A 55385-nucleotide genomic window follows, 5' to 3' on the forward strand; every position below is an offset into this window, starting at 1 on the left:
CTTTCCCGACTACGCGATCGGCGCACACGAACGTGTGCTGACAGCAACGGTACGCGGCTATACCAGCGTGGAGATGACGCTGCGGTGAGCGCTCAGTCGACGACCCATTGCGGTTCGCGCTTCTCGGCGAAGGCCTTCATGCCTTCGAGGTAATCGGGGTGGGTCATCTGGTGCTGCAGGACATAGCGGTACGCGACGTCGTGGGCGGCGTGCAACCCGACATCGAGGCTCGTCCACATCCCTTTGACCGATGCCTGCACGGTCGCAGGGCTCAACTTCGCGATGGCTAAGGCGATCTCGCGCGCGCGCTCCTGTAGACGATCGGCGGGCACCACCTCGTTGATCAACCCGATCTCGTATCCGCGCTGGGCGCTGATGCGCCCGTCCTTGGTCATGAGGGCCAACTGCATGACCATCGACAGGGGCATCCTGCGCAGCAGGACCGTCGGCTCCAATGCGAAGACGTTGCCGACCATGAGGTGGGTGTCGATCAGCTCGGCATGCTCGGCGGCGATGATCAGATCGGAATCGGCCACCTGATGCAGCCCTCCCCCGACCACCATCCCGTTGAGAGCACAGATGACCGGCTTCCACACATTGTGATGGAGCCGCGAACCCGGCACCTTGTTGCGGATACCCGACTGGGCGGTCGCGCGAATGTCCTGGCCGGCACTGAATGCGCGGTCACCCGCGCCGGTGATGATGGCGACGCGGATGTCGGAGTCCTCGCGTACCCGCGCCCAGGCCTGCCCGAGTTCGGTACGGGTCAGGTCGTCGGTGGCATTGAGGCGCTCCGGACGGTTGATGGTGATGGTCGCGATGTGATCGCTGACGTCGAACAGGATCCTTTGAAAGTCCACCGCTAACCCCAATCGAAGTCGTGATGCAACAGATATGCATATAGTGTGTAAGTGTCTCATACCGGCGCAACGCTTCGTTCGCCGGGCAAAACACCAGACGGGAGGTGTGATGGCGTGAACCCGGATGTCGCTGCCTCGCAACCCCATCTCGCCGACCGTCTCGAGGCGATCCTCGGCATCGACCCCGACGCCGGCGCAATAGAGTTCGGCGGCGCGTGGACAAGCTGGGGATCGCTCGCCGCGGTCGCCCACGGAGTCGCCCGCCACGTGAGTTCGGCCGGTCTGGCCCCGGGCGCACCGGTAGGCCTGGTGCTGCGCAACGACCCAGCGATGATCGCGGCGATGCTGGGCGTGCTGCTGGCCCGCTGCTGCATCGTCACACTCAATGCGTCACATGGCGACGAGGGTCTGGGCCATGACATCCGTGACCTTCGCCTACCGGCAGTGGTGGCGTGCGACGTCGACTGGGGCCGGACGGGCGTCATCGAGGCCGCCACAGGCGCACTAGGTCTTCGCGTATCGGTGACCGACTCCCCTGTCGAGACCGTGTCGGGACTCGAATCACCCGGCGACGGGCCGTTCCGCGAATCCGATCCAGCGGTCGCGGTGGAGATGCTGACCAGCGGAACAACGGGACCGCCCAAGCGAATTCCACTGGCATACAATGCCTTCGAACGCACGATCGCAGCGGCCGGGGCCCATTACGGATCCCGCGACGACACCGGTCCGCGGTTGCGACGGGGCGTGATGATCGTGAGTTCGCCGCTGGTGCACATGTCCGGACTGTTCCGCACGCTTCTCTACGTGTGTCAGGGCCGTCAGATCGCATTGTTGCCGCGGTTCACCGTCCGGGACTTCATCGATCTTGTCGCCAGGCACCGACCCAAGGCTGTCAGCCTGGTCCCGACCGCGCTGGCAATGGTATTGGAGGCCGACGTCAACCCAGCGGTGTTCGACAGCGTCAAGGTGGTGACATCGGGCACCGCGCCGCTGTCGGCCGACCTGCAAGCGACATTCGAAGACAGGTACAGCGTCGCCGTGCTGCCCTCTTACGGTGCGACGGAATTCGCGGGCGGTGTGGCGGGATGGAATCTGTCGCTTCACCGCGAATGGGCGCAGTCCAAGCGCGGCAGTGTGGGCCGTCCCCAACCCGGCCGGGAGATACGCATCGTGGCGGTGGACGACGACCGAGAGACTTCCGCAGGCGAGCAGGGCGTCATCGAAGTGAGAACCGCGGGCGGCGACTGGGTACGTACGACAGACCTCGGCCGTCTCGATGCTGATGGCTTTCTGTTTGTCGACGGACGCACAGACGATGTCATCAATCGCGGAGGTTTCAAGGTCACCCCGGCCGATATCGTCACCACTCTGCGCTCGCACCCCGCCGTCCGCGACGCCGGGGTGACAGGGCTGGCCGACGAACGACTCGGCGCGGTTCCGGTGGCCGCGGTGGAGTGTGTCGAGGGCCAAGAGGTCACCGCCGACGATCTACTCACCTATCTCCGAGAGCGGCTGAGCCGATATCAGGTGCCCGCCGATCTCCAAATCGTCGACGCACTCCCCCGGACACCGTCGATGAAGATCAGCCAGCCCGGAATTCGCGCCCTCTTCGAACAAGCCGGCGAGGCGACTTCGTGACACTGCGCTGTCTGGCATCCGGATTGGGGTTTCCCGAAGGTCCGATCGTCGATGACGACGGCTCGGTCTTGGTCTCAGAGATCGCCAACGGCCGAATCAGCCGGGTGCACCCCGAGGGCACGGTGGCGACACTCGCGGTAACCGGGGGCGGCCCCAACGGAATGGCTCGATTACCCGACGGCCGACTGCTGGTCTGTCAGAACGGTGGCTCCCGGTTCGCCGTCAGACCGTGGCCTTTCGACATCGACGGTTCCGTGCCACTGTTCCTACCTGCGGGCGCTCCCGACCATCCAGTCACCCCGCAGCTGCAGATTGTCTCTGGCGACGGTGAGATCCAGACACTGACAACGACATTCACGAGCATCAGCGGTGATGAACTCCCTCTCGCGCGTCCTAGCGACGTGTGCGTGGATGCCCACGGCGGCTTCTATGTCACCGACGGCTTCTCGGTGCGGGGACGGAGCCGCAATATCACAGGCGTCCTGTACGGAACGGTCGACGGACAATTGCGTGAAATCGTCTACCCGCTGGAACTGCCGAACGGCGTGGCGCTTTCGCCGGACGGAGCCAAGCTGTACGTCGCCGAGACCAGGACGCGGCGGATCTGGGAGTTCGAGGTGCTCGCACCCGGTCGCCTCGGTACCGCCCGTGGCCTCGCCACAGTGCCGAGTGGCGGACCGATGAATTTCGGAGGCGCCGACGGACTTTGCGTCGCTGGAGACGGCACGATCATCGTCGCCACCGTCGGAACCGGTGGGGCGACTGCGTTTTCACCCGATGGTCGTCTGCTCGGCGCGATTGTCGCCGATGACCCGATGACCACCAACGTCGCGCTCAGCCACGACGGCCGTTCGCTGTACATCACGCTCGCGTCGTCGGGACGCCTGGTAGTCGTTCACGATTGGAGGACCGCCCTTGCGCCCTGTCCATGACGCCGGGCAGCTGACCGGCCAGATCGCCCTCGTCACCGGCGCCGGCCAGGGCATCGGTCAAGGCATCGCCTACGCTCTGGCCGCCGAGGGCGCGTCGATCGCCGCCCTTGACGTGCGACCGGACGGATGCGAGGAGACTCTGGCTGAATGCGTGCGCCGCGGGGTCGGGGCGATGTCCGTGACCGCCGATGTAGGTAACCGTACCGAGGTGGAGGCTGCGGTGTCCGGGGTCGTCTCACGTTTCGGTTCCGTCGACATCCTCGTCAACAACGCGCACGCATTCGAACTGGGAATAGCGCTCGAGCACACGACCGACGAACACATGGAGCGCTCGTGGCGCAGTGCCACTTTGGGCACGCTGTATTGCATGCAGGCTTGCCTGCCGGTGATGCGAGAGCGCGGCGGCGGCAAGATCCTCAACATCGGATCAGGGTCGGCGCTGGACGGCGAGGTCGGAGCAGCCAGTTATGTGACTGCCAAGGAGGCCGTCCGTGCGCTGACGCGGGTGGCCGCGCGCGAGTGGGGCCAGTACGGCATCTATGTGAACACGTTGTGCCCCTTCGCTCGCTCGCCGCGGTGGGATGACTTCGCCAAGGAACATCCGGGGCGGGTTCAGAAGCAGGCGGCTGCACTCCCGCTGCGAAGGGCACCGGGCGACCCCGAACTCGACATTGGACGCGCGGCGGTGTTCCTACTCAGTGACGACTCCAGCTATGTCACCGGCCAAACCCTCTTTGTCGAGGGCGGGCGGATGCGAACGTGAACGTCGGGCCGGAAAGTCCCTTGGTGTCACCCACGATGCGTGAGCGTCTAGGCAAGTGGACGCCTTGGGGACCACCGAGTCCCCCGATCTCCGAGTCCGACATTCGCCGGTGGGCGATCGCGTCATATTGGAACAGCGTTCCGCCGCGGTTGTATTGGGATCGCGACTACGCGGCGACGACGCGCTGGGGCGGCATCATCGCGCCACCCGATTTCAATCCGTTCGCCTGGCCGATACCTCGCCCGGCCTCGACGGATCGTGGGCCGGTCCGGCGGCGTGTCAACGGTGGTGTGCGGATGCAATTCGGTGTCCCGATGCGACCCGGCGACCGGATCGAGGCGCGATCGCGTATCGAGGGCTGGCAACCCAAGTCGGGCCGCACGGGCGATTTACTGCTGGTCGACTTCACCCACGAGTGGCGCAATCAGCGAGTCGAGATCGTCCGGATCGCCGTACACACGATGGTCTACTCGTGATGGCGCTGCTCGCGGGCCGCGTGGTCATCGTTTCCGGAGTCGGCCCCGGACTGGGCCGCGACTTGGTGCTGGCGTGTGCCAGGGAAGGCGCGCGCGTGATCCTGGTGGCTCGTGACGCCGACCGCTTGAGCGCGATCGAGCGCGAAGTCGGCGACCCAGCCCGGACCCATTGCGTGGCAATCGCGCCCGGCAATCCTGGCGAACCCGCTCGCATCGTTGCTGAAACCCTCGACCGATTCAGCGCGATCGATGGCTTAGTCAACAATGCCGCCACGATTCCGCCGCTGACCGAGCTGGCTGACGCGCCCGCCTCCGACGTGGCGGCAAGCCTGGAGGCGAATTTCTATCCGGCGTTCCATCTGACACGTGCGGTCGTGCCGACGATGCGGACCCAGGGCCGCGGATCAGTGGTCATGGTCAACTCCGCCGTCGTCCGGCATCCCAAGCGGGAGTTCGGCGCCTACAACATCGCCAAGCACGCGCTGCTCGGGCTCACTCGATCGCTGGCCTTCGAACTGGGACCGGCGGGGATCCGAGTCAACACGTTAGCGCCCGGGAAGATCGGCGGCGCGCGGTTGACGGCCTATTTCGACGTTCGCGCCGGCGAGCGTGGACTGTCGGCGAAAGACATCGAAGCAGAATATGCCGACAACATTGCGCTGCGCCGGATTCCGTCTTCCGCCGAGTACGCCGACGCCGCCATCTTCTTGCTGTCCGACCTCTCACGCTCGATCACCGGGCATCTCCTCGATGCGAATGGCGGCGAGTATTTCGACTGATTCGAATCAGGGTCAGGTCACTTCGTAGACGTCGTACCGCAACGTGTCTCCGAAGAAGCACCCCTTGGCCACACCGAGGATCCGGGTCAGCCATGCGTATCGTTCGTCGCCCGTTTCGAAATACATCGACGAGTAGACGACACCGGTCGCCGCATCCATGCGACCGGTGTAGCTGACCAATATTGTTGCGCCATCATCAGTCTCGAGCGTGAGGCGGGCATCTACGAGGACGCGTCCCGACGGTTCCACGAAAGCCCAGTCAGCAGCAGCATGACCCTTCAGCGAGGCTTGCAGCCGGTCGCCCTCGAATCGAGCACCGGTGATCTCGCCGATGGTCCGACTACCGGACGGGCCCGAAGACACGGCAATCGGGTCGGCGAGGTCATAGCGGACTTGACAGAGCGGCCTCAGTGCCGCCGCGTCTGGATCCCGGTCACCGCCCATATCGGTCAGCTGAGTGCCACGAGCTCGATGACAGCACCGTGGCACGTAGCCGGATCAGCGACGAGCCGCTTCTCGCCGCGTTCGGCGATCACCACCGCATGGTCGGCGAGGTGGGATTCGGCCTTGGCCAGATCAGCGGTTTCGAAAACACAGCAGTGGATGATCTCGCCGTTCTTCTCCAGGTCACGCGCGGCGACGGTGTCGGCCGACGTCGGCGCGATCAGCTCGACCGTCGTGTTAGTGCCCAATTGCAGACGTCGCCGGTGAGAGCCCGCTACCGTCTCCTCCGCCACGACCGTGGCGCCCAGCGCGTGGTAGACGCCGGTCGCGCGCTCCAGCTCGCGAACGACGACTCCGACTCGCCATCCGCCGATCGACAGGGGGTGGTCTCGCCACTGCTGATCCGACCAGCCAGGCAGAAAACGCGGGTCCTCCCACTTGCCGGGCACACCGAGCGGGCCGGGTTTGTCTTCTACGTAGGGCATGAACTCGAGCTGGCCTGCGGTGTCCTTCGGATGCGTGAACACCGGACTCATCGGCTGGGCGACCATCGCATCGCGGCCGGAGCCGGCCAGCCCGAAGCACCGAACCCCTGCACCCGTGAGCGCATCGTAGATGTCCGCCGGCGGGCTGTTGACGAAGTAAGCCGATGCGTGCAGATGCGATCCGAATCGCGCCAGAAACTTTCCCAATGGCAGGTTGGCACCTTCCGCTGTCGGTTCCATCACGTCGATGGCGAGATCAGCAATGGCAACCATTGAAGCCCAACGCTTCTCGGGGTCCAGCCACTGGTCGGTGAAGACTTCGGCGCCACCGAATACCTCGCGATACCAATCGGTGACGGTGCGGTAGTCATCCACGACGTGGTTCACGTGCCACTGTTTCCCGATGTCGATCACGTCGGCGCCTCACCGTCGGTTCTTCCCTGGCCTGTCAGGAGCACACTATGACAGATACTGTATATCTGTTGGGACCTGTGTTCGCCGGAGTCGCAGGTCGACAGGGAGGACGCAGCGTGTCGACAGCCACCGCCAGCGACGCCGAAATCCAGCTGTTCGTGTCCACCACGCGCGCGTTCCTCGACCGTGACATGTCCATCGAGTACATCCGCGATCTGCATAGCCACGGTCGTGGGTTCGACAAGGACTGGTGGCGTCGCGGCGCCGAACTCGGCTGGACGAGCCTGCTGGCGCCTGAAGAGCTCGGGGGCGGTTGTGTGACCGGCGACCCGATCGCCGATGCGGCGCTCATCGCCGAGCAGTTCGGCCGAAGCGTGGCGCCCGGACCGTTGATCCCGGTCAGCGCCGTCACCACTGCGCTTGCTGAGGCGTCCAACTCAGCCGACCACCGACAACTGCTGGCCTCATTGATCGACGGTTCCGCGATCGCGGTGTGGGCGGTCGACGAACCCGGACGCGCGTTTGGCGCGTCGCCGACGACGACGGCCACACGATCCAATAACGGCTACCGCATCGACGGTGTCAAGGATCGTGTCGAATCCGCCGAGCACTCCGACGTATTCCTGATCAGCGCCCTGTGCGATGGCGACCTGCGCCAGTACGTCGTGTCTTCCAATGCGCCGGGCGTCTCGATCGAGCGCACACCGACGGTCGACTTCGTCAGGGATTACGGTCGAGTGAGATTCGACGATGTCGAGGTGGCAGAGGACTCCGTCGTCGGCGGACCGGACGAGACGACGCAGTTGATAGCGCGCCAGACGCTGATCGCTCAAGTCCTGCAGTGCGCAGAGATCGTCGGGGCGCTGGACAGCGTTTTCACGATGACTGTGGCGTGGGCGCGTGATCGCCATAGCTTCGGACGGCCACTGGCGTCCTACCAGGCGCTCAAACACCGCTTCGCCGACCTCAAGACCCAGCTGGAAGCCTGCCGTGCCATCGCGGCGCGGGCGGCCCGCGACGTCGGCGCGAGGACCGATACCGCGGCGCTCACGGTCAGCGCCGCCAAGGCCTACATCGGCGAGTACTCGGTCGCGATCGTGCAGGACTGCATTCAGTTGCACGGCGGTATAGGCGTCACGTGGGAACACGACCTTCACCTGTTCCTCCGCAGAATCGAGATCGACCGCGCGCTGTTCGGCACGACAGAGGAGCACCAGGAAATTGTCTTCGCATTCTCTGAGAAGTTGGGAATGACGAGATGACCGAGACCGTCGAAGCTTTCGCCGACCGAGCGCGCGGATGGCTTGCAGAGCACATGCCGCCGTTGAATGGCGACAGCCCGCCAGTGCTGGATCGCGCCGAGGAACGCACATGGCAGCGGGCCCGCGAGCTCCAACGTCGGCTCTATGACGGTGGATTCGCAGGCATCTGCTTCCCCAAGGAGTATGGCGGCCTGGGCTTGGACTACACATATCAGGCCGCATTCAACGCGGTCGCCGAGCCCTACGAGATGCCGCTCGCGCTCAACATCCCAAGCCTGACGATCTGCAGCGCGACCCTGCTCGATGCCGGCAGCGAGGAACAGAAGCGCACCCGAATCGCCGCGGCACTGCGGGGCGAGGAGGTGTTGTGCCAGCTGCTCTCCGAGCCCGGTGGCGGATCCGATCTAGCCGGTGTCACGACCCGCGCCGACCGATCGGGCGACAAATGGATCCTCAACGGCGCCAAGACCTGGAGCAGCAGTGCGTTCGCCGCAGATTTCGGCCTGTGCCTGGTGCGCACCAACTGGGATGTGCCCAAGCACGAGGGGCTCACGATGTTCCTGGTGCCGCTGCAGTCCCCGGGGCTGACCCTGCGACGAATCCGCCAGGTGAACGGTTCCGCTGAGTTCTGCGAGGAATTCTTCGACGACGTGGAGCTGTCCGACGAGCACGTGGTCGGTGACGTCGGAGGAGGTTGGGCCGTCGCCTCGAGGCAGTTGTTTCACGAGCGTCGCGCAGTGGCGAAGGGCTCCGAGTACGCGAATTGCGGCGCCTCCGAAGGAAGACGCGATGGCGCTTTCGATCTCGTCGCCTTGGTGCACGCGACCGGTCAGGCCTCCGATCGCTGGGCTCGTCGGCTGGCGGGTCGTGCGTTGACCCACCGGCTTGTCGAGAAAGCGCTGGGCGAGAGCGTCTTTCACGGGGTTTCCACCGGAGTGATGCCGCCTGCGTCGGGCTCCATCACCCGCCTGTACTACGCGCTTTGCGAAAACCTGAATCTGGACGCTGCGCTGGCACTGGCGGGACCGGGGGCGGTCGTGGGCGCGGAGGACCCGGACCTGCTGGCGATTGGGCACAAGTATCTGTCCCGGCAGACCGTGTGCATCGGCGGCGGTACGACGGAGATCGCACGCAACATCATCGCCGAACGCGTGCTCGACTTTCCGCGCGAGTACGCCGCGGACCGCGGCGTTCCTTTCAAGGATGTGCAGCACGGTAGGACACGGCAATGACCTTGATCACCGACCGCTTGCGCGCCGCGATCGGCGTCTGGCACGAGCAGGACGGGTCGGTCTTCCCGATCGATTCCTCAGCCATCCGACGGTGGGCCATCGCCACCCACTGGCCCCAGGAGCCCCCGCGGTTGTTCTGGGACGAGGAGTACGCCCGCGCCACTCGCTGGGGTGGCGTCATCGCTCCCGATGACTTCAATCCGTTCGCGTGGCCCATCCAGCCGCCCGACGCCGGACCCGCGCAGTACGCCCTTCCCCAGCCCGGCGAGCCGGCACAACATGTCCTCAACGGCGGAGTGGAGTTCACGTTCGGTGTGCCCATGCGGCCGGGTGATGTGATCACCGGGCGGTGGCGGATCAAGGAGGCCACCGAACGCGAGGGACGACTAGGTCAGATGCTCTATGTACAACTGGAACGCGAACTGCGCAATCAGCGAGGCGAGGTCGTCCGCACTCGCATCGACACCCTGATCCGATACTGAGAGGCAGCCGTGTACATCGATGGGAAGTGGCAATCCGCCTCGTCAGGAAAGACTTTCGAGAGTGTCAACCCTGCAACCGGCGCGGTGCTGGACACCGTCGCCGACGGAGGCCGCGCCGAAGCCCGCCTTGCCATCGACGCGGCGGTGGCGGCGCTGCCCGGCTGGCGGGCCAAGACCGCCTACGAACGGGCCGACATCCTGGTTGCGGCGCACCGGATCATGCTGGAACGCCAGGACGAGCTGGCGACGCTGATGACAAAGGAGCAGGGCAAGCCGCTGCGGATGGCACGCACCGAGGTCGGCTACGCCGCCGACTTTCTGCTGTGGTTCGCCGAGGAGGCCAAACGTGTTTACGGCGAGGTGATTCCGTCGTCGCGAGCCGATCAGCGTTTCCTGGTGTTACAGCAGCCGGTCGGGGTGTGCGCCGCTATCACGCCGTGGAACTACCCGATTTCGATGATCACCCGGAAGGTGGCTCCCGCACTGGCCGCGGGCTGCACCTCGGTGCTCAAGCCGGCTGAGCAGACACCGTTGTGCGCGATCGAGACGTTCCGGGTGTTCGAAGACGCCGGTGTGCCCGCCGGTGTGGTCAACCTGGTGACCTGTTCGGATCCCGAACCGGTCGCCGAGGAGATCCTGTCGGATCCGCAGGTGCGCAAGATCAGTTTCACCGGTTCGACCGAGGTCGGAAAGATGATCGCCGCGCGCGCAGGTGCGACGATGAAGCGGGTGTCGATGGAACTCGGCGGGCACGCACCGTTTCTCGTGTTCGACGACGCCGACCCCGAACACGCCGCCAAAGGTGCGGCACTCGTGAAATTCCTCAACACGGGCCAGGCATGCATCTGTCCCAGCCGGTTCATCGTGCACCGCTCGATCGCCACGCCGTTTCTGGAGACGTTGCGTCAGCGGGTGGAAAAGCTTGTCCCCGGAGACGGATTGGCGAAGGGAACCACGGTCGGCCCCCTCATCGACGAGGCGGCCCTGCACAAGATGACACGACAGGTTGACGATGCGGTCGCCAACGGCGCCACACTGATGCTTGGTGGTGCCCAGCTGACCGGCGACACCTTCGACAGCGGCCACTTCTTCGCGCCGACGATCCTGTCGGACGTCACCGCGGACATGGTGATCTGCTCGGAAGAAACATTCGGCCCGATCGCTCCGGTCCTGGTGTTCGACGACGAGGCCGAGGCCATCGAGATGGCCAACTCCACCAGCTACGGACTTGCCGGATACATCTACACACGCGACATCAGCCGCGCGATTCGAGTCGCCGAAGCGCTGGACTTCGGCATGATCGGTATCAACGACATCAACCCGACCTCGGCCGCGGTACCGTTCGGCGGTATCAAGGAAAGCGGACTTGGTCGTGAAGGCGCTCGCGCCGGGATCACCGAGTATCTCGATACCAAAGTGTTGGGAATCGCATTGTGAATGAATCGGTTTCGCCCACTTTCGAGTCGATCGAGATCGGCGACCAGCTTCCGGAGTTCGTCCGCACCACCGGCTTCGCCGAGTGGAACCGCTATGCCGCCGTAAACGACGAGTTCATTCCCATCCACATGGACGACGAGGCTGGCAGAGCCGCAGGAAACGACAAGGGCGCCTTTGGGATGGGCAACCTACGGCTGGCGTACCTGGTCAACATGCTGCGACAGTGGATCGGTGATGACGGCGAAATCCGTTCGCTCAGCGCCAAGTACCGAAGCATGAACCAGAAGGGTGACGAACTGCACGCAGTTGGCGAGGTGCTCGGCAAGGAGATCGTCGACGGCATCGCACTGGTGCACTTGAAAGTCGACGTCATCGACCAGAACGGCACGAGCACCACACCGGGTGAGGCGACGGTGGCGTTGGCTATTTGAATACGCCGGGCGACTTCGAATAGTCGACGGTGGACAACTCGGTCATCCCGCCATCGATGTGTAGCACAGTCCCCGTGACGAACGCCGCGTCGTCGCTGGCCAGAAAGGCTACCGCGGGCGCGATCTCGGTATTGGGGTCGGCGCCTCGTTTCATCGGAGACGCTTCGGCCGTACGCGTGTAGTTGTCCCATTCGGTGCCGATCATGTCGCGTTGCACATCGGTCAGCGCGAACGGGCAAACGGCGTTGACGCGGATGCCGTGCGCGGCCCATTCGTTGGCCGCCACCTTGGTCAGCGCGCCGATCGCACCCTTAGCCGCCGAATACGGTCCGGTATATGCAATTCCACCGAGCGCCGAACCGGATACGAAGTTGATCACCGACGACTTTTCTGCGGCCTTGAGGAACGGGTAGGCCAGTTGCATGAAGCGGAAGGTCGCGCGAGGCCCCGTTGCCTCCGACAGCTCCCAATCCTTGTCGCTGACGAGTTCGAGCGCCTTCGGCATGGCGAAGTACTGCGCGGCGTTGACCAACACGTGCAACACGCCGTCGACGGCTGCGGCCTCCACCGCGGCCGCGATTTCCTCGCGTTTGGCGACGTTTGCCCGGACGAACTTGGCCGTGGCGCCGTCTTTCCCGATGAGTTCGATGCACTCAGCCGCCTTGTCGGCGTTGAGATCGACGATCGTCACGTGTGCGCCCTCGGCGGCCAGTCGCCGCGAGATCGCTCGCCCGAGCCCCTGGGCACCGCCGGTGACCAATGCGTTTCGCTCGTCAAGGCGGGCCATGGGCGATCCTCCAGTGTGTAACAGTTGAACAAGATTCGTTCTATCATTCATTATGATGGCAGACTGCCAAAGCCTGCCGTCGAGAAGGGGTGAAGGATGCGAGTAGACGTGGATCGCGACCTCTGCGAGTCCAACGCCGTCTGCGTCGGTATCGCCGCCGACATCTTCGAACTCGACGACGAGGACCTCGCGGTGGTGACCGTCGACGAGATACCGGCCGACCGGGAGGCGGACGTCCGGCAGGCGGTGCAGCTCTGCCCCAAGATCGCGCTGACGCTGCGCGAGGACGGGTAGGCGCTCAGGCGATGTTCATCGGGCTGACAGACGAGCAGGAGATGCTGCGCGAGACGATGAGGCGATTGGCCGATGCCACTGCTACGTCGGATCCCGACGACATCGCGTCGGACGACCGTCTGGACACTCAGTGGGAGCGCCTCGTCGAGGTCGGCATCCCCGCCCTTCGCGCACCCGCGACATGCGGGCTGGAGTCCAGCGGGGTTGAAACAGCGCTTGCGATCGAGGAATTGGGCCGCAGGTTGACCGCGATACCCGTGCTCGGACAAGCGGTTTTGACCACCGAACTGCTCTACGCCGCCGGTGCCGAGAAAGAGATCGACCTGGTCGCCGAGGGCGCTCTGCGCATGGCGCCGGTAATGAGGGACGACCTGTCCGGATTCGCCGATTCCGAGGACCGCGGTGTTGTCCTTGACGCCGCGGGCGCCACCCATGCGCTGTTGGCTCTCTCCGATGGAGATCGCAGGCGCTTGGTCTTCGCCGCCATCGATAATGCGGCGGGGCGTGAGGGCCTGGACCTGACGCGGTCGATCAGTCCCGTATCCGCACCCGATCTCGGCGCCACCACATCAGTGGGCGAGCCAATCGACGCGCGACGCTGGGACGCTGTCGTGGCGATGGCGCTGACCGCCGTTGCCGCGGACCTGATCGGAGTGATGACCGGGGCGCTCGAGGACGCCGTCAGCTACGCAGGTGAACGGGTGCAGTTCGGCGTCAAGATTGGAAGTTTCCAGGCCGTCCAGCACCTGCTGGCCGACTCGCTCGTTCGCCTCGAGGGGGCCCGTAGTTGTCTCTGGCACGCGTCATGGGCGGTCGACCACCTGCCCCCCGGCGAGGCCTTGCTGGCGGCGCGCACAGCCAAGGCCTATGCGTCTGCGGCCGGTCGCGACGTCGTCGAGGCGGCCATGCAGGTACTCGGCGGCATCTCCATCACATGGGAGCACGTCGCGCATCTGCGTCTTCGCCGAACACTGTTGAACCGCAGGCTGTTCGGCGACGAAAGTGATCAATACCAGGCCATCGCCGACATGCGGCTGACCGATCCGGACCTGGGCTAGACCCGGAGAACCATGGATTTCACCGACACCCAAGACGAAGCCGAATTCCGCGCACGGCTGCGCACCTGGCTCGACGACAACGCCGCAGCGGCCGTGATCCCGGAGGACCCCAGCGCACGGGCTGACGCCGCCAATGCCTGGCATCAGACCCTCTACGACGCCGGTTACATCGGTCTGTCGTTCCCGACCGAGTACGGCGGCCACGGGCTGTCACCGATCTACGAAGCGATACTCAACGACGAGCTGGGACGCGCAGGCGCACCGCCAATCGAGGGTGTCGGACATCTGTCGAATGCATTGCGGCTCTTCGGGTCCGAGGAGCAGCGCGCCAACCTGCTGCAGGGGCTGTTGTCAGGTGCGGTGCGTTGGTGTCAAGGGTTCAGTGAGCCCAACGCGGGGTCGGACCTCGCCAGTCTCAAGACCAGGGCGGAGGCGATCGAGAACGACGGCCGGCCGGCCTTCCGCGTCAATGGCCGCAAGATCTGGACCAGCTTCGCCGCGGTGGCCGACTGGTGCTTCCTGCTGTGTCGCACCGACCCCGACGCCGCCAAACACGCGGGCATCTCGGTCCTGCTGGTGCCTATGTCCACTCCGGGCATCGACGTCGCACCGATCGTGAACGCCGCGCGCAACAAGGAGTTCGCCGAAGTCACTTTCACCGACGTCGACGTACCTGCTGAAAACCTGCTGGGTGAACGTGGCCAAGGCTGGTCGATAGCGAATCAACTCCTGGCCTACGAGCGAGGCCCCAGTGATATCAACTGGATCAGCAGGCTCGCATTGCAGCTGCGCGCGCTCGAGGACGACGTGCGATCGGGTCGCCTTGCCGACACGCCCGCGACCCGCGCGCGGCTCGGCGAGGCGTACACCGAGCTTCGGGCTCTCCAGGTCAAGGTGCAGCGGTCACTCACCGACCGGGTCAAAGGTGCACTGCCTGGCGCAGAAGGTTCGGTGGACAAGCTGCTGATGGCCAGGGCAGACCAGACGTTCGGGCACACGATGATGGACCTGCGTGCGAGCGAGCCCGTCATGCGAGAGGGCCTGGAATGGGACGTGTACGTATGGTCGCGTGCCGCGGGCATCTACGGCGGAACTGCGCAGATCCAGCGCAACATCGTCGCGCAACGCGTGCTGGGCCTACCCCGCAAATGACCGCTCAGCGCTCCCGGTAGTGCTTGAGCGCTTCCTTCATGCCGACCAGTCGGCGCTCCATTACTTCGTCGCCCTCCCCCGCCTCGATCTTCCGAGCCACTTCCGCGATCTCGTCGACCAGCCGGCCAGCCGCCTCATCGCGCGTGAGAAGGTCCTGATCAACCCAGTCGTCGTGGGGGATGCGTTCACTCGGGTCCATGCTCGCTCTTCCTCGTCGCACACGCTATAGTCAAATATGCAGATAGTGTTCAGTTGTTCTATCTAGCCTAGCAGCCGAAATCGAGAGGGACCCGCGATGCCGCTCCAGCCATCGATGAAACTTCTGTCCGTCGATGACCACCTCATCGAACCCCCGCACGTCTGGACCGACCGGCTGCCGAAAAAATACGTCGAGGACGGACCCCGCATCGTGGAATTCCCGCGCGAGGGCAAATCGCCGATGCACCAGTGGGTGTACGAAGGCCGCAGTTATCCCAACATCGGGCTCAACGCCGTCGCGGGTAAATCTCCCGAAGAATTCGGTGTGGACCCGGTGCGCTACGACGACATGATCCCCGGGTGCTACGACCCGAAAGCCCGGCTAGCCGATATGGATATCGACGGCGTGCACGCGATGCTCTGCTTCCCGTCGTTTCCGCGGTTCTGCGGGACCGTGTTCCTGGAAGGCCAAGACAAGGATTTGGCGCTGCTGTCCGTCCAAGCCTGGAATGACTTCTCGCTTGACGAATGGTGCGCGAGCGATCCGGCGCGCTTCATTCCCATGATGATCAGTCCGCTGTGGGACACGCAGTTGATGGTCGCCGAGATCGAGCGCAATGCCGCTAAGGGGTGCCGCGCCGTCGGTCTGCCTGACAATCCGATGAATCTTGGCCTGCCGAGCTTTCATACCGACCATTGGGAGCCTATTTGGTCGGCCCTAGAGGAAACCAACATGACGGCTGTCATGCACTTCGGCTCTGGAGGCATGCCCCCGTCGACAGCACCGGAGGCGCCGTTCGCGGTGATGGTCACCCTGATGGGGACGACCTCGATGGCCGCCGCCATCGAGTTGGTCTTCTCACCCGTGTTCCACAAGCACCCGAACCTGAAAGTCGCGTTCTCCGAGGGCGGGATCGGCTGGATGCCGTACCTGGTCGAGCGCGCGGACTATGTCTGGCGCAAGCACAAGTACTACCAGAACATCCATCCGACCATCGCGCCGTCAGAACTGTTCCGCCGCAACATCACCGGCTGCTTCATCGAGGACGAAGTCGGTGTGGCGATGCGCCACCAGATCGGCATCGACAACATCACCTGGGAGTGCGACTATCCGCATTCCGACTCGTTCTGGCCCAAGAGCCGAGCCCGTGCGGAGGAGATGCTCGCGAGTGTGCCTGATGAGGATGCCGCCAAGATTGTCGAACTCAACGCGCGGCGCTGGTATGCCTTCCCGGAGGAGGGCTTCAAGTCGTCTACAGCCGACAGCGGATGGCGCCCGAACAACGGCGAACCGCCCGAGTACGACTACGACGCGGTCATGTCGGATCACGGGGGCGTCGGTTATGGAGCCTTCATAGAAAACCTCGCGAATCAGATGGCCAACAAGGAGGCCAAGAACTAGCGGAGGGTACAGCGATATCCGTTGGAATGTCGCGGCCGCGCAAGACTTCCGCGGCGACTATGCGCCAGCGAGCAGATTCGACAGCGTCAGCCGCACTCAACGCCGCACCCGAAGCTGCCACCCCGCCTGTCGATTTCGCGTATTCCGACAATCGTGCCGCCTCGTTGACCGAATCGCCGATCACGGTGTACTCGTAGCGGCGCGGATCACCGACATTGCCCGCCACCGCAGGGCCGGCAGAAACGCCGATGCCCGCGGCGAGTTGCAGGCCGCCCTCGGACAAGGCATCCGACAGCTCCCGCGCGGCGGCGAGCGCGGCGCCTGCATGGTCCGGAACAGCCTGCGGCGCACCGAAGATCGCGAGGACCGCATCGCCCTGAAACTTGTTGACCCAGCCATGATGCCTCTCCACGATGCCCACGACGACGGCGAAAAAGTCGTTGAGCGTCGCGACGAGGTCCGGTGGATCCATCTTCGTCGCCATTCGCGTGGAGCCGACCAGGTCCACGAACATGACTGCCACATCGTGGGTCGCACCGCCCATTGCCGGTGCGCCCTCCGCCTCGGCGAGGCGCGCCACATCTCGGCCAACGTGCCTGCCGAACAGGTCCCGTAATCGTTCGCGTTCCCGCAGCCCTTCTGCCATCGAGTTGAAACCCGCCTGCAGCAAGCCGAGTTCGGACGCGTCGAACACCGGGACTGTGACGTCATAGTCACCGCGGCCGACGCGCGACATGCCCGCGCGGACCTCATCGATCGGATCGGCCATCGTCGCGCCGGTAAATAGCGTCACAACAAGCCCACTCAACAGAGCCGCGCCGCCCAATCCGAGGACCACCACGGCCAATCGATCACCCGGGTAGTCGACCACCAGCGCACTGGCGGCGGCGAGCAACACCATCAACACAGGCACACCGGTCCCCACCACCCACGCCGCGAGTGCCCGCATCCGAAGACCCAGGCGCTGCTGGCGGGCCGGAGGGCTTTCGGTAAGGACTGGCGCTACGTAAGGACGCAGCACCCGTGTGCACCACCAATACGTGAGCGTCGCCGTCACCGTTGCGCCAGACAACGTCGATACACCAAGAGTCGTCGCCAGCCAAGGCCTCTCCGAATTCACGACGACCAGCAGGGCAACCGCCCCCGTCCACACCGCGGCATTACCGGCTGTCAGGCACGCGGGAATCCGCATGAGCAGTGTGTGCCGCTCCGCCGGCGACGCCTCCGACCGTGAAGTCGTGCACCACAGTCCCCAGAGCACTGCCATCGGCACGACGACGGCGCAATAGACTGCCGACGCGATGACGTTAATCCGCAATGCCGTTGGGTCGCCGAGCGCCGCACCCGTGGGAAGTGCGCGCGAGGTCATCACCCCGATGATCGAGGCGCCCAACATACTGGGGATGAGGGTCCCTACCGTCAGCATCGCTCGAATGGACCGATTGACGGCGAACTCTCGACCGCGTAAGAACCTCACGGGTCAGTCTTACTCCTCATTTGCCACCAGGCGGCGAACTCGGGATCTGCGAGTGGAATGTCCCCGACGCCGATCTGGTTTCGGGGCCAGTCCGCGGCATTCTGCTCGAGCGGCGATTGCGAATGCACGGCCCCGTACCACAACCGGTGGCGGCGTTGGACGAACAGCCACCGACCGGCCACCTGCTCGTAGGTGTCCTCGTACCTAATCAACTGCTCGAGAAAGCCGTCGGTTCGTTCCTGGGCATAACAATGTGCCCACACCTGCCCCCGCGCACGGACGTCATCGACGAACTCCACCAAATGGTTCGCCACCAGAATCACAGCGAACAGACTTCCGCTCATGCGGTCGGCCATCATTCGACGCAGCCCGTCCGGACCGTCGCCGTAGGAGCCGAACCGTGCACTGGGTGAGAAGAGTTCGGCCATGGCGTCAACGTCGCGTGCTTCGACTGCCGCAGCGTATCTGTATGGCAATTCCCGAATCTCGTTAAGAGACAGCAGTTTCGCCAGCCTTCGATCGCAATCGGGCGCGGGCATGTCAGCCTCCGGTGACATTGATGTCTTGGCCGGTCATTGCCGAAGCGGCCTCTGACGCCAACCACATGGACACCTCGGCGACCTCGTCAGGCTGCACCAATCGGTTCAGCTTGTTCATTCCTGCCAACCGTCGGCGCACTACGCTGGGATCCACTCTCTCGGCCGCGGCCCGTCGCCCGACGTAGGTGTCGAACAACTGACCGGCAACGCTCCCGATGATCAGACAGTTGACTCGAATGCCGCTGGAGCCCAACTCCATTGCCATCGTCTGTGACAACGCGGACAAGCCCAGCTTAGCGGCCGCGTAGTGCGCCTTTTTCGCTTGAACATTCCTCGCGGCTGCCGAGGACATGAACTGAATATTGCCCCGGCCCGCAGGCAGCATCGCTTGGTTCAGCGCCTCGCGGGACAGCACCATGGGCGCCACCAAATTCGTTGCGAGCACATCGTTCCAGTTGGCGACGGACGCCTCGTGGACCGCCTCGTCAGTGCCCGGAGTGGCCGCATTGTTGATCAGCACATCCAGACGACCCCAGCGGCCGATGACGTCGGCAATCAGGCCTCTGCACGAGTCCTCGTCACGGATATCTGCGACATGAACCGACGCGCCGCCCCCCTCGTCTTCGATGTTTTCCGCGGTGATCGCAAGCTCGTCGGCGCGTCGCGCTACCAGCGCTACATGGGCACCACAGCGCGCATATCGCCGCGCGAGCACCCGCCCAATGCCCCCGCTGGCACCGGTGACCACGACCACCTGCCCGGAAAAGTCGGCACTCACCTCGGCTACCCGTCCAACAGCATCTTGGCCGTAGGAGTACCGGCCGGGAACGCCTCGGTGATACCGGCACTGAGATATCCGGAGTCCGTCACTATCGTGATGCCATTGACGACGCTGGCGGCGTCGCTGCACAAGAACAGGAGGGGGTAGGCCTGTTCCATCGGCGTGGCGGCCCCGACTCCGACCTCCGCGCGGTAATCAGCGCCAAAATCCAACCACAGCTCCGCGTTGGCCTGAGCCAACGGAGTGTCCGTCGGTCCTGGGCAGATCGCGTTGATCCGGATGCCGTCAGCGATGAAGCCCATGGCCTCTCTGGCCACGTAGGCACAGACCGCTTGCTTGGTGAACATGTAATGGGCACAACCGTTGTCGACGGCCCATGCCGTCGCCTTATCGAAGTCGACGATGTTCAAGAACTCTGTGATCTGGTCCAGATTCGATCGCCATGCGAGGCCAGCAGCCGAGGAGATGAAGCCTACTGAACTGCCCCGCGCCAGCATGCCTTTGGCGCGCAATTGGTCGATCAGATAGCGGTGCCCGATGAAGTTGATTCGCTCGATGCCAGCGCCGTCCGCCACTCCGGCACATGCAAAGAGCGCGTGTACAGTACCTCCGCACTCTTCAACGGCAGTGTCGATACTCGTCGCGTCGGCTAGGTTGACCTCGATAGCCGTCGTTCCAGGGATGTCGACCGGTGCGTAATCCATGACAACCACCTCTGCGCCTGCATCGAGGGCGAGTTGTGCTGTGGCATTACCCATTCCAGTGGCACCACCGACGACGAGCACGCGCTTGTCGCGATATGAGAACGCCTCGAACAGCGTCATGACATTTCCTTCAGTTGCTCCACCAACGACACGGCTGCAACGACGCGATCACCGAACTCCTCGATGGCGTCGATTGCATGATTCAAGCTGTCGCCGGGCACGCTCACCTGTAGGGCCGTGACGCCCAACCGTGCCAATCGACCCACCTCGGATAAGTACGCGTCGGCGTTGAACGCCGCCGTTCCCGGTGTTCCTGGCAATCCGTTGAAGGTGATATCGATGCTCGCGAAGTCCCTTGCGGCGGAGTCACATCTGCGTCGTAAATCTTCGATCCCTGCGACAAGGCCATCCTGGGCATCCATGGTCGCCGTCTTGGTCACCTTGGCCAGCGTGTCTGCAGCGGCGAACGGACACCAGCCATCGCCATATGCCACGACACGCCGGCGCGCAGCCACGGTGTTTCCGCCAACCCAAATCGGTGGACAGACTGTCGGTTGTGGGTATGCGGTGATCTCCCGTCCTTCGTAATGCGCCCCGACGAAATTCACACAATCGTTGGTCCATATCTCACGGATCAGTTCCAACGACTCGTCGACGAGCAGTGCACGTTGGTCGTAATCCACTCCCAATGCGGCGAATTCGCCCTTGAGGTATCCGACACCAGCAGCAAGCGTGAACCGCCCGCCGGACAGGACGTCTAGCGTCGCACCGGCCTTGGCGACTAGGAATGGATTGCGGTATGGCAGAACGACGAGATTCGGAATCAGCCGAAGCTTCGACGTCACTGCCGCTGCGTAGCCCATCGCGACGAAGGGATCCAGAGCGTCGTGACCGCCCGACTCCAGCCAACGCCGCGTTGGAGCGGGATGATCGGTAAAGCCGAATCCCGCAAAACCGGCCCGTTCCGCTGAAGCGGCGACCGCCGCGATCCCCGCGCCCGTGACCAGTTCCGGATTGTAAGGATGCGTATGCATAGGGTGAGTCAGGATGAAACGCATGTCATTCTCCTAGGCTGCCAAAGTCAGCGGTGAGGTCAACGGCCCTCGAAGCGCGGTTCCCGCTTCTCGCTGAAGGCCTCCACCCCTTCGGCGACATCGGCAGTGCCGGCCACCTGCTCGACCAAGAGCGCTTCAGTGACGAACGCCGATGCTCGGTCGACATCAAGAGCCTGATTGAGCATCATCTTCGCTGCGGCCAACGCCCGGGTCGGCCCGCTCGCCAGTCGTTGCGCCCATTCGGATACGACGCGGTGTAACTGCTCGTGGTCGGCGACAACCTCATTGACGAGGCCGATCCGTTGGGCTTCAGTGGCCGACAACTCCTCACCGAACAAGACCATCCTCTTGGCCACGTTGAACGGCACCTTCCGGGTCAAGAGGTACGCAGCGCCGCCGTCGGGCGCGAGACCCCTACGGACGAACAGCTCGATGATCTTCGCGGATTCCACCGCCACGATGAGGTCACATGCGAGAACCATGCTGGCGCCGACCCCTGCCGCGACACCGTTGAGCGCACAGACCACCGGCTTGTCGCAATCCAGCAGCGCGGCGACCACCGCCTGAGATCCGGTACGCAGGATTCTGGCCGCATCACCGGCGATCCGGTCTTGGCTCGGCCGCATATTCGGGTCGCGCAGGTTCGGGCCTGTGCAGAAATGCCGTTCACCGGTTGCGGTGAAAACGACGGCCCGAATTTCAGGATCCGCGGACGCCGAGGCCAGACTGTCGATCAACTCACGTTGCATCGCACGAGTGACGGAATTGCCGACGTCGGGGCGATCGAGCACCAACCACCGCACACCGGCCTCCGACCGGACCGTGAGTCCTGTGGTCACAGCTCTAAGGGAACGCTGGCCGGACCGCGCACCGAGTTCGTATGGACATAAGCAACCTCAGCCTCATTGACCTCCCAGGTCGCGAATCGCTTGAGCGTCTCCTCGATCGCGACACGCGCCTCTAAGCGCGCGAGCGCGGCGCCGAGGCAGAAGTGCGAGCCGTGTCCGAAACTGATGTGTCGGATTCCGGTGCGCGTCACGTCGAAGGTGTCGGGGTTTGAGTACTGACGCTCATCGCGTCCGGCCGATCCGGTCAGCAGCGCGACCTTGGATCCCGCAGGGATGACGGTGTCGTGATAGCTGGTGTCACGCAGCGAATATCGGCCCTGAATCGGCGACGGCGCGTCATAGCGAAGCAGTTCCTCGACCGCACCGCCGATGAGTCCGGGATCCTCCACCAATTTCGCACGCTGCTCCGGATTGCGCGCGAGCGTCAGCGCCGCCCAACCGAGCAAGCGTGCGACGGTCTCGTTGCCTGCCACATTGACCATCGCGATGAACACGAGCAGCTCGCCGTCGTCGAGCCGGCGCGGGTCGACGTCGGGCATGACGAGGTCGGAGTCCATGAGATCGCTGACGATGTCGGCGGTGCGATTCTGCCGTCGCAGTTCAATCTGCTGCCGGTAATACTCGAACAACTTCGCCGAGGCCTCGTCGCCAGCCGCATTGCGTTCCGACTCGCCCTCGTCGCGATGGACCTGCGCGTCGGACCACTCACGGAGATTGTCGTGATCCTCCTCGGGAAACCCAAGCAGCGAACTGATCACCATCACCGGCAGTTTGGCCGAGAAGTCGCGGACATAGTCGAATCCGTCGGCGCCCACGTACTGATCCAAATAACCGCGGCACAACTCGCGCACGTAGTCCTCTAGCTTGGCGATCCTGCTCCGGAAGAATGTGCGGTTGACCATCTTGCGCAGCGAAGTGTGATCCGGAGGATCCATCATGATCATCGCCTTGGGCGATCCCCACGGATCGTCGGTAATCATGTCCAGGGTGATGCCGTGCTCAGAGGAGAACGCCTCTGTGTCGAGCGATGCCGTCATGACATCGTCGAACCGGCTCAGCGCGTAGAAGTCGTACTCCGGGTTGTAGTAGACCGGCGCTTCATCCCGCATCCGCTTCCACACCGAGTACGGTTCGGCGTGCAGGCTGCGGTCAAAAGGGTCCCAGCGCAGGTCCGTCGTCGTCATCGGCACCGTCCTCTCAAGTAGAACACTATTACATAATATGTTTAATTGCACTACCATCAGAGCGCCCGGAACGACGCCGTCGAGGAGGACATAGCAGGTGGAAACGCGGGAGTTAGACCACGTCGTGTACGAAAAGGACGGGCCGATCGCGCGCATCATCCTCAACAACCCAGAGCGCGCCAACGCGCAGACCTCTGAGATGGTGCACAGCGTCAACACTGCACTTGATGATGCGCAATACGACTACGACATCAAGGTGGTCATCATCAAGGCCAACGGCAAAGGATTCTGCTCGGGCCACGTACCCGACGGCAGCTATCCGGAGTTCAAAGCCGAACTGGAGGCCGCCGGCAAGGTCTGGCGTTCGGCCGCTCAGCTGTTTCTGTGGCCGGTGCTCAAGTTGTGGGAGTTTCCGAAACCGGTGATCTCGCAAGTACATGGGTACGCCATCGGCGGTGGGACGACTTGGGCGCTCATCCCTGAAATCACTGTGTGCAGCGACGACGCCTGGTTCCAGATGCCGTTGGTGCCCGGATTCGGATTGCCAGGATCGGAGACGATGTTCGAGCCCTGGGTGTTCATGAATTACAAGCGCGCCGCGGAGTATCTGTACACCGCGCAGAAGATCTCTGCGGAGGAGGCGCTTGAATTCGGTTTGGTCAACCGCGTTGTACCGCGTGACCAGTTGGAGGCTGAGGTGGAGGAACTCGCGGCCAAGATCGCCAAGGCACCGCTGATCACGTTGCAGGCAACCAAGGCCGGCATCCTGCGCGCATGGGAGAACATGGGCTTCCGCACCCATCAACAGGCCAGCAATGACCTGCAAGCGGTGGTCACTGGGTCCAAGGAGTTCCAGAACTACATGGTGGAGCTGATGAAAAAGGCCGCTAAGCCGTCGGACCGGGTCTGACCGTGCCGCTGAATCCGATCGTCCGATTCGGAGGTGGGCCCAGGATCGACGTGCTGCGTGAGGAGCTCCGCGACTGGCTGGCCGCGAATCTGCCTGACGAATTCCGGCGTACCGCAGCCAATCCCGACTACTGGCCGCGGGAGGGTCACGAACGTGCCGTCGAGTTCTGCCAGGCGCTGCATGAACGCGGCTGGTTCGTTCCGCATTGGCCCGCGCAGTTCGAGGGCGGCGGACTGGGGATCGTCGAGCAGGTGGTGATCCGCGAGGAACTCGCCTACGCCGGTGCGCCGGTGGTCAACACCAACGGCGTGAACATGTTGGCACCAGTGCTGTTCCGGTTCGGCACGCCTGAGCAGCAAGCCGAACACCTACCCAAAATTGCGCGCTCCGAACGCATGTGGGCCCAGGGCTACTCCGAGCCCGAAGCGGGTTCCGATCTCGCCGCCTTGCGTATGACCGCGCAACGGGACGGCGATGAATACATACTCAACGGGCAGAAGACCTGGACCAGTAACGGTGTGCTCGCCGACTGGATCTTCGTACTCGCCCGGACCACGCCACTTGGGGAGAAACGACAGGCGGGCATCTCGTTCTTCCTCGTCGACCTCAACTCGCCTGGTGTCACCCGTCGGCCCATTCGCTCGATGACCGGTTATCCCACGTTCGCGGAGGAATTCTTCGACGGGGTGCGCGTGCCAGCGGCCAATTTGGTCGGCGCGGAAGGTGATGGCTGGAAAGTCGCCAAGGCCCTGCTGATCGCCGAACGCTCCAATGTGACCCGTGCCGCCCAGGCGCAGCGCTACTTGGACGAACTGGTGGACTGGTGCCACGCTCAACGAGGCTCCTCGCATGATCCGCTGGCCGACCCGGTCAGCAGGCTCGCACTGGCGCATGCGGTGGAGCGCGTCGAGGTCGGCCGCGCGCTGTCCTACCGTGTTGCCCATCAGCAGGCCGCAGGTGCCCTCGATCCCGCGCTCCCCTCACTGTCGAAGCTCTATCACTCCGAACTGACCGCGGAACTGCGTCAGTTGGGCGCCACCTTGCTCGGCCCAGCCGGTGCGCTGATGCCCGGTGACCCCGATGCCGTTCTGCACGGGCACTTTTCAGAGGGGCTGCTGCTCTCGCTGCTGCACACCATCGGTGGTGGCACGAGCGAGATTCAGCGGGATCTCATCTCGACCACTGGCCTCGGGCTGCCTCGCTAGCCGAGCGCTGCTGCGCGACCGTGGCCACCGCCAACTCCAGCGGGTGGAACGCGGCCAGTTGGGCGGCCTCCGCCGCGGCGATCAGTCGCTTCGTCAGCTCCACCGCACCCTGATCGCTGTCGGCAAGCGAACGAGCGATCGCGACGGCGTCATCGACCGCGGCACCGGGTTCGGCTAGGTCGGTGACCAGTCCCAGTCGATGCGCATCTTCGGCAGGCAAGCGGTTGCCGCGCAACAACAGCGACGAGGCGCGATGCCTGCCGAGCTGCTGGGTGAGCCGCCACGCCAGCCCGCCGTCGGGGACCACCGCACGCGTGACGAACGGCGCCGAAAAGAACGCATCGCGCGCGGCCACCATCAGATCGCAGGACAGGGCCAGGCTCCAGCCGAGGCCAATCGCGGCCCCCTCGACCGCGGCAACCGTGGGGACGCCGACCGATCGGAGTTCCTCCATGACCCGCTGCGCGTGTTCCACTCTGCCCGCCGGCCCCATCGGACCGGTGCCGTGCGCTGGCCCTGTCTTCAAATCCCCACCGGCACTGAAGAATCCCTGCGTACCGGCGATGACGACACCTCGGGCGCCAGACGTAGACGCCAGCGCGGAGGACAGCTCAGACCAGGATTCGTACCGCAGCGAGTTGCGCTGCGCGGGGCGGTTCAACCAGATGACCGCGATCCCGTTGCGGTCCTCGGCAAGGATCAACGGGTCCGGATTCGCCCCGTGTATGCCGGTCATGATCTGTCGAGAAACTTGTCTATCGCAGCGCGGTGCTCGGGTGTGGTGAAACACTCCGTCTCGGCCGAGATTCCGTATTCGAGAATCGCGGTGACTGCCCGCTCGGCGTGCAGGTTCAGCGTTCGCTTGGTGTCCTGCACCGCGCGTGCCGGTAGCGCGGCCAGCCGGTGAGCGAGTGCTAGACCCTCGGCCTTGATGTCGTCATGCGGCACCACACGGTTCGCCAGCCCGAGTTCCACCGCCTTGTCCGCTTTGATGCGCTCGCCGAGCAACAGATACTCCTTGGCCTTCAGCAGGCTCATCAAGAGTGGCCACAACACCGAACCGCCGTCGCCGGCCACCAGGCCGCTTGCGACATGGGTGTCCGCGAAGAACGACCGGTCCGACATCAGCACGATGTCGCACAGCACCGCGATGCTGCATCCGAATCCGACCGCGGGCCCGTTGACCGCCGCCACGATCGGCAGCGGGAAGTCGATCATGTCCCGCACAATCCGCCGCGCGTCACGCATCCCCTCACGACGCGTCACGGGATTCTCCACGTGGGTGTGCAGCCACTCGACGAGATCGCCTCCTGCGGAGAAGAAATCGCCGGTGCCCGTCAACAGCACTGCCCTGGCTTCAGGGTCCTCCCCAAGAGCAGTCCACAGTCGTGCGAACGCGCCGTGCATCCGGTTGTTCGCGGCGTTGGCGTTGCCGGGATTGTTCAGGGTGACGATCCGGACGGCACCGTCGTTGGCGACGAGGATCTCGTCGCATCCCGTGAGCTCTGATGTGCCGGTGGGGAATTCGGTCATCGGAGTGCGCCCGCAAGTCGCTCGCTGATGATCGCCTCGGCGTCAGCCACGATTCGTGAGACCAGTTGGCCGGCAGTGGGGATATCGTCAATCAAACCCATCGCCGTTCCGATCCACCATATACCGGCGTCCAGATCACCTGTCTCGTACACCTTGACGCCGCGCTTACCCGAGACCAGATGTGCAATGTCTTCGAATTGACCACCCTGGTTGAGAATTTCGACGACCTCGCGCGAAACTGCGTTGCTCGCCACCCGACCGGTGTTTCGCAACGTCCGGAAGATCAACTCCGTGCCCAGTTCGGTCCCCGACACGATCGCATCCTTGACCCTCTGGTGGATGGGCGATTCCACGGTGCACATGAACCGCGACCCCATGTTGATACCGTCAGCGCCCAATGCCAGCGCCGCCACCAGTCCCCTCCCGTCGGCGAACCCGCCGGATGCGATCATCGGGATCTCGATCTCCTTTGTGGCCGCGGGTATCAGGACCAGGCCCGGAATGTCGTCTTCGCCGGGGTGACCCGCACATTCGAAACCGTCGATGCTGATGCCATCAACACCGAGATTTTGGGCCTTGACCGCATGCCGCACGGAGGTGCACTTGTGCAACACCTTGATGCCGTTGTCGTGGAAAATCGGCAGATGCGGACCCGGATTCGAACCGGCCGTCTCCACGATCTTGATCCCGGCATCCACGATCACCTGTCGGTACTCGTCGTAGGGCGGCGGATCAATCGTGGGCAGGATGGTGAGGTTGACCCCGAACGGCTTGTCGGTGAGATCGCGTGCACGGGCTATCTCGTTCGCAAGGTCCGCAGGCGTCGGCTGAGTCAGCGCGGTGATGAGTCCCAGACCGCCCGCGTCCGATACCGCGGCGGCCAGCTCCGCGCGGCCAACCCACTGCATACCGCCCTGCACGATCGGGTGTTCGATGCCGAAAGCTTCGGTGAACCTGGTGGAGATCAACTGATTTCGGTCCCTTCATGCTGCGGTGGGGTCGGCATCCATGCCGGTCGACGAGTAGCGACGAAAGCGTCACGGTTAGCGCCGGCCGGCCAGTCCGGCGGACGCTTCTGCAAGAAAGCAGTGAAGGCTTCGATCTGTTCTGCGGTTCCCATCGACGACCAGTAGCCCGATACGTCGACAGGAGGGAGTGCGCGCGACATTTCCCTCTTCATCGCCGCGCGGGCCGCGGGTCCGGTGTTGCGCACCCGGTCGAGCAGCCTGGCAGTCTCCTCGAGCAGCGACTCGTGCGGGACCACCTTGCCGACCAGCCCAAGCCGCTCCGCCTCGTCGGCGTCCACCCAATCGTTCCCGTAAATCAAATGATTGCCACGCAGGGTGCCAACCCGTTGTGGAATTCGTGCGGCAATGAAGGCCTCGTAGACCCCGCGGGTCAAGTCGGGCACGCGCAGCCTCGCTTTGTCGGAGGCGATCACCAGATCCGCGTAGAGAGTCATCACCAGTCCACCACCGAGCGCGAGTCCGTTGACAGCGCACACGACGATCTTCGGAATCTTTCCAAGCGTCTCGAACGGGGTGGCGTCATACGCTTCGGTGAATGAATCCCACCGTCGGTCGGGGTTGCCGACAGCGTTCATGTCGCCGCCGGCGCAGAAGGCATCCCCGGTGCCCGTCAGGACGAGAAAGCTCAGCTCGGGTTCGTCCGCGACGATCATCGCCGCCCGCTTGATTCCGTGATACCCGTCAGCGGTCAGCGCGTTGCGCTTCTCCGGCCGATTGATCGTGACCGTGAGCGTGTCACCGTCGATATCCCCCGAAAGCTCTTCTGCGCCCAGATCGACCCAGCGTGGCAGGGCGGTCACGAGATGACGGCGATGAGTTCGCCGACCTCATAGGTACCGCCTTCATCGACCTTCCACGACACTGTGCCGGTCGCCGGGGACTCGATGTCCATCTCGACCTTGTCGGTGGAGATCGAGTACAGCGGCTCTCCTTCGGAGACCGAGCCGCCCTCTTCGTGGAAGAACTCGGTGATCTCGGCTTCGGTGATGGCGTCACCCGGCTTGGGCATCCGCACTTCTGTCACGAAATCCTCCTGATCGCTTCGATCAGCTGGTCTGCGCCCGGGCGGCAGGCGGCTTCCAGCGTGGATGCCCGTGGTATCGGCGTGTACGTCCCTGCCACACGTTGGATCGGCGAGCTGAGCACACCGAAGAGTTCGTTACCGACCGCCGCGGCGATCTCGGCGCCTGGACCACAGAACCCGACCGATTCGTGGGCGACCACCAACCGAGTGGTCTTACGGACCGACTTCAGAACGGTCTCCAGGTCGAGCGGTACCAGTGTGCGTAAATCCACGACCTCGACCGAAACCCCTTCGGCGGCCGTCGTTTCGGCTGCCTCCAGCGCCGCGTGCACCATGACGCCATACGTGACGATGGTGACGTCAGATCCCTGACGCTTGACGTCGGCCTGGCCCAGTGGGATCACGTAGTCGGCCACCGGTACGGGACCCTTGCCGCCGCCGTAGTAGAGCTTCATGGATTCGACGAATAAGCAGGGGTCATTGTCGGAAAGACATGCTTTCAGCAAGCCCGCGGCATCAGCGGCGGTACTCGGCCAGACGACTTTCAGCCCAGGTGTGTGCATCGCCCACGCTTCGAACGCCTGCGAATGTTGGGGCCCGGCAGCCATTCCCACCATCGTCCGGATCACCAGCGGCGCACCTTTGCGACCACCGGACATGTATCGCACCTTGGCCGCGTGGTTGGCGATCTGGTCCATCGCGACGCCGAGGAAGTCCATGAACATCAGCTCGGCCACCGGGCGCAGGCCGCCCAACGAGGCACCTATCGCCGCGCCCACGATCGCGGATTCGGCGATCGGGGTGTCGAGCACGCGCCCCTCGCCGTACTTCTCGGAGAGGCCGGCGGTTACTTTGAACATGCCGCCGCCGGACGGGTCGCCGATGTCCTCGCCGAGCAAAACGATCGAGTCGTCGGCGGCCATCGCTCGGTCGAGTGTCCTGTTGATCGCCTGCACGAGACCCATTTCCTCGGTCTCGCCGCCCGGCAGGACGGCATGCACCTGGCCGGGTTCAGCAAGCTCCGACCCGTTGCAAGAGAACACATCTCGGGTGAGTTCGTCGATGTCAGGTTGATCTGAAGCAGCAGCGGCGATGAAGGCTGCATCGAGTTCTGCGATCAGCTCGGAGTCAATGGCGTCGAGTTCTGCTTCGGTTGCGGTCCCGTCGGCGATCAGCCGAGCACGGTATCGGGCGAACGGTGGGTCCGCGCGCCTGGCCGCCAGTTCGTCCTGGTCGGCGTAAGCCATCGCGTCGCCGAAATAATGGCCCTGCAGCCGGTAGGCCGTTGCCTCGACGAACGTCGGGCCCGCTCCGGCGCGGGCTCGATCGGCCGCTGCCGAAACCGCGTCGTAGACCGATTGTGGATCAGTGCCGTCCACGGTGACACCGGGCATTCCATAACCCAGGGCGCGGTCGGAGAGCCGGGCCGCGCGTGTGTAACGGTCGTAAGCGGTGCCCTCGGCCCATGCGTTGTTCTGGCAGAAGAAGATCACCGGCAGCGCCCAGACCGCGGCCATGTTCATCGCCTCGTGGACATAGCCGATGCTGGTGGCGCCGTCGCCGAAGCTGACGAGTACGACCTGTCCGGTCTCGCGGCGCGCAGCGGCCAAGGCGATGCCATTGGCGATCAGCGGGCCGGCGCCGACGATGCCGGTGGTCCACGCGATTCCGTGTGCGGGGTCGTAGATCCCCATCGCTCCTGCTTTGCCCTTCGACAATCCGTCGCGGCGTCCGAGAATCTCGGCGAAATAGCCCTTGAGATCGATGCCCTTGGCCAATACGTCACCGAGCCCACGGTAGGTGGTGACCAGCTGGTCTCCGTCGGACAACGCGAGCATCGCGCCTGCCGACATTGCCTCCTGGCCGTCCACCGGCCAGTAGCTCATCGCCGCCTCGCCGGAGGACAACGCCTTGCGCACGCGCTTGTCACCGTGCTGGACCTTGCTCATCAATCGATAGAACGCGACCGCGAGCTCTTGGCTCTGCGCCGAGGTCTCAGTGCCTGTTTGAGCGGTCATCACACTCCTTGCCGGGTCGGCGAGAATTCTACAATATGACGAATTGTGTTCAATCGTGCAGTTAGATGGCAGCCTGCATCTGCGCGGCGAACAGCATCCGATCGAAATAGCAGCGCTCCAGGATCAGACCGTCGCCGCGGAAGATGAACACGTTGATGCTGAGCATGTCCACCGCGGTACCAGGACGCGTCGTCCTGGTCTCCACGACCAAACCGTCTGCAGAGTGGAAAATGGCTTCGGCCGAGTAATGCAGCCGAGGCAGCTCATCCCACTGACGCAGAATCATCTGACGGACCTGCTCGTCCCCGTCGAAGACCATGCCGGTCGGGACGATTTCATAACGCGGATGCGTGAACGTCGCCATGATCGCTTCGAGATCGCGGTCGTTCTCGCCCGCGACATGTCGTAGGACAAGCTGTTCACGCCGTCGCTGGAGTTCGACGTCTGGCAGGGACACGACTCACCTGCACTCGAACGTCGGCAGATTACGCCCATCCGGCAGCGGCACCCACGCGACGTCGACCTCGTCCCCCACCTGCGGCGGGGCACCGAACACATTCGACATGATTCGCGCACCCTCATCCAAGTCGACGAGCACGACCGAATAGGGCACCTTGTCGGCGAGCGCAGCCAGCGCTGGACGATGGTGCACGCTGACCGCGTAGACGACGCCACGGCCGGACAACGATTCCCAGACCAGCTCGCCGCCACCGCAATGCGGGCATACAAAGCGCGGATACCAGACCATTCGTCGGCAATTCACGCACCGCTGCATTGTCAGCGTCCTGTTCTTGGTCGCGTCCCAATACGGCGCCGACACCGCGCTCGGCTCTGGCACTGGAATGGCGGGAACGTCTTCGCTCACAGCGTTGCCTCCGTTCCGAGGATCACCGTTGATGTCGCCGACAGCACGCCACCGGTCCCGTGCGCCACGGCGACATCTGCGTCCACTTGTCGGTCGCCGCATTCGCCGCGCAGTTGGCGGACAGCCTCGACTAGCAGGAATGCGCCGAAGGCGCCGGGATGCGTGTAGGCCAGTCCACCACCCGTGGTCTGGCCGGGTAGCGCGCCTCCGGGGGCCAGCACACCGTCACCGGCGAACGGGCCGCCCTCCCCCTTGGCGCAGAAGCCGAGATCCTCGAGGGCCAACAGCACTGTGACGGTGAACGAGTCGTACAGCTGCACGACGTCGACCTCTCCCGGGGTCAGTCCGGCTTGAGTAAACGCCGCTGGTCCCGACAACGCCCCTGGAGTGATCGTCAGATCAGGCATCTGCGAGATCATCGTGTGCGATGCGGCAGAGGCCGCCCCCAACACATATGCGGGGGGTTTGGCCAGGTCGCGCGCTCGCGCGGCCGACGTGACCACGATCGCGCCGGCCCCATCGGTGACCAGGCAGCACTCCAACTTGTGCATCGGTTCAGCGAGGAAGCCTGAATTCAGCACATCATCCACGCTGATCTCATCCTGGAGATGCGCGCGCGGATTGAGCGCAGCCCACTTGCGAGTGTCGACTGCAATCTGCGCGAGTTGTTCTGCGGTGGTCCCGAATTGGGCCATGTGCCGATTCGCGGCCAGCGCATAGGCACTGATCGGCAGCATCACCCCGAAGGGCGTTTCCCATTCGAGGCGTTCGGGTGTGGCGAACACACCCATCCCCTTTTCCCCTCGTCTACGCGCGGCGCGCGGCGTCGATGCGTAGACGATCACTACTGTTTCGGCGAGTCCCGCCGCGATCGCGGCCGCCGCGTGCTCGACGTAGAGCCCGTAACTGGCACCGCCGGTCTGCGTCGCATCGGTGTAACGCGGTGTGATTCCCAGATATTCGGCGAGTTCTACCGAGTGCATCAACGTGCCGCCCGTGCAGGAACACAGGCCGTCGACGTCCTTGAGCGTCAGTCCAGCGTCGGCCAGTGCCGCCCGGACGACGCGCGCCTCGAGATGGCGCAGTGACACATCGATGACGCCGTCGGGCGATACCTCATCGGCGGCGCCGACGATGGCCGCCGCACCACGAATGATCGTCACTGCGTCAGGCCGGGGCTGCTGCGAGCTCGGTCGCCGCCGGAATCACCTCTTGAGAGAAGAGCTTCATCGACTCATAGACCTTGGCGCGGTCCATGGCGCCACCTCGCGACATCCGCAACATGATGTTGCGCCAGCCCATATCGATGACGGTCTGCATTTTGGTGATGATGCGTTCGGGGTCACCCATCAAAGTGAGGTGCGAGTTGAGCACCTGCTCGTAGCTCTGCTTGTCGTGCTTTTCGAACCAATCCGAGTAGGCCTTGTAATCGGCTGGGATCTCACCGCCGCGCTCGAACGGATTCGAGTATTTGAGATGAGTCTCGATGGAGAGCTCCACGCTTTCCCGCGGATAGGTGCGCGCGAATCCGTCATCGGTGTGGCAGAACGCATTGAGCAGCGCCCAGACGTTCTCGGTGGCGGCGTCGAGACCCTTCTTTGCCTGGATCTCCAAGTAGATGTCCAGCGCACCCTGCAGGTCCGGGTCGACTGTGTAGGGGTTGCCGATGATCGCGCCAAAACCTTTGTCCGCTAACCATTCGAAGCTCGAGGGTGTTTTCATCACGGTGCCCCACACCGGAACGGGGTGTTGAACTGGACGCGGATAGATGGTCACGTCCTCGAGTTGGAAGTACTTGCCCTCGTAACTCACATTCTCCTGGGTGAGCAGAAGATTCACGATGTCGACGCATTCTTGGTAACGACTCGTCGCCTCATCCATCGAAATGCCGAAGCCCTGGAACTCGTGGGCCTGGTATCCACGGCCGAAGCCGGCGTCGAACCGCCCGCCGGACACAACATCGACCATCGCGATGCGCTCGGCGAGCTGGATCGGATTGTGAAAAGGGCTGACCATACACGCTGTACCGATACGGATCCGGTCGGTCTGCGCGGCGATCGCCGCCGCAACCAACGGGAGGTCGGCCAGCATGCCGTAGGGCGAGAAGTGGTGCTCGGCCAGCCAGACCTCGTCGTATCCCAGTTCCTCGGCCCAGCGCGCCTCCTCCAGCACGTTGGCGAAGACCTGCTGGTCCGAAAGGTGATTGGGCTTGTCGCCGAGGATGAACACGCCGAACTTCATTGCGATCGCTCCTAGAAACTAGTTGCAGTTACTGCGACTATATTGCACGATTGAACATATATCGTCAATGCGTTCAGTTCGATCATCGGGAGGTTGCGTTGAGCCTCGACGCAAATGCAGTGGGCACCAAGCTCGATTCGACGACGTTCGCGTGGACGGAAGCCGACACCATCCTTTATGCACTCGGAGTAGGGGCCCGGCCGCCGGACGAGCTGACCCTCCTCGACGAACGGCGCGGTCCCGCGGTGCTGCCGACCTTCGCCCTGCTGGCGAACTGGTGGGCGGTCAAGGATCTGCGCAGCGTCCTCGATCTTGGTTCCTTTCCCATCGTGCACGGCGGACAGTCGTTGTCGGTGTCTCGTCCGCTGCAACCCCGCGGTGAGGTGGCGGTGACCGGAGAAGTCACCGCGGTGTGGGACAAAGGCAAACACGCCGCGGTCGAGGTCACGACCCGCGGCAGCGACGCCGATGGCGAACTCTTCGTCGCGGTGGGACAGACCATGGTGCTCGGAGGCGGCGGATTCGGCGGAGACCGCGGCCCCGCGTCCGCAGAGGAGCCCACCGGGCCGTCGGAAGTCACCATCACCGACGAGGTGCGGCCGGAACAAGCCGCCATATACCGGCTCAGCGGTGACCGCAACCCGCTGCACATCGATCCCGCTGCCGCAAAGAAATCGGGCTTCGACGATGTATTTCTGCACGGCCTGTGCACGTTCGGTTTTTCCGCGCGCGCTTTGATCAACGGTATTGGCGGGGGGGATCCCGCGGCGCTTCAGTCGATCAGCTGTCGATTCGCCAAACCGGTGATGCTCGACGCGCCGTTGAGAACAGAAATCTGGCGGTGCGGCACCAAATTTCAGTTCCGCACCAGTCAGGGTTCGGTCGTAGCCCTGTCGGCAGGCACCGCGACCTTGCGAGGATGAGGCTCATGGATCAACGACGGATGCGCGGCCAACGCAACCGGGAGGCGCTAATCGCCGCAGCGGTCGAACTCTTCGAGACGCGCGGCTACGACGCCACCACTGTCGACCAGATCGCTGCTGTCGCAGGCGTCGCGCCGCGGACGTACTTCCACCATTTCGCGACCAAAGATGACATCCTCTTCGACGGATACGCCGAAAGACTCAACGAGGCCGCCCGGCGATTTCGAAATTCCCGCTCGACCACACTGTGGGGTGCCCTGGCCGAGGCATCGGCCGCCGTCGCCGAAGCGATCACCACGCAGCCCGAGATCTTCGTGGTGCGGGCCCGGCTGTACGCGAGCCATCCCGCGTTGCGCGCGACGCGACTGCGGATCAACGATGACTGGATCGACCAGATGACCCTCGAGGTTGGGCGGTGGCTGGATACCGACGCCGACTCGGATTTGCGGCCCCGCTTGGCGGCCACCGTTGTCAACGGAGCCAATCGCGCCGCCATCGACACCTGGGTGGCCGGCGATGGACGTGGCGATCTGGTGGCCACGATGAGCCAGGCGGTCGTCTTGCTCCAACCGTCCATCGATCGTATTGAGCGGCTTGTCAAGGAAGATCGGCGTAGTCGTGTCGGATGACCGGGGATTGGCGGTGGTGACCGGCGGCGCCCGAGGAATTGGCGAGGCGATCGTCGATGAGCTTGTCGAGGCCGGCTACCGGGTGGCTGTGGTCGATGTGAACGCCAAAGCGCTGGCCAAGACCGCCGACAGAGATACCGTCCGCTCCGGCCAGATCATTCCGGTCGAGTTGTCCGTTACCGACCGCGATGCGGTGGAACACGAACTCGGCGCGCTCGCGGCCTCTCACGGCGCGATTCGGGCGCTGGTCAACAACGCGGGGATGACATTGCCGGCAACGTTTCTCGACCAGACAGACGAAGACTGGGACCGAATAATCGGGGTCAACCTCACCGGTACCTTCATCATGGCGCAGGTCTGCGCGCGCCAGATGGTCGAGCAGAAATCCGGCGCGATCATAAACATCAGTTCGGTATCCGCGCACGGTGTCCGTACCGGGCCGGCTGCGTACGCCGCGGCCAAAGCCGGTGTTGAGGGCCTTTCCAGGCTGATGGCCGTGCAACTCGGTCCGCTTGGGGTGCGCGTCAACACGGTGGTGGTCGGGACCACCGCCACACCATGGTTGCTATCGCGAAAGAGCGATGCCGAGCTGGAAATCATGCGTGCCACCACATTGACCGGATCCATCGGTGAGCCCGCCGACATCGCCAAGACGGTCGCATTCCTGTGTTCCCCGTCAGCCAAGCACATCACCGGTCAAATGATCTCGGTGTCCGGAGGGCAATGGATGCCATGACAGGGATTCATTGTACGATGAGACATCCATTGCTAATCTGTTCAGCCCCATCGAGGTGGCCAGGGTGAGTTCGACCCGCACATTCGCCTACGACCCACTCCCCTATGCGGCTGTCGTACCGGCAATGCTCGCCGAACTCGTCGAGCGATTCGGTCCCAGTGACTTCGTCGTATCTTCAGACGGAACCGGTACCGACGAGCGAATCACGTACGCCGAAGCGGACGAGCAGTCGGCGCAGATGGCGCGCCGACTGCTCGCCGCCGGCGTGACCAAAGGAGCCAGGATTGGCATCCTCGCGCCCAACGGTCCCGATTTCGCGGTCGCATTCCTTGCGACCACCCGAATCGGAGCGGTGGCGGTACCCATCAACACGTTCTTCCAGCCGCCCGAACTCGAATGGCTGCTTCGCGACGCCGACATCCACACGGTCGTGTCGGTGCCCACGCTGCTGGGCAAGGATGTCGAGGCCCGTCTCGAAGAGGCCACCGGAGTCGCCCCCGGCGGCGCGAATCCGGTCTTCACCAACCGGCTGCCGCACTTGCGCAATGTGCTTTCGCTGGCCCCGGATGCCCAGGGCTGGCCTGACCCGGTCACGCACTCCTTCCTGAACGTCTGCGAGTCGACGGTGCGCGAGACGGATGACATGGTCATCATCTACACGTCGGGGAGTACGTCGAATCCCAAGGGCGTCATCCACTCTCAACACACTGCTATCGCGCATTCGCGTTTCATCGCGAGCCAGCACGAATGGGACCCCACCGACCGCGTCTATATTCCGATGGCCTTCTTTTGGGTCGGCGGCCTGATCTTCGGGCTTCTAGGACCGATGCAGATCGGAGTGACGGTCCTGACCGAGCATCGGTTCGAGCCGGGTGACGTGCTTCGGCTGCTGGCGACCGAACGTGCGACCTACGCGACTGGCTTTCCCCACGTCGGTCCCGCGTTGACGAACCATCCCGACTTTGCGACCACCGATCTGTCCGCCCTACGCGAGGGCTACCAGCAGGTGCTGCTGCCGCCAGAACGGCGCGCCGCTGACCCGTCACTGCGAGTTCGACAACTCGGGATGACCGAGACCTGCAGCTCACACACCTGGTGGCCACCCCATGAGCAGGTGCCGGAATACAAGCGCGGATCGCTTGGGGTTTCGGCACCCGGTTACGAGCACAAGGTGGTCGACGAGACCGATCAGGAAGTGCCCAACGGGGTCTCCGGCGAGATTTGTGTGCGCGGTTGGGCGATGATGCGCGGCATAGTCGGACGCAGTAATCGGGACGTATTCGATGTCGATGGCTGGTATCACACCGGCGACGCAGGTTATCGAGATGACGACGGCCACCTCTACTTCGCGGGACGCACCGACGACATGATCAAGACCTCCGGCGCCAACGTGGCACCCATCGAGGTGGAGTCAACGCTGAGCAGAATCGAAGGCGTACGGATCGCCTATGTCGTTGGGCTGCCCGATCCCGCGAAGGGCGCGCTGGTCAGTGCCGTAGTGGTGCTCGACGACGGCGTCGACCTGTCGGCCGACGCTCTGGCCGCACAGTGCCGCAAGGAACTTGCCGCCTACAAAGTGCCCAAGAAGTGGGTGATGCTGCCCGACGCGGACGATCTGCCGTACACCACCACAAACAAGATCGACAAGGTCGCGCTTGGCACGTTGTTGGCATCGGGCGCACTCGAATGACTGCCAAAAACACGATCGAAGCGCTCGCTGCACGTATCGAACGTCTCGAAGCGCTCGACGAAATCCGCCAGCTCGCAGCCAAATACGCTGTGGCTCTGGACATGCGTGACCTCAATGCTGTCGCCAACCTCTTCGTCGAGGACGTCGGAGTGCCGGGAAAACGTCGTGGGCGGGAGGCGTTGCGTCAGTGGTACGACACCGAGATGCGACACGACCTGCTGGGTAGCGCACACGGCCCGCTTGCACATGTCATCGACGTCCATGACGCCGACCACGCCACCGGCCTCGTGTACTCGCGCAACGATCTCGAAACCGAGACGACATGGGTGATCGAACTGCTTGCCTATCTGGATGCGTATGAACGACGCGACAGCCGTTGGTATTTTGCTCGACGGACTCCGCTGTTCTGGTATCAGACCGATATCACCAGTCCTCCGCTTGGTCCCGAAAAGATGCGCTGGCCCAACACGAATGCGCACGAAGGAAAGTTCCACGACGCGTTCCCAAGCTGGGCGGAATTCTGGTCAGCCGATCCGGGGCGGCTCGAGACTCCCGTCCCCGCGCCGCCGCCGGTCGGCGAATGGCTGCAGGCGTTGCGCCGAAGCGACTCCGCCCCGCGCGTCAGTCCCACAGGTCGCAGCGCCGACGATCCGAGGAACGGATGACATGACCAACGACTCCGATTGCACCGTCTTCACGCTCACAGACGACCAGCGCGAGTTCCGATCGACTGTGCGCGCCTTCCTCGAACACCACTCACCGGAATCCGAGGTTCGCCGCGTCATGGAGTCGGACAGCGGCTTCGATTCGGCGATCTGGCAAGCCATGGCCGATCAGCTCAGACTGCAGGGATTGATCATTCCCGAGGGGTACGGCGGCGAGGGATTCGGCTTCACCGAACTCGGTATGGTGCTCGAAGAGATGGGCCGGGCGCTGGTTCCCGGCCCCTACTTCACGTCAGCGGTGCTCACCGCAGTCGCGCTCCTGTGTTCCGGTGACGACGACGCGTGCAAGCGCTACCTTCCCGGCATCGCATCGGGCGAGACCATCGCGACCCTGGCACTTACCGAGCGGTCCGGCCGTTGGGATCGCGACGGCATCGGGACGACGGCCCGCCAAAGCGGGGTGGGATGGATACTGCGTGGGGCCAAACACTATGTACCAGCCGGGTTTATCGCCGATCTAGTACTCGTAGTAGCCCGCACCGACTCCGACACCATTGGCCTCTTCGCCGTCGAGAACACCGATGACCTCGTGCGCAGAGAACAGTCCAGCCTCGACCCGACGCGCCGCCAAGCCGTTGTCGAGTTCGCCGGCACCGCTGCGGTGCGCATCGGCGGTGAGGATGCGTGGCCTGGACTGAGCCGCGCGCTGAGTCAGGCGACGGCGGCGTTGGCCAACGAACAAGTGGGTGGAGCCCAACGGTGCCTTGATCAGGCGGTTTCTTATGTCAAGGTCCGCACCCAGTTCGGTAGAGCCGTCGGCTCTTTCCAGGCCATCCGGCACCGCTGCGCCGACCTCATGCTGGACATCGAATGCGCGAGAGGCGTGGCGCAATACGCGGTCCACGCCATCGATCACTTTCCCGCCGAGTTCGAACCCGCAGCAGCGTTGGCCAAGGCGTACTGCTCGGACGTTTACGCCCGCGCGGCGGCGGCCAACATCCAGTTACACGGCGGAATCGGTTTCACGTGGGAGCATCCCGCTCATATGTATTTCAAGCGCGCGAAATCGTCGGCGATGCTCCTCGGCGACGCGGGCTACCACCGCGGCTTGCTGGCCGACAGCATCGGCGTCTGAGTTCAGAAGTCGGTGCCGCCATCGATGTTGATGACGGCACCGGTCATGTACGCTGCCCGGTCACCGAGTAGGAACGCGATGAGTTCGCCTGCCTCGTGCGGTCTTCCCCCGCGGCCCAGCGCCACTCTCATATTCCAGTCGGGATTGCTCGACAGGTGGGTGTAGATCGCATCTTCGAGCGGCACACCGTATTGCTGTGCCCGATGCTCTCTTATGTGGTCGTTCGTTTCGGTGTCGAACAGGCCGGGGCACACCACGTTCACCCGGATTCCTTCGGGGCCGTGTGTTTTCGCCACGATCTTGGACAGTGTCAGCACGGATGCCTTCAGCGCGTTGTACGGCGGGATGAGAATCTTGGGTGCTCGTACCGAATATGCGGCGGTGGTGACGATGGTGCCGCCGCCATTTCGCTGTAGTGCGGGATGACCGCGCGACACGATCGCACGGTTGCCATGAGAATGAGCTGGTAGTACCAATCCCAGGAGTCGTCGCCGTGTTCGAGGAAAGGACCTTGCTGGTTCATTGGTCCTGCGGTGACGGCAAGTCCTCGGAGTGGGCCCAGCTCTTCTGCCGCGCGGTCGACGGCGCGATCAACCGCTCCTCCGCTCTCGGTCGCATCCACGGCGATCCCGACGGCGCGGATTCCGAACTCTGTCGTGAGTTCTTGTGCACGCTCCTCGGCTCGTTGGCCGTCGCGCGCGAGCAAGGCGACGTTTGCACCGTCGGCGGCCAGCGCCCGCGCCGCGCCGTATCCCATGCCGGTTGTCCCGCCGACGAGCACGTAGTTGCGGCCTTCCAGTCCGAGTTCCACGCTTCTGACCTCCGGATCCGATTACTGGATGAACTACTGAACAATAGGACGCACTATGTCATATTGATTAGCAACCCGAGCACTGCTACCACAGCTGAGGGCGACACAGCCGTGTCGTGGCAGCGCACCGGAACACGCCATGTCGCGTAGCATTGGTTATTTGGCAGGGGCCCGTACGAGCCGTCTAGCAGGCCCTACCGGACAAGGAGCGGGATGGCGACCCAACGGGCCACGGCCGACATCGAAACGCAAGACGAGCACGACCGTCAGGATCAGATCCTGGAGGCGGCCAACCAATGCTTCACGCAGTTGGGCATCCACCGCACCAGCGTGCAGGACGTCGCCAGAATGGCGAATGTCTCGCGGGGCACGGTCTACCGGTATTTCGAGGACCGCAACGTTCTGATCGATGCGGCGATCGAGTTCGGCGCCCAGAAGTTCTATCAGCAGGTCGCCGCGGCCATGGCCAAGAAGTCGACCCTCGCGGAGAAGCTCGGCGCAATGGCCGAGACTCACGCGATCATCCTGTTGGACCACCGCACCCGCAACCGCTTGATGGCCGATGACTCAGAGCTGATGCGCCACATGATCTCCGATGGCGATTCCGCGGTCCGGCGTACCACGGAGTTCCTGGTGCCCTATGTCCGCGAAGCGCAGAAGCGCGGCGAGGTCGGCGCGGGCATTGACGTCACCGCCGCCAGCGAGTGGCTGGCCAGGATCATTTACTCGTTCTCCACGGTCAATCAAGCGCAGACTTTCGACATGTCCAAGCCCGACACCGTCCGCAAGTACGTCGAAAAGTTCGCCGTCAACGGATTGCGCTGACACCGCTCTCTCTGTTCAACTGAACAACTCCTGTATTACTGTTCTTTATGATCTTGCGGCGTGAACCTCGCGCGTGCAGGTCAGAGAATCAGGAGACCCATGACCGAGATCTGGCGCGAAGAGCGGATGTTGATTGACGGCCGGCTCGTTGACTCGGGAGCGGGCGGCGCATACGACAACGTCAACCCGGCGACGGAGAAGACTATCGGCTCCGCCGCCGACGGCACGGCCACGGATATGGACGCAGCCATCACGGCCGCGCGGCGAGCCTTCGACAGCACGGACTGGTCGACAAATCACGATCTACGTGTGCGATGCATCCGGCAACTGCACGAGGCGCTGGTCAAGCATGCCGACCAACTTCGCAACACCACCGTTGCCGAGGTCGGCTGCCCGCTTGCGCTGACATATGGCCCGCAAATCGACGCTCCCCTGGCCGGGCTGCCCTGGGTCGCAGATCTTGCCGAGAGCTACGCGTGGGAAACCGACCTTGGAATCGCCGAGCCGTTCGGCATCAAAACCCGTCGCACCGTACGACGAGAACCAGTGGGCGTCGTCGCTGCAATCACCCCCTGGAATTACCCGGTGCAGATCAACCTCGCAAAGATGGTGCCTGCGCTTGCCGCGGGGAGCACCATGATACTCAAGCCAGCACCCGATACGCCCTACGGCGCAACACTTCTCGGGCAACTCATTGCTGAGCACACCGATATTCCGCCTGGCGTTGTCAATGTGGTCACCTCCGCTGGGCACGACGTGGGTCAGCAGCTGTGCGAGGACCCGCGCGTCGACATGATCTCGTTCACCGGCTCGACGGCGACGGGTACCCGCATCATGACCGCGGCAGCGGCCACGATCAAGAAGGTGTTCCTCGAACTCGGCGGCAAATCGGCCCTGGTAGCGCTCGACGATGCCGATATCGGATCGGTGATCACATCGGCGGCATTCGCCGCGACCACTCACGCGGGGCAGGGCTGCGCCAACACCACCCGACTTCTGTTGCCCCGAGCCAGGTATCGCGAGGGGGTCGACGCACTGAGCGAAATGCTCAGAGGCTGGTCCTATGGTGACCCCACCGATTCATCTGTCCTCATGGGCCCGTTGATCCGCGAGGAACAGCGACAGCGGGTACTCGGTTACATCCACACAGGGATCGACGAAGGAGCCACGCTGGCGGTGGGTGGCGGCATTCCCGAGCATCTGCCGGTGGGCTACTACGTCGAGCCGACACTGCTCTCCGATGTCGCTCCCAATGCCACAGTCGCTCAGGAGGAAATCTTCGGGCCTGTCCTGGTTGCCATCCCGCACGACGGCGACGACCATGCCGTAGAGATCGCCAACAATTCGCGTTACGGCCTGTCCGGATCGGTGGTGAGCGCGTCTGACGACCGAGCACGCTCGGTGGCAAACCGCATTCGAACCGGAACGGTCAACGTCAACGGCGGGGTGTTCTACGGCGTCGACGTCCCATTCGGTGGCTACAAGCAAAGCGGCATCGGACGGGAGATGGGCATGGCAGGTTTCGAGGAGTATTTGGAGATCAAATCGATTGCACAACGGGCATCATGACGGCGCGGTCGCTGTCCGGTAAACGGGTCGTCGTCGTCGGTGCTTCGGCCGGCATCGGTAAAGCGTTCGCAATTCGGGCGGGCAAGGAGGGAGCGCATCTCGTCGTCGCTGCCCGCCGCACCGACAAGCTCGCCGAGGTCATCTCCGAGGTCGGCTCTGGTACGCCGGTGGTCACCGATGTGCGTAGACCCGAGGATTGCGCCCGCGTCGCTGCCGTCGCCCGCGAGGAATTGGGGGAAGTCGACCTCCTGGTGATCAGCACGGGGTACGCACCACTGAAGAAGCTCGGCGACACCGATACTCATGACTGGCGCGATGTGTTCGAAACAAATGTCATTGGCGTGCACGAGACGATCCGCGCGCATCTGCCAATCCTCACGCCGTCGTCGATCGTTGCTGCCATGTCCTCGGATTCGGTACGAAACCCCCACTCGGCGCTTGGGGCTTACTCGTCGAGCAAGGCAGCGCTCGAGCGGTGCTTGGTCTCGTGGCGCCTAGAGAATCCGGGCTACAGGTTCTGCTGCGTCGAAGTCAGCGGCACCGTCCCCACGGATTTCACGTCCGCCTTCGATCCGGATGTGCTCGGCGAAGCCGCGACCGAATGGATGTCGCGCGGCCTTGTCCAAGCGAGCAGGATGACGCCGGAGGACGTCGCCGAAGTGTTGGCGGGCGTCTTCAGCAGCGTCGTGGACTTCCCGGAGGTCGGCCTGGAATCCGTGGTCGTCAAGTCACCATCGGGGCCGTTGCGGCCGTGAGCGTTTCACTTCTGCTCGAGATGGCTCAGGACGCGGCGCTCGCCGAACCTGATCGCATTGCATTGGTCTCCGGAGACCTGCGCTTGAGCATTGCGGAACTGAGCACCCTCGCCGACGGCGGTGCCGGCGTGATCAGCGCTTCTGGCGCCCAGCACGTCGCTTACGTCGGTGCCGGCGGCGGGATGCTTCCGCTGCTGATCTTCGCTTCGGCACGGGCTGGCGTACCCGTCACCCCGTTGAACTATCGGCTGTCCGCGGACGGTTTGCGCACGCTGATTAGGCGGCTGCCACGGCCTGTCGTCATCGTCGATGACGAGTACCGCGATGTGGTTGGAGACCTAGCCGGCACGGTCGCGCAGACCTTTTCCGCCGCTGACTTCGTTGCCGCGGCGCGGATATCGGAACCTGCGGCCGAATTCGCCGAAGCAGATTCGGTGGCGGTCGTATTGTTCACATCGGGGACAACGTCGGCACCCAAAGCCGTTGAGCTGACCCATAACAACCTGACCAGCTACGTGATGGGAACCGTCGAGTTCGCGTCGGCAGAACCCGGAGACGCTGCCGCGATCTGCGTACCGCCGTATCACATTGCAGGCATCGGAGCCGCCCTTTCGAATCTCTACGCCGGACGTAAGATGGTGTACCTCCCCAACTTCGACGCCACCGAATGGGTCCGACTGGTAGATCGCGAAAAGGTCACCTCAGCGACTGTGGTCCCCACGATGCTGGACAGGATCGTGACTGTGCTCGAAGGGCTCGACGGGTCTCCCCTACTGCCCTCGCTGCGCACGCTTGCATATGGCGGATCGAAGGTCGCCGCGCCGCTGGTGCGCAAGGCGTTGGCACTGCTGCCGCATGTCGGGTTCGTGAACGCTTACGGTCTCACCGAGACCAGTTCCACCATCGCCGTACTGACCCCAGAGGACCACCGCAAGGCGGTGACGTCAAGCGACCCCGTCGCGGCGCGCCGGCTGGGATCGGTCGGCCAGCCCGTCCCCACGGTCGAGGTACAGGTCCGATCCGAAGACGGCACCGTATTGGGACCGGGCGAGTCCGGCGAGTTGTTCGTGCGCGGCGAGCAGGTGTCAGGCCGCTACACCGGCATCGGCTCGGTGCTCGACGCAGCAGGCTGGTTCCCCACTAAGGACGTCGCATACCTCGATAATGACGGCTATCTGTTCATCGGGGGCAGATCCGACGACACCATCATCCGCGGCGGCGAGAACATCGCGCCGGCCGAGATCGAAGACGTCCTGGTTGAACATCCACGCGTACGAGAGTGTGTCGTTGTGGGCGCCGACGACGACGAGTGGGGTCAGATCATCGTCGCAGTTGTCGTGCCCGACGGTGAGTCGGAGCCCGATCCTGATGAGCTTCAGGGTTTCGTGCGTGAACGTCTGCGGGGGTCGAGAACCCCGGACCGCGTCGTCTTTCGCGGCGGGCTGCCCATTAATGCGACCGGCAAGGTATTGCGGCGCGAAATCGTCGACGAACTGAACGCGGACGCGAAGGAGTCCACATGATCAAGAACGGCACTCGGCTGAAAAGTCAGGTGTGCGACACCCAGGTCATCATCGTGCGCAGTTCGGAGGCGCTCGACGACCTACGCGCAGGTGGTTCGCCGATGATCCCCGTCGCCGATGAGGTCGATGCGAGCCTGACGCTGGACGACGGTTTCGCCGGCGGCACGCATATGGGGAAACGATATGTCGACGACGCGGAGGCCGAGGTGCTGGTCACCAAGGCCGGCGCCGGTTCGCTGTCAGTTGGATCGACACCGTTGAACATCAAGGAAGCCAAGCCTTTGCCCGCCAGCGACTAGGACAAATCCAATCCGACCAAGCAACGCGGAAGGGGCATTACATGGCGGACACCATCAATGAGGTCAAGTCGCTCTGGCCCGACTACCCGAACTATCGAATCGACCTGACACCCTGCGCTATGAAGGGACAGGTCTGGGCCGGTGACACGCTGCTGGCCGAGAGCGACGACTGTCTCATCGTGACGGAGACCGATCACGATGACCGGCTGTACTTTCCGGAATCCTCGGTGCAGTGGCAACACTTCGAAGGGTCCGATCACACCACGGTGTGCCCGTTCAAGGGACGCGCCAGCTATTGGAACCTCATCGGCCCGCATCAACCGAGCGCCAATGCCGTGTGGACCTATCGTGCGCTGATGCCCGAAGTCGCCGACCTGAAAGGTTATGTGTCGTTTTACAACCGCGATCTGCGCATCGTTGTCGTCGATCGATGGCCCGACGGCACCGAGGTACCCGCCACGTTTCCACTCTGGGGTGATGCGGCGGAGCTACTGCGGCTCATCGATGTCGAACGCGCTTCCGACCGCACGTTCATCGGCCCGGCCCACGGCCCAACCCGGCGCGATGTCGTGGAAGGTGGTCAGTTCGTCGCCGAAGCCGTGGTGGCCGCGAGTAAGGCCCTTCCCGCACAACGGATCACCTCTGTTTCGATGATCTTCACAAAGGCGGCATCGTTCACCGCACCCGTCGATATCGACGTCGATGTACTCCGGCACGGTCGAACGTTCTCGACCGCCGAGGTGCGCATCAGCCAACATGCAACATTGCGAAGTGTCGGGTTGCTTCTCGCCGATTCCGGTGCCGACGACGTCATCCGCGAGAGCGCACCCATGCCCGAAGCCCCGGGACCCGAAACGGCCGTACAGTTCGCCGGTTTCGGGATGACCGGCCGAGAGATCAGAATCGTCGACGCCGCATACGATCCGGACCCGGAGCGGGTCGGACCACCGGTGATCGATGCGTGGGTCCGGTTCCGGGAGGCACCTGATGAGCAATATCTACACCAGGGGCTTCTGGCGCAGTCGACCACGCACTGGACCATTGCTGCTGGCATGCTGCCTCACCGTGGTTTCGGCGAGGCTCGCGCGCACGACACGTTGTCCACCGGAATCATCAAGGCCACTATCGCCTTTCACGATGACGTCGATGTCAGTGACTGGCTGCTGTACTCCAATCACGCATTTTGGTCAGGGCGAGGACTCGTTCAAGGCGACGGACGGGTCCACACCCGTGATGGTCGCCTCGCCGCCTCCTACACGATTCAGGCGATGGTCCGAAATTTCGGCCGCAGTCCCACAGACATGGGGCACGACAGCCGAACGGCAATGTGATCGGCTTTCAGGTCCTATGGACATTCAGGTCGCCGTGCCGAACCCCGAATTGGAAGCCCTTTCCCGCCGCTATGCAGCGGCGATCGACCACCGCGATATCCCCGCACTGCTGAGTGTCTTTGCGCTAGACGCGACCATGCGGGTGGAGCAGCCTGGGCAGGAACCCGGAAACCTGACCGGCTACAACGAGATCCAGCGCATCATCAAGATCGTCGACCGCTTTCCCCGCACGGCACACGTCCTCGGACAGGGCCTCTTCCAGGTGGACGGTGATCACGCCGACGGTGAGGTCTATTGCACCGCACATCACTTCAGTTCCGATGCGGGTCAAGGTGGCGATCTCGTGATGCACATCAGGTACATCGACCGCTACGCGATGGGCCAAGACCGCAGCTGGCGCATCCTTCACCGCACGGTGCGCGTCGACGCCACGGAAGACCGGCAGGTGCGGGGGCAATGGTAATGGCGAACGAGTTCACACGACGTAGCCGAGCACATAGTGCCCACTGGTCGGGTGGTGATACCACCCACCTGCTGCACTTGTGCCGCCGTCGACATGCAATGTCTGGCCGGTGACGTAGGAACTCAGGTCGCTTGCCAGAAACACTGCGGCTCCTGCCATCTCGTCGACATGGCCGGCCCGACCGAGCGGCACCATGAGTTTGGCGTTCGCCTCACCGTTCGGCGCCATTCGGCGGAGGCTTTCGGTGAGCGTGAAGTCGGGCGCCAGACCGTTGACCCGAATACCATGTGCGGCGAGTTCGAGGGCCGACGTCTTGGTGAAGTTGAGGACGCCCGCCTTGGCGGCCGCGTACGCGGCGAAGCCGGGTGCCGCGCGAACGCCTTCGATCGTGCTGACATTGATGATGCTGCCGCCTACTTGCGCATCGACCATGGTGCGAGCTACCCGTTGTGTGCACAGAATCACCTGCGTCAGGTTGATCCGGATCAACGAATCCCAGCCGTTGGGCGATGTCTCGAGGAGTCCGGACCAGAACACACCACCGGCGTTGTTCACCAGAATCGTCGGCGTGCCGAGTTCGCCCGCCGTCGCGGCGAGGGCAGCGTCGACTTGCTCAGGATCACGGACGTCGGTCACGCAGGCGAGGCCGCCGACCTCCGCCGCGGCCTCGGCCGCCGAGGTCGTGTCCTTTTCCCATACCGCCACGCTCGCCCCATACTCGGCGAGAGCCGCCGCCACCGCCCTCCCGATGCCTGCTCCGCCACCGGTCACGACGGCAACACGGCCAGCGAGCGACACCGCATCGCGACGCAAAACCATCAGGCCTCCTCGACGGCGAGAGTCTGCATAGGCACTATACGACTAGACACTCAATGCTCTATTGTTTCACACTGAGATACCGGGAGTAATTGATGCTGTTCAATGAAAAGTACGGTCCTTGGGCGTTGGTCGCCGGCGCATCGGAAGGCCTCGGCGCAGCGCTCGCCACCGGCGCTGCCGAGCGGGGGTGCAATGTCGTGCTCGTCGCGCGCACCGAACCGAAGCTGGCCAACGTCGCCGCCCGCATCGAGCGAGCCTACGAAGTTCAAACGCGCACCCTATCGGTGGATCTCAGCGGACCCGATGCGGTACAGCAGGTGATCCAGGGCGTCGACGATCTCGAGATTGGACTGTTCATCTACAACGCCGCCGCGGAGCCGCGCGGATTGTTTCTCGACACCCCCGACGACGAACTCGTCCGCAATGTGTACATGAACTGCACGGTCCCCACACTGCTCACCAAATCGCTCGCCGCCAAAATGACCGGCCGTCGGCGTGGCGGTATTGCGCTGTGCTCGTCCGGCGGTGCATTGCAGGGCTTGCGCATCTTCGCCGCGTACGGCGCCGCCAAGGCCTACGAGTTGCTGCTCGCAGAGGGCTTGTGGGACGAGCTGCGCGGCTCCGGTGTCGACGTCATGGGTTACATCATCGGCACGACCCTGACACCTGAGTTCCGCCGCAATATGGACGTCACCCCTGACGTCGAATCTGGCTTGCGTGCCGCAGGAGCACAGAGCCCTGAGGAGTGCGCAGCCCGCTTTTATGAAATATTCGGAAGTGGCCCAAGGGGATACGCAAGCGACCATATCGAGGCGAACTTTGCAGCCAATGCGCGTCTGCCGAGGGCCGAAGTAGTAGCCGCCATGGGCGAGCACATGCAGGCAAGCTTCGGTTAGACGGACGTCCCACCCGACAGGCGCCCACTGCTCTGATATCAAGCATCGAACCGAATCAACGGAGGACATATGAACCGTCTCAAGGGCAAGGTCGCCCTCGTCACTGGAGCGGCCCGTGGCCAGGGGCGAAGCCACGCCCTTCACCTCGCAGATGAAGGCGCCGACATCATCGCCGTCGACATCTGCGCCGACATCGAGTCGAACGAGTACCCGCTTGCCACCCGCGAAGACCTCGACGAGACAGCGAAACTCATCGAGAAATCGGGCCAGCGGGTCGTGACGGCTGTGATCGACGTACGCGACCGACCTGGACTCAAGGCAGCGCTGGATGACGCTGTCTCACAATTGGGCGGGCTGCACGTTGTGGTGGCGAATGCGGGAATCTGCCCTCAGGGCAACCATATTGCGTATCAGGGCTTCATCGACGCATTCGACGTCGACTTCGTCGGCGTCGTCAACACCATCCACGTCGGCCTTGAACACTTGACTGCCGGCGGCTCGGTGATCGTGACGGGTTCCATTGCCGGGCTTGTCGACCAGAAGGATCTCGCGACTGGTGGCGGCCCTCAGGGTCCAGGCGGCGCCGGCTACGGAATGGCGAAGAAGATGGTCCGCGACTATACGAAGGCGCTGGCGCTCACGATGGCTCCGCACAGCGTGCGGATCAACGCCGTTCACCCCACGAACGTGAACACCGACATGCTCCACAACGTGCCCATGTACAAGGTCTTCCGGCCCGATCTTCCGGAACCGACCCGCGAAGATGCCGAGGTGGTTTTCCCGATGTTGCAAGCTATGCCGACGCCGTGGGTGGAACCGGAGGACATCTCGCACGCGGTGGTGTACCTGGCTTCCGACGAATCCCGGTTCGTCACCGGGCAGCAACTATTCGTCGACGCTGGTGCCGGACTCAAGATGGGCATGTAACCACAGCCCTGCGGCCGACATCGAAACTGGCGTCGTCTACGCCATGGAAGCAGCTACCAGCGTCCGCGCGACCCATTCCACTCGACTCAGTGCCTCGTCGAGGGTCAGTGCACCGGTGAGCACGGCGGTCAGCGCGCTCGACAGCGCGGCGTTCAGGCCGAAGCTCACGTTCGGAACAAGTTCCGGTGCAACGCCTTCCAGCAGGCGGTCGAACATCTCGACGTTGGTGCGGGCCATGTGGTCGATCCCCGTCTTCACGTCGGGATCCTTCGACGTCATCGCTTGAAGCATCAACGCGGTCATCTTGGGGTTGCGGTGGAACGCCCGCTGTGCGCGTTGAAGGTAGTCGAGTATTCCTGGCAGCGGCCCATCACCGACGGGGTCGCTCGCCGACACCACACGTCGAGTCAATCGCTTCTGCCAGTCTTCCAGCGCCGCCGCCAGCAGGTGTTCTTTGGAGCTGAAGTACCGGTAGACAGTGCCGAGCGCGACTCCAGACCGCTGGGCGACGTCACGCATCTGCACAGCATCGGCCCCGACGTCACCGACCAGTGCGATGACGGCTTCGACGATCTTGGCCCGGCGGGCCAACTGCCGACTGGTCATGTCGGCTATCGCAAGAACGTCGGACGGGGGCGGCTCGACCGCTTTGACGCTAACTGAGCACCTCGCTTTCAGAACACAGTTCCAATGCCTACGCCCGAATGTAACCCGAAATCACACGACTTACCAGCTGTAACTCGCGCACGCGGGGCTCGGTTTCTTGACTCAATTAGAACTGTGTTTCAATATTGTAAGGCGATGGCGACCATTGCATGGACCCATTCGAGCGGAGGACGTCATGGCTGGACCCGTCGGTCTGCCGGTTATCGACACGATGATCGGTTTCCCGCATGAGGGATCGGCGCAGTACGACTTCATCCGCAGGCAGACCAAGGATCGTGAGTCCAAAGAGGACTTCGAGTTCCCGGTCGAGTACATGTTCAAGGACGTGCCGAAGGATCTGCCGACGGACGATCCGGTATCGCTGCTGCTGCAACAGATGGATCGGTTCGGCATCGAGAAAGCCATGATCGGCGTGTCAGAGGGCGAGTCCGCGGACAAGGCGCTGAAGACATTTCCGGACCGGTTCATACCCTCCGGCGCCATCGCCGACCCGAACGACGTCATGGGCTCGGTGAACGCCATCCGCCGCGACTACGAGCACTACGGTATCCGGGCGACATCGGTGTTTCCCGCCGGGACCTTTCCGCAGGTCGCGATCGATGACCCGAAGATGTATCCGATCTACGCCACCTGCGTAGAACTCGGCATCCCGATCTTCGTGTGCGCAGGCGTGCCGGGACCACGCGTGCCGTTTGCGCCACAAGAGGTTTCGCGCATCGACGTCGTGATGTTCGACTTCCCTGATCTCGTCTTCGTCACCCGACACGGCTGCGAGCCTTGGGAGGACCTCGCGGTGAAGCTGATGCTGAAGTGGCCCAACCTCTATTACTCCACGTCGGCGTTCGCTCCCAAGTACTACCCAGAGGCCATCATCGACTACGCCAATACCCGCGGAGCAGACAAGGTGCTCTACGCCGGCTACTTCCCGATGGGGCTCTCGCTCGAACGGATCTTCAGCGACATGCCCAAGGTGCCACTCAAGGATGAGGTGTGGCCGAAGTTCCTGTACGGCAACGCAGCCCGCATCCTTGGCCTCGAGACCTGACCCGAATACAGCTGACAGGGCCACGGAAGGACTTCACATGACGACAGATCTGGGTTTCACGTTCTTCGACTGTGACAACCACTACTACGAGGCATTGGACGCGTTCACCCGACATATCGATCCCGCGTTCCGGAAGCGCGCGATCCAGTGGGCGCAGATCGACGGCCGGCAGCGTCTGCTCGTCGGCGGCAAGGTCAACAGGTTCATCCCGAATCCGACGTTCGATCCCGTCGGAAAGCCCGGGGCGCTCGACGAGTACTTCCGCGGCCGCAACCCCAAGGGTGCGGACATGAACGCCCTGTTCGGTGACCTGGAGCCGATCCCGGCCGCCTACCGCGACCGCGACGCGCGGCTGGCGCTCATGGACGAACAAGGCATGCAGGGCTGCATCATGCTGCCGACGCTGGGCGTCGGAATGGAGCAAGCATTGCTGCCGGATCTCGACGCGATCGTCGCGACGTTCCACGCGTTCAACCGGTGGATGGACGAAGACTGGGGTTTCGCCTACCAGGAGCGGATCTTCGCCGCACCGTATATCACCATGGTCAAGCCCAAAGCTGCAGTGCAGGAACTTGAATGGGCCTTGGAGCGTGACGCTCGGTTCATCGTCATGGTCCCCGGACCGATCGCCACCGATGTCGGCATGCGCGCGCCGGGTGACCCCATGTTCGACGAGTTCTGGCAGTTGGCGAACGACTCCGGCATCACCGTCTGCTACCACTCCGGCGAGACGTACTACTCGAAGTTCATGCCTGCCTGGGGCGAGCCGGACTACATGATGTCGTTCCAAGCGCTACTCGGCTTCCGGACGCTGTTCTCCGGCGACCCCATCCAGGACACCTTCGCCAACCACCTTCACAACGGCCTCTTCCTGCGCTTCCCCAACCTGCGGATGGCGTCGATCGAGAGCGGTTCGGCCTGGGTGTTCCACCTATTCGAGAAGCTCACCAAGTCCTATGGCCAGATCCCCTTCATCTACCAGGAAGATCCGCGGGAGACGTTCAGACGCCACATCTGGGTGTCCCCGTTCTACGAAGACGAACTCGCCAGTCTTCTCAAACTCGTTGGCGTGGATCGCATCATCATGGGTTCGGACTATCCCCATGTCGAGGGTCTTGCCGAACCGGCGTCCTACATCAAGGACCTGGAGAACTTCGATTACACGCCCGCACAGTGCCGAACGATCATGCGCGACAACGGTATCGGTTTGGCAACCCGCCGCCCGGTCTGACGGGCTCCATGAAGGTCGAGAAAAGCAGCCTCGTCGCGATGCTGCTGGAGGTCGGCGAGGAGAACGCAGCCGTTCTTCTGGCCCGGTCACCGCTGCCCGAGGAAATCGACACCACGCACGATCTCGACGCTCTGCTGGAGTTCGGCCTCGAGCGGGATCAGATCGACGAGACGGCGCGACTGGCGGTTGGCGCCATCGAGCCAGACGACGTCAACACCAGGCGTAGGCGCGGCGAGCTCGCGAAGGCGATCTCGCGCCGATGGGCCGATCTCGTCGACGACTGGACGTCGGGCAGCTAATCGGACGCCGCGGCAGCTGCAACTGGGGTGCGACGCTCCACGCCGTCGGGACCGAACCGCGATCCTGACTTCTGCAGGCGGCGCTCGAACAGCCGCTGCAGCGGGGTCGCGACAAATGTGGTGACGATCGTCATGAGCGCGAGGATCGTGTAGAGCTTGCCGGAGATGAGTCCCGCTTCGTAGCCGATGTTCAGCAGGATCAATTCCATCAATCCACGCGCGTTGGCGAGCGCACCCATCGAGCCTGCCTCGTGCCAACTCATGCCCTGCCAGCGGGCGGCAAGCCCGACGGCACCAAACTTCGCGACGAACGAGACCACCAAGACGACAGCGGCCATGAGCAACGTCTGGCCGTCGAAGATCAGAGTGAGTTGTGTGTTCAACCCTGAGTAGATGAAGAACGCCGGGATCAACAGGTAGGCGGTCAACGGCTCGAACCGCTCGCGGATCGAATCCAACAGCGCGCCCCGCGGCATCACGATGCCGGCGACGAAAGCGCCGAAAACCGAATAGATCCCGACGATGTCGGTGAACCAACTGGCCGTCAGCACAACCAGCAGCACCACGCTCACGTGTGCGATGGGCAGGCCGCCCGTGCGTTCCACGTCAGCACGGCGCGGTGCCCATGTGTCGAGCCGCGCGAGGAGCGGACGGCCGACGTACACCATGAACGCCAGGTAGGCCAAGCCACCGCCGATGGCGATAAACGCGCCCACCAGGCTCCCTTTGGCTGTGGCGACGACGGTCGCCAGCAGGACCCAGGAGCACGCATCGTCGACCGCGGCACACGACAGCGACATCGTTCCCAACCGCGTGTTGAGAAGGCCGGAATCGTAAACAATCCACGCCAGCATCGGGAACGCCGTGATCGCCACGGCCGCTGCGACAAACAGGCCGCCTTGCCAGTGTGCGACTTTGTCCGTGAAGTAGCCGCCCAGGCTGACCATCCACCATCCGACGACTCCCCCGAGGACCAGAGGAACGCCGATACCGGCCGCCGAGGTGGCGCCCGCCTGCCTGGTGTGCGCGCTGAGAATGTCGAGTTTGAACGACGCTCCCACCAAAAACATATAGAGCACGAGCCCGAGTTGGCCGACGACGTAGATGGCCGTGAGGTTCGGGTGCGTCATCGTTTCGGCACCGATGGTCAGCTTCGTCGGAAACAGCCACTGCTGAGCGTCGGGCCAAATCCACCCCAATACCGAAGGGCCGAGCAGGAATCCCGCCACCATGATGGCGACCACCTGGACCTGACCGAGGCGGCGGAACAGCGGCCACAGCAGTCGGTAGGTCAGCAGGATAACCACAATCTGGAGGAAGAAGTGGTAGGTGATGTTGAGTAATGAGGGCATCGGTCAACCCCTGTCCGACCAACGGAAAACACTGAGGCAGGCGATCAGTCCACCGATACTCCAGGCCGCCAGCACGAGAAATATCCGTCCGTGCTCCCAGCTCCCAGCCGGTTCGAAGGCGACCATCTGCGGCGGCAGTAGGACGGATCGGAATCCTTGAGCCATCCACTTGACGGGAAAGATCGATCCGACGATCAACATCCACGTCGGCAAGACCATCAGAGGCACGTAGGTTCCGGACAGGAACTGTAGACCGACCGCAGGACCGTTGGTGATGACGGCAGCGGAGACGGCATTGCTCGCAACATTGCTGATGAAGATGCCCAACAGCGAGCAGCTGACGATGCTCAGAACGAAGACCCACGTCAGCGTGAACCACCCGTAACCGTCAGTTGGCAGACGTAGACCGAAGACGAAAATTGCTACCAGCAACAGGATTACGGCTTCGGCGAGACTCACGATGGCGACCAGCATGATCTTTCCGATGAAGTACGACGACGCGGTGGCCGGCGTTCCGCGAAGTCGCCTCAGAGCCCCGGTGTCACGGTCCGCAGCGATGCTTATGCCCAAGTTGATGAACGACGTGGACAGAATTCCGTAGGCAAGCATGCTTGCCGCGATCACGGCTCCCATGCTGATGTTGGTCTCCGGCAGTTTCGCTGTGAAGATCGAGCCCAGGAGAAGGCAGATCAGCGCCGGCATCGAGAATGTCAACGCCACTTGTTCCGGCCGGCGGTAGAACATCTTCAGCTCGGGGACGACCCTGGAGAATCCGATGCGCACCGCCGACGGGATCGGCGCCGCGGCGTGCACGGCCCGTTCTCTTATGAGCGTGGGCTTTTCAGTGTGATCGACGGA

General features: G+C 63.6%; 61 protein-coding genes and 1 pseudogene (2 of these 62 only partly in view). 35 read left to right on the top strand and 27 right to left on the bottom strand.

From position 1 onward, the window contains the following. On the top strand, positions 1–88 hold the 3' end of the coding sequence (locus tag ACIA48_RS10360) for a cytochrome P450 (RefSeq protein WP_396730365.1). The gene continues 1106 nt to the left of window position 1, outside the view; the window shows 88 of its 1194 coding nt (coding positions 1107–1194); its start codon lies beyond the left edge, outside the window; the stop codon is at positions 86–88. 4 nt (positions 89–92) lie between these two features. Here the strand turns inward: ACIA48_RS10360 and ACIA48_RS10365 are convergent, their stop codons facing one another. After that, the gene (locus tag ACIA48_RS10365) at positions 93–860 is read right to left on the bottom strand and encodes an enoyl-CoA hydratase/isomerase family protein (protein WP_396730367.1); all 768 of its coding nucleotides are present in this window, start codon (positions 858–860) and stop codon (positions 93–95) included. Between the two features lie 114 nt (positions 861–974). Between ACIA48_RS10365 and ACIA48_RS10370 the strand changes: the two genes are divergently transcribed. From ACIA48_RS10370 to ACIA48_RS10390, 5 genes are read left to right on the top strand one after another with little or no spacing between them, the layout of a single operon-like run. After that, complete coding sequence (locus ACIA48_RS10370; protein ID WP_396730369.1) at positions 975–2498, top strand: class I adenylate-forming enzyme family protein; 1524 nt, start codon at positions 975–977, stop codon at positions 2496–2498. After that, the gene (locus ACIA48_RS10375; RefSeq protein ID WP_396730371.1) at positions 2495–3430 is read left to right on the top strand and encodes an SMP-30/gluconolactonase/LRE family protein; all 936 of its coding nucleotides are present in this window, start codon (positions 2495–2497) and stop codon (positions 3428–3430) included. The genes ACIA48_RS10370 and ACIA48_RS10375 overlap by 4 nt, the downstream gene beginning before the upstream one ends. Then, entirely contained in the window at positions 3414–4193 is a 780-nt protein-coding gene (locus tag ACIA48_RS10380) for an SDR family NAD(P)-dependent oxidoreductase (protein WP_396730373.1), read from the top strand. Before ACIA48_RS10375 ends, ACIA48_RS10380 begins: the two co-directional genes overlap by 17 nt. A 23-nt stretch (positions 4194–4216) precedes the next feature. Further along, positions 4217–4669 carry a MaoC family dehydratase N-terminal domain-containing protein gene (locus ACIA48_RS10385; RefSeq protein WP_396730375.1) on the top strand — a complete coding sequence of 151 codons (453 nt, stop codon included), beginning with the start codon at positions 4217–4219 and terminating at the stop codon, positions 4667–4669. Continuing rightward, complete coding sequence (locus ACIA48_RS10390; RefSeq protein ID WP_396730768.1) at positions 4669–5448, top strand: SDR family oxidoreductase; 780 nt, start codon at positions 4669–4671, stop codon at positions 5446–5448. Before ACIA48_RS10385 ends, ACIA48_RS10390 begins: the two co-directional genes overlap by 1 nt. A 12-nt stretch (positions 5449–5460) precedes the next feature. On the opposite strand, the gene ACIA48_RS10395 is transcribed toward ACIA48_RS10390, so the two are convergent. Then, complete coding sequence (locus ACIA48_RS10395) at positions 5461–5892, bottom strand: DUF3237 domain-containing protein (protein WP_396730377.1); 432 nt, start codon at positions 5890–5892, stop codon at positions 5461–5463. 5 nt (positions 5893–5897) lie between these two features. After that, positions 5898–6791 (bottom strand): hypothetical protein, encoded by an 894-nt coding sequence (locus ACIA48_RS10400; protein ID WP_396730379.1) that lies wholly within the window; start codon positions 6789–6791, stop codon positions 5898–5900. Between the two features lie 116 nt (positions 6792–6907). Between ACIA48_RS10400 and ACIA48_RS10405 the strand changes: the two genes are divergently transcribed. Genes ACIA48_RS10405 through ACIA48_RS10425 form a run of 5 tightly spaced genes read left to right on the top strand, consistent with a single transcriptional unit; the run spans position 6908 to position 11635 of the window. Continuing rightward, positions 6908–8053 (top strand): acyl-CoA dehydrogenase family protein, encoded by a 1146-nt coding sequence (locus ACIA48_RS10405; protein WP_396730381.1) that lies wholly within the window; start codon positions 6908–6910, stop codon positions 8051–8053. Then, positions 8050–9285 (top strand): acyl-CoA dehydrogenase family protein, encoded by a 1236-nt coding sequence (locus ACIA48_RS10410; RefSeq protein ID WP_396730383.1) that lies wholly within the window; start codon positions 8050–8052, stop codon positions 9283–9285. The genes ACIA48_RS10405 and ACIA48_RS10410 overlap by 4 nt, the downstream gene beginning before the upstream one ends. Continuing rightward, on the top strand, positions 9282–9767 hold the full coding sequence (locus ACIA48_RS10415; RefSeq protein WP_396730385.1) for a MaoC family dehydratase N-terminal domain-containing protein: 486 nt from the start codon (positions 9282–9284) through the stop codon (positions 9765–9767). Before ACIA48_RS10410 ends, ACIA48_RS10415 begins: the two co-directional genes overlap by 4 nt. Before the next feature lie 9 nt (positions 9768–9776). Further along, positions 9777–11204 carry an NAD-dependent succinate-semialdehyde dehydrogenase gene (locus ACIA48_RS10420; RefSeq protein WP_396730387.1) on the top strand — a complete coding sequence of 476 codons (1428 nt, stop codon included), beginning with the start codon at positions 9777–9779 and terminating at the stop codon, positions 11202–11204. Continuing rightward, positions 11201–11635, top strand: a complete 435-nt coding sequence (locus tag ACIA48_RS10425; RefSeq protein WP_396730389.1) for a MaoC/PaaZ C-terminal domain-containing protein — start codon at positions 11201–11203, stop codon at positions 11633–11635. The genes ACIA48_RS10420 and ACIA48_RS10425 overlap by 4 nt, the downstream gene beginning before the upstream one ends. On the opposite strand, the gene ACIA48_RS10430 is transcribed toward ACIA48_RS10425, so the two are convergent. Then, the gene (locus ACIA48_RS10430; protein WP_396730391.1) at positions 11628–12422 is read right to left on the bottom strand and encodes an SDR family NAD(P)-dependent oxidoreductase; all 795 of its coding nucleotides are present in this window, start codon (positions 12420–12422) and stop codon (positions 11628–11630) included. The genes ACIA48_RS10425 and ACIA48_RS10430 overlap by 8 nt on opposite strands. Before the next feature lie 96 nt (positions 12423–12518). Between ACIA48_RS10430 and ACIA48_RS10435 the strand changes: the two genes are divergently transcribed. The 3 genes from ACIA48_RS10435 to ACIA48_RS10445 are packed head-to-tail and all read left to right on the top strand — an operon-like array spanning position 12519 to position 14926. Further along, positions 12519–12716, top strand: a complete 198-nt coding sequence (locus tag ACIA48_RS10435; RefSeq protein WP_163730484.1) for a ferredoxin — start codon at positions 12519–12521, stop codon at positions 12714–12716. Positions 12717–12727: 11 nt separating this feature from the next. Continuing rightward, a complete protein-coding gene (locus ACIA48_RS10440; protein ID WP_396730393.1) occupies positions 12728–13774 on the top strand; it encodes an acyl-CoA dehydrogenase family protein in 1047 nt (348 codons plus the stop codon). A gap of 12 nt (positions 13775–13786) precedes the next feature. After that, complete coding sequence (locus ACIA48_RS10445; RefSeq protein WP_396730395.1) at positions 13787–14926, top strand: acyl-CoA dehydrogenase family protein; 1140 nt, start codon at positions 13787–13789, stop codon at positions 14924–14926. Positions 14927–14930: 4 nt separating this feature from the next. Here the strand turns inward: ACIA48_RS10445 and ACIA48_RS10450 are convergent, their stop codons facing one another. Further along, entirely contained in the window at positions 14931–15125 is a 195-nt protein-coding gene (locus ACIA48_RS10450; protein ID WP_396730397.1) for a hypothetical protein, read from the bottom strand. A gap of 96 nt (positions 15126–15221) precedes the next feature. On the opposite strand from ACIA48_RS10450, the gene ACIA48_RS10455 reads away from it, so the two are divergent. Beyond that, positions 15222–16526 (top strand): amidohydrolase family protein, encoded by a 1305-nt coding sequence (locus tag ACIA48_RS10455; RefSeq protein WP_396730399.1) that lies wholly within the window; start codon positions 15222–15224, stop codon positions 16524–16526. Here the strand turns inward: ACIA48_RS10455 and ACIA48_RS10460 are convergent. The 7 genes from ACIA48_RS10460 to ACIA48_RS10490 all read right to left on the bottom strand — a co-directional run bounded on the left by ACIA48_RS10460 (position 16477) and on the right by ACIA48_RS10490 (position 23114). After that, positions 16477–17895 (bottom strand): adenylate/guanylate cyclase domain-containing protein, encoded by a 1419-nt coding sequence (locus ACIA48_RS10460; RefSeq protein ID WP_396730401.1) that lies wholly within the window; start codon positions 17893–17895, stop codon positions 16477–16479. The genes ACIA48_RS10455 and ACIA48_RS10460 overlap by 50 nt on opposite strands. 104 nt (positions 17896–17999) lie before the next feature. Then, positions 18000–18560: a nuclear transport factor 2 family protein gene (locus ACIA48_RS10465; RefSeq protein WP_396730403.1), complete on the bottom strand. Its 561-nt coding sequence runs from the start codon at positions 18558–18560 to the stop codon at positions 18000–18002. After that, a complete protein-coding gene (locus ACIA48_RS10470; protein WP_396730405.1) occupies positions 18544–19320 on the bottom strand; it encodes an SDR family NAD(P)-dependent oxidoreductase in 777 nt (258 codons plus the stop codon). The genes ACIA48_RS10465 and ACIA48_RS10470 overlap by 17 nt, the downstream gene beginning before the upstream one ends. A 5-nt stretch (positions 19321–19325) precedes the next feature. Next, complete coding sequence (locus ACIA48_RS10475) at positions 19326–20147, bottom strand: SDR family oxidoreductase (RefSeq protein WP_396730407.1); 822 nt, start codon at positions 20145–20147, stop codon at positions 19326–19328. Then, positions 20144–21085: an LLM class F420-dependent oxidoreductase gene (locus tag ACIA48_RS10480; protein ID WP_396730409.1), complete on the bottom strand. Its 942-nt coding sequence runs from the start codon at positions 21083–21085 to the stop codon at positions 20144–20146. The genes ACIA48_RS10475 and ACIA48_RS10480 overlap by 4 nt, the downstream gene beginning before the upstream one ends. A gap of 35 nt (positions 21086–21120) precedes the next feature. Then, the gene (locus ACIA48_RS10485) at positions 21121–21921 is read right to left on the bottom strand and encodes an enoyl-CoA hydratase/isomerase family protein (protein WP_396730411.1); all 801 of its coding nucleotides are present in this window, start codon (positions 21919–21921) and stop codon (positions 21121–21123) included. Beyond that, positions 21918–23114: a cytochrome P450 gene (locus tag ACIA48_RS10490; RefSeq protein ID WP_396730413.1), complete on the bottom strand. Its 1197-nt coding sequence runs from the start codon at positions 23112–23114 to the stop codon at positions 21918–21920. Before ACIA48_RS10490 ends, ACIA48_RS10485 begins: the two co-directional genes overlap by 4 nt. A gap of 97 nt (positions 23115–23211) precedes the next feature. Here ACIA48_RS10490 and ACIA48_RS10495 point away from each other — a divergent pair, with 97 nt between their 5' ends. Both ACIA48_RS10495 and ACIA48_RS10500 read left to right on the top strand, forming a co-directional pair. Continuing rightward, positions 23212–24024: an enoyl-CoA hydratase/isomerase family protein gene (locus ACIA48_RS10495; protein WP_396730415.1), complete on the top strand. Its 813-nt coding sequence runs from the start codon at positions 23212–23214 to the stop codon at positions 24022–24024. Positions 24025–24026: 2 nt separating this feature from the next. Beyond that, positions 24027–25229 (top strand): acyl-CoA dehydrogenase family protein, encoded by a 1203-nt coding sequence (locus tag ACIA48_RS10500; protein WP_396730417.1) that lies wholly within the window; start codon positions 24027–24029, stop codon positions 25227–25229. On the opposite strand, the gene ACIA48_RS10505 is transcribed toward ACIA48_RS10500, so the two are convergent. From ACIA48_RS10505 to ACIA48_RS10550, 10 genes are all read right to left on the bottom strand, one after another. Continuing rightward, positions 25195–25965 (bottom strand): enoyl-CoA hydratase/isomerase family protein, encoded by a 771-nt coding sequence (locus ACIA48_RS10505; RefSeq protein WP_396730419.1) that lies wholly within the window; start codon positions 25963–25965, stop codon positions 25195–25197. The two genes, ACIA48_RS10500 and ACIA48_RS10505, sit on opposite strands and share 35 nt — an antisense overlap. Continuing rightward, a complete protein-coding gene (locus ACIA48_RS10510; RefSeq protein WP_396730421.1) occupies positions 25962–26762 on the bottom strand; it encodes an enoyl-CoA hydratase/isomerase family protein in 801 nt (266 codons plus the stop codon). The genes ACIA48_RS10505 and ACIA48_RS10510 overlap by 4 nt, the downstream gene beginning before the upstream one ends. Next, positions 26759–27730 (bottom strand): NAD(P)H-dependent flavin oxidoreductase, encoded by a 972-nt coding sequence (locus tag ACIA48_RS10515; protein ID WP_396730423.1) that lies wholly within the window; start codon positions 27728–27730, stop codon positions 26759–26761. Before ACIA48_RS10515 ends, ACIA48_RS10510 begins: the two co-directional genes overlap by 4 nt. After that, on the bottom strand, positions 27727–28590 hold the full coding sequence (locus ACIA48_RS10520) for an enoyl-CoA hydratase/isomerase family protein (protein WP_396730425.1): 864 nt from the start codon (positions 28588–28590) through the stop codon (positions 27727–27729). The genes ACIA48_RS10515 and ACIA48_RS10520 overlap by 4 nt, the downstream gene beginning before the upstream one ends. Further along, positions 28587–28814, bottom strand: a complete 228-nt coding sequence (locus ACIA48_RS10525) for a biotin/lipoyl-containing protein (RefSeq protein ID WP_396730427.1) — start codon at positions 28812–28814, stop codon at positions 28587–28589. The genes ACIA48_RS10520 and ACIA48_RS10525 overlap by 4 nt, the downstream gene beginning before the upstream one ends. Then, positions 28811–30832: a pyruvate dehydrogenase complex E1 component subunit beta gene (locus tag ACIA48_RS10530; RefSeq protein ID WP_396730429.1), complete on the bottom strand. Its 2022-nt coding sequence runs from the start codon at positions 30830–30832 to the stop codon at positions 28811–28813. The genes ACIA48_RS10525 and ACIA48_RS10530 overlap by 4 nt, the downstream gene beginning before the upstream one ends. Before the next feature lie 61 nt (positions 30833–30893). After that, positions 30894–31289, bottom strand: a complete 396-nt coding sequence (locus ACIA48_RS10535; protein ID WP_396730431.1) for a nuclear transport factor 2 family protein — start codon at positions 31287–31289, stop codon at positions 30894–30896. A gap of 3 nt (positions 31290–31292) precedes the next feature. Further along, complete coding sequence (locus ACIA48_RS10540) at positions 31293–31697, bottom strand: Zn-ribbon domain-containing OB-fold protein (protein ID WP_396730433.1); 405 nt, start codon at positions 31695–31697, stop codon at positions 31293–31295. Further along, positions 31694–32860, bottom strand: coding sequence for an acetyl-CoA acetyltransferase (locus tag ACIA48_RS10545; RefSeq protein ID WP_396730435.1), 1167 nt, complete (start codon positions 32858–32860; stop codon positions 31694–31696). The genes ACIA48_RS10540 and ACIA48_RS10545 overlap by 4 nt, the downstream gene beginning before the upstream one ends. A 4-nt stretch (positions 32861–32864) precedes the next feature. Next, positions 32865–33938: an LLM class flavin-dependent oxidoreductase gene (locus ACIA48_RS10550; RefSeq protein ID WP_396730437.1), complete on the bottom strand. Its 1074-nt coding sequence runs from the start codon at positions 33936–33938 to the stop codon at positions 32865–32867. 98 nt (positions 33939–34036) lie between these two features. Between ACIA48_RS10550 and ACIA48_RS10555 the strand changes: the two genes are divergently transcribed. The 6 genes from ACIA48_RS10555 to ACIA48_RS10580 all read left to right on the top strand — a co-directional run bounded on the left by ACIA48_RS10555 (position 34037) and on the right by ACIA48_RS10580 (position 39716). Further along, positions 34037–34861, top strand: coding sequence for a MaoC/PaaZ C-terminal domain-containing protein (locus ACIA48_RS10555; protein WP_396730439.1), 825 nt, complete (start codon positions 34037–34039; stop codon positions 34859–34861). Positions 34862–34866: 5 nt separating this feature from the next. Next, positions 34867–35490 (top strand): TetR/AcrR family transcriptional regulator, encoded by a 624-nt coding sequence (locus tag ACIA48_RS10560; RefSeq protein WP_396730441.1) that lies wholly within the window; start codon positions 34867–34869, stop codon positions 35488–35490. Next, complete coding sequence (locus tag ACIA48_RS10565; protein WP_396730443.1) at positions 35480–36226, top strand: SDR family NAD(P)-dependent oxidoreductase; 747 nt, start codon at positions 35480–35482, stop codon at positions 36224–36226. Before ACIA48_RS10560 ends, ACIA48_RS10565 begins: the two co-directional genes overlap by 11 nt. A 64-nt stretch (positions 36227–36290) precedes the next feature. Then, positions 36291–37916, top strand: a complete 1626-nt coding sequence (locus ACIA48_RS10570) for a class I adenylate-forming enzyme family protein (RefSeq protein ID WP_396730445.1) — start codon at positions 36291–36293, stop codon at positions 37914–37916. After that, positions 37913–38581 carry a nuclear transport factor 2 family protein gene (locus ACIA48_RS10575; RefSeq protein ID WP_396730447.1) on the top strand — a complete coding sequence of 223 codons (669 nt, stop codon included), beginning with the start codon at positions 37913–37915 and terminating at the stop codon, positions 38579–38581. The genes ACIA48_RS10570 and ACIA48_RS10575 overlap by 4 nt, the downstream gene beginning before the upstream one ends. 1 nt (position 38582) lies before the next feature. Beyond that, a complete protein-coding gene (locus ACIA48_RS10580; protein ID WP_396730449.1) occupies positions 38583–39716 on the top strand; it encodes an acyl-CoA dehydrogenase family protein in 1134 nt (377 codons plus the stop codon). 2 nt (positions 39717–39718) lie between these two features. Here the strand turns inward: ACIA48_RS10580 and ACIA48_RS10585 are convergent. After that, positions 39719–40473 (bottom strand): annotated as a pseudogene (locus ACIA48_RS10585) (SDR family NAD(P)-dependent oxidoreductase). Positions 40474–40740: 267 nt separating this feature from the next. On the opposite strand from ACIA48_RS10585, the gene ACIA48_RS10590 reads away from it, so the two are divergent. From ACIA48_RS10590 to ACIA48_RS10620, 7 genes are all read left to right on the top strand, one after another. Then, entirely contained in the window at positions 40741–41352 is a 612-nt protein-coding gene (locus ACIA48_RS10590) for a TetR/AcrR family transcriptional regulator (protein ID WP_163689453.1), read from the top strand. Between the two features lie 99 nt (positions 41353–41451). Further along, on the top strand, positions 41452–42921 hold the full coding sequence (locus ACIA48_RS10595; protein WP_396730451.1) for an aldehyde dehydrogenase: 1470 nt from the start codon (positions 41452–41454) through the stop codon (positions 42919–42921). Beyond that, entirely contained in the window at positions 42918–43676 is a 759-nt protein-coding gene (locus ACIA48_RS10600; protein WP_396730453.1) for an SDR family oxidoreductase, read from the top strand. The genes ACIA48_RS10595 and ACIA48_RS10600 overlap by 4 nt, the downstream gene beginning before the upstream one ends. Further along, a complete protein-coding gene (locus ACIA48_RS10605) occupies positions 43673–45199 on the top strand; it encodes a class I adenylate-forming enzyme family protein (protein WP_396730455.1) in 1527 nt (508 codons plus the stop codon). Before ACIA48_RS10600 ends, ACIA48_RS10605 begins: the two co-directional genes overlap by 4 nt. Further along, positions 45196–45498 carry a hypothetical protein gene (locus ACIA48_RS10610; RefSeq protein ID WP_396730457.1) on the top strand — a complete coding sequence of 101 codons (303 nt, stop codon included), beginning with the start codon at positions 45196–45198 and terminating at the stop codon, positions 45496–45498. The genes ACIA48_RS10605 and ACIA48_RS10610 overlap by 4 nt, the downstream gene beginning before the upstream one ends. Positions 45499–45539: 41 nt before the next feature. Beyond that, a complete protein-coding gene (locus ACIA48_RS10615; protein ID WP_396730459.1) occupies positions 45540–46829 on the top strand; it encodes a DUF427 domain-containing protein in 1290 nt (429 codons plus the stop codon). A gap of 16 nt (positions 46830–46845) precedes the next feature. Then, complete coding sequence (locus tag ACIA48_RS10620) at positions 46846–47292, top strand: nuclear transport factor 2 family protein (RefSeq protein ID WP_396730461.1); 447 nt, start codon at positions 46846–46848, stop codon at positions 47290–47292. A gap of 12 nt (positions 47293–47304) precedes the next feature. On the opposite strand, the gene ACIA48_RS10625 is transcribed toward ACIA48_RS10620, so the two are convergent. After that, positions 47305–48111 carry an SDR family NAD(P)-dependent oxidoreductase gene (locus tag ACIA48_RS10625; protein WP_396730463.1) on the bottom strand — a complete coding sequence of 269 codons (807 nt, stop codon included), beginning with the start codon at positions 48109–48111 and terminating at the stop codon, positions 47305–47307. 92 nt (positions 48112–48203) lie between these two features. On the opposite strand from ACIA48_RS10625, the gene ACIA48_RS10630 reads away from it, so the two are divergent. Both ACIA48_RS10630 and ACIA48_RS10635 read left to right on the top strand, forming a co-directional pair. Then, the gene (locus ACIA48_RS10630; RefSeq protein ID WP_396730465.1) at positions 48204–49007 is read left to right on the top strand and encodes an SDR family NAD(P)-dependent oxidoreductase; all 804 of its coding nucleotides are present in this window, start codon (positions 48204–48206) and stop codon (positions 49005–49007) included. A 69-nt stretch (positions 49008–49076) separates the two neighbouring features. Further along, the gene (locus ACIA48_RS10635; RefSeq protein ID WP_396730467.1) at positions 49077–49934 is read left to right on the top strand and encodes a mycofactocin-coupled SDR family oxidoreductase; all 858 of its coding nucleotides are present in this window, start codon (positions 49077–49079) and stop codon (positions 49932–49934) included. 36 nt (positions 49935–49970) lie between these two features. Here ACIA48_RS10635 and ACIA48_RS10640 read toward each other — a convergent pair whose 3' ends face one another. Beyond that, positions 49971–50540 (bottom strand): TetR family transcriptional regulator, encoded by a 570-nt coding sequence (locus ACIA48_RS10640; RefSeq protein WP_396730469.1) that lies wholly within the window; start codon positions 50538–50540, stop codon positions 49971–49973. A 235-nt stretch (positions 50541–50775) separates the two neighbouring features. Between ACIA48_RS10640 and ACIA48_RS10645 the strand changes: the two genes are divergently transcribed. Genes ACIA48_RS10645 through ACIA48_RS10655 form a run of 3 tightly spaced genes read left to right on the top strand, consistent with a single transcriptional unit; the run spans position 50776 to position 53175 of the window. Next, a complete protein-coding gene (locus ACIA48_RS10645; RefSeq protein ID WP_396730471.1) occupies positions 50776–51645 on the top strand; it encodes an amidohydrolase family protein in 870 nt (289 codons plus the stop codon). Positions 51646–51682: 37 nt separating this feature from the next. After that, positions 51683–52876, top strand: a complete 1194-nt coding sequence (locus ACIA48_RS10650; protein ID WP_396730473.1) for an amidohydrolase family protein — start codon at positions 51683–51685, stop codon at positions 52874–52876. 8 nt (positions 52877–52884) lie between these two features. Next, positions 52885–53175, top strand: coding sequence for a hypothetical protein (locus tag ACIA48_RS10655; protein WP_396730475.1), 291 nt, complete (start codon positions 52885–52887; stop codon positions 53173–53175). Here ACIA48_RS10655 and ACIA48_RS10660 read toward each other — a convergent pair. Together ACIA48_RS10660 and ACIA48_RS10665 are read right to left on the bottom strand one after the other, a co-directional pair. After that, positions 53172–54527 (bottom strand): cation:proton antiporter, encoded by a 1356-nt coding sequence (locus ACIA48_RS10660; protein WP_396730477.1) that lies wholly within the window; start codon positions 54525–54527, stop codon positions 53172–53174. The genes ACIA48_RS10655 and ACIA48_RS10660 overlap by 4 nt on opposite strands. A gap of 3 nt (positions 54528–54530) precedes the next feature. Further along, a protein-coding gene (locus ACIA48_RS10665) for an ABC transporter permease (RefSeq protein ID WP_396730479.1) crosses the window boundary here: on the bottom strand, positions 54531–55385 show its 3' portion. 3 nt of this gene lie beyond the right edge of the window; only the last 855 of its 858 coding nucleotides appear in the window; the start codon falls outside the window, past its right edge; its stop codon occupies positions 54531–54533.

The sequence above is a fragment of the Mycobacterium sp. NPDC051804 genome (assembly GCF_044452905.1).
Taxonomy (GTDB): domain Bacteria; phylum Actinomycetota; class Actinomycetes; order Mycobacteriales; family Mycobacteriaceae; genus Mycobacterium.

What these genes read in the sequence shown, in the direction of transcription:
- ACIA48_RS10390 (WP_396730768.1), top strand. Translation starts at nt 4,669, where the DNA reads ATGGCGCTGCTCGCGGGCCGCGTGGTCATCGTTTCCGGAGTCGGCCCC.
- ACIA48_RS10395 (WP_396730377.1), bottom strand. Translation starts at nt 5,892, where the DNA reads ATGGGCGGTGACCGGGATCCAGACGCGGCGGCACTGAGGCCGCTCTGT.
- ACIA48_RS10410 (WP_396730383.1), top strand. Translation starts at nt 8,050, where the DNA reads ATGACCGAGACCGTCGAAGCTTTCGCCGACCGAGCGCGCGGATGGCTT.
- ACIA48_RS10415 (WP_396730385.1), top strand. Translation starts at nt 9,282, where the DNA reads ATGACCTTGATCACCGACCGCTTGCGCGCCGCGATCGGCGTCTGGCAC.
- ACIA48_RS10430 (WP_396730391.1), bottom strand. Translation starts at nt 12,422, where the DNA reads ATGGCCCGCCTTGACGAGCGAAACGCATTGGTCACCGGCGGTGCCCAG.
- ACIA48_RS10435 (WP_163730484.1), top strand. Translation starts at nt 12,519, where the DNA reads ATGCGAGTAGACGTGGATCGCGACCTCTGCGAGTCCAACGCCGTCTGC.
- ACIA48_RS10440 (WP_396730393.1), top strand. Translation starts at nt 12,728, where the DNA reads ATGTTCATCGGGCTGACAGACGAGCAGGAGATGCTGCGCGAGACGATG.
- ACIA48_RS10445 (WP_396730395.1), top strand. Translation starts at nt 13,787, where the DNA reads ATGGATTTCACCGACACCCAAGACGAAGCCGAATTCCGCGCACGGCTG.
- ACIA48_RS10450 (WP_396730397.1), bottom strand. Translation starts at nt 15,125, where the DNA reads ATGGACCCGAGTGAACGCATCCCCCACGACGACTGGGTTGATCAGGAC.
- ACIA48_RS10455 (WP_396730399.1), top strand. Translation starts at nt 15,222, where the DNA reads ATGCCGCTCCAGCCATCGATGAAACTTCTGTCCGTCGATGACCACCTC.
- ACIA48_RS10460 (WP_396730401.1), bottom strand. Translation starts at nt 17,895, where the DNA reads ATGACCTCGCGCGCACTTCCCACGGGTGCGGCGCTCGGCGACCCAACG.
- ACIA48_RS10465 (WP_396730403.1), bottom strand. Translation starts at nt 18,560, where the DNA reads ATGTCACCGGAGGCTGACATGCCCGCGCCCGATTGCGATCGAAGGCTG.
- ACIA48_RS10475 (WP_396730407.1), bottom strand. Translation starts at nt 20,147, where the DNA reads ATGACGCTGTTCGAGGCGTTCTCATATCGCGACAAGCGCGTGCTCGTC.
- ACIA48_RS10480 (WP_396730409.1), bottom strand. Translation starts at nt 21,085, where the DNA reads ATGCGTTTCATCCTGACTCACCCTATGCATACGCATCCTTACAATCCG.
- ACIA48_RS10490 (WP_396730413.1), bottom strand. Translation starts at nt 23,114, where the DNA reads ATGACGACGACGGACCTGCGCTGGGACCCTTTTGACCGCAGCCTGCAC.
- ACIA48_RS10505 (WP_396730419.1), bottom strand. Translation starts at nt 25,965, where the DNA reads ATGACCGGCATACACGGGGCGAATCCGGACCCGTTGATCCTTGCCGAG.
- ACIA48_RS10510 (WP_396730421.1), bottom strand. Translation starts at nt 26,762, where the DNA reads ATGACCGAATTCCCCACCGGCACATCAGAGCTCACGGGATGCGACGAG.
- ACIA48_RS10530 (WP_396730429.1), bottom strand. Translation starts at nt 30,832, where the DNA reads ATGACCGCTCAAACAGGCACTGAGACCTCGGCGCAGAGCCAAGAGCTC.
- ACIA48_RS10550 (WP_396730437.1), bottom strand. Translation starts at nt 33,938, where the DNA reads ATGAAGTTCGGCGTGTTCATCCTCGGCGACAAGCCCAATCACCTTTCG.
- ACIA48_RS10560 (WP_396730441.1), top strand. Translation starts at nt 34,867, where the DNA reads ATGGATCAACGACGGATGCGCGGCCAACGCAACCGGGAGGCGCTAATC.
- ACIA48_RS10575 (WP_396730447.1), top strand. Translation starts at nt 37,913, where the DNA reads ATGACTGCCAAAAACACGATCGAAGCGCTCGCTGCACGTATCGAACGT.
- ACIA48_RS10580 (WP_396730449.1), top strand. Translation starts at nt 38,583, where the DNA reads ATGACCAACGACTCCGATTGCACCGTCTTCACGCTCACAGACGACCAG.
- ACIA48_RS10590 (WP_163689453.1), top strand. Translation starts at nt 40,741, where the DNA reads ATGGCGACCCAACGGGCCACGGCCGACATCGAAACGCAAGACGAGCAC.
- ACIA48_RS10595 (WP_396730451.1), top strand. Translation starts at nt 41,452, where the DNA reads ATGACCGAGATCTGGCGCGAAGAGCGGATGTTGATTGACGGCCGGCTC.
- ACIA48_RS10600 (WP_396730453.1), top strand. Translation starts at nt 42,918, where the DNA reads ATGACGGCGCGGTCGCTGTCCGGTAAACGGGTCGTCGTCGTCGGTGCT.
- ACIA48_RS10610 (WP_396730457.1), top strand. Translation starts at nt 45,196, where the DNA reads ATGATCAAGAACGGCACTCGGCTGAAAAGTCAGGTGTGCGACACCCAG.
- ACIA48_RS10615 (WP_396730459.1), top strand. Translation starts at nt 45,540, where the DNA reads ATGGCGGACACCATCAATGAGGTCAAGTCGCTCTGGCCCGACTACCCG.
- ACIA48_RS10620 (WP_396730461.1), top strand. Translation starts at nt 46,846, where the DNA reads ATGGACATTCAGGTCGCCGTGCCGAACCCCGAATTGGAAGCCCTTTCC.
- ACIA48_RS10625 (WP_396730463.1), bottom strand. Translation starts at nt 48,111, where the DNA reads ATGGTTTTGCGTCGCGATGCGGTGTCGCTCGCTGGCCGTGTTGCCGTC.
- ACIA48_RS10630 (WP_396730465.1), top strand. Translation starts at nt 48,204, where the DNA reads ATGCTGTTCAATGAAAAGTACGGTCCTTGGGCGTTGGTCGCCGGCGCA.
- ACIA48_RS10635 (WP_396730467.1), top strand. Translation starts at nt 49,077, where the DNA reads ATGAACCGTCTCAAGGGCAAGGTCGCCCTCGTCACTGGAGCGGCCCGT.
- ACIA48_RS10640 (WP_396730469.1), bottom strand. Translation starts at nt 50,540, where the DNA reads ATGACCAGTCGGCAGTTGGCCCGCCGGGCCAAGATCGTCGAAGCCGTC.
- ACIA48_RS10645 (WP_396730471.1), top strand. Translation starts at nt 50,776, where the DNA reads ATGGCTGGACCCGTCGGTCTGCCGGTTATCGACACGATGATCGGTTTC.
- ACIA48_RS10650 (WP_396730473.1), top strand. Translation starts at nt 51,683, where the DNA reads ATGACGACAGATCTGGGTTTCACGTTCTTCGACTGTGACAACCACTAC.
- ACIA48_RS10655 (WP_396730475.1), top strand. Translation starts at nt 52,885, where the DNA reads ATGAAGGTCGAGAAAAGCAGCCTCGTCGCGATGCTGCTGGAGGTCGGC.
- ACIA48_RS10660 (WP_396730477.1), bottom strand. Translation starts at nt 54,527, where the DNA reads ATGCCCTCATTACTCAACATCACCTACCACTTCTTCCTCCAGATTGTG.